Annotated in this window: 59 protein-coding genes and 1 riboswitch (1 of these 60 cut by a window edge); of the genes, 39 read left to right on the top strand and 20 right to left on the bottom strand. The window is 60.1% G+C overall.

The features are described from left to right. The 3 genes from BLW66_RS12435 to BLW66_RS12425 all read left to right on the top strand — a co-directional run. Positions 1 to 328 carry the 3' portion of an OmpA family protein gene (locus tag BLW66_RS12435; RefSeq protein ID WP_394199395.1) on the top strand. It extends 311 nt beyond the left edge of the window, so 328 of the gene's 639 nt are visible here — the last part of the coding sequence; the start codon falls outside the window, past its left edge; its stop codon occupies positions 326 to 328. Positions 329 to 340: 12 nt separating this feature from the next. Beyond that, complete coding sequence (locus tag BLW66_RS12430; protein WP_089947490.1) at positions 341 to 664, top strand: hypothetical protein; 324 nt, start codon at positions 341 to 343, stop codon at positions 662 to 664. Between the two features lie 145 nt (positions 665 to 809). Continuing rightward, positions 810 to 1,820, top strand: coding sequence for a PhoH family protein (locus BLW66_RS12425; RefSeq protein ID WP_089947489.1), 1,011 nt, complete (start codon positions 810 to 812; stop codon positions 1,818 to 1,820). Here BLW66_RS12425 and BLW66_RS12420 read toward each other — a convergent pair. Both BLW66_RS12420 and BLW66_RS12415 read right to left on the bottom strand, forming a co-directional pair. Next, on the bottom strand, positions 1,817 to 2,926 hold the full coding sequence (locus BLW66_RS12420) for a Gfo/Idh/MocA family protein (protein WP_089947488.1): 1,110 nt from the start codon (positions 2,924 to 2,926) through the stop codon (positions 1,817 to 1,819). The genes BLW66_RS12425 and BLW66_RS12420 overlap by 4 nt on opposite strands. Positions 2,927 to 2,936: 10 nt before the next feature. Continuing rightward, a complete protein-coding gene (locus tag BLW66_RS12415; protein ID WP_089947487.1) occupies positions 2,937 to 3,647 on the bottom strand; it encodes a GntR family transcriptional regulator in 711 nt (236 codons plus the stop codon). A gap of 100 nt (positions 3,648 to 3,747) precedes the next feature. Here BLW66_RS12415 and BLW66_RS12410 point away from each other — a divergent pair, with 100 nt between their 5' ends. From BLW66_RS12410 to BLW66_RS12385, 6 genes are all read left to right on the top strand, one after another. Beyond that, positions 3,748 to 4,902, top strand: coding sequence for an LLM class flavin-dependent oxidoreductase (locus tag BLW66_RS12410; RefSeq protein WP_089947486.1), 1,155 nt, complete (start codon positions 3,748 to 3,750; stop codon positions 4,900 to 4,902). Further along, positions 4,902 to 5,792 (top strand): aldo/keto reductase, encoded by an 891-nt coding sequence (locus BLW66_RS12405; protein ID WP_089947485.1) that lies wholly within the window; start codon positions 4,902 to 4,904, stop codon positions 5,790 to 5,792. Before BLW66_RS12410 ends, BLW66_RS12405 begins: the two co-directional genes overlap by 1 nt. Next, on the top strand, positions 5,792 to 6,310 hold the full coding sequence (locus BLW66_RS12400; protein WP_089947484.1) for a flavin reductase family protein: 519 nt from the start codon (positions 5,792 to 5,794) through the stop codon (positions 6,308 to 6,310). The genes BLW66_RS12405 and BLW66_RS12400 overlap by 1 nt, the downstream gene beginning before the upstream one ends. 51 nt (positions 6,311 to 6,361) lie before the next feature. Continuing rightward, positions 6,362 to 6,958 carry a TRAP transporter small permease gene (locus BLW66_RS12395; RefSeq protein WP_089947483.1) on the top strand — a complete coding sequence of 199 codons (597 nt, stop codon included), beginning with the start codon at positions 6,362 to 6,364 and terminating at the stop codon, positions 6,956 to 6,958. Further along, positions 6,958 to 8,487, top strand: coding sequence for a TRAP transporter large permease (locus BLW66_RS12390; RefSeq protein ID WP_089947482.1), 1,530 nt, complete (start codon positions 6,958 to 6,960; stop codon positions 8,485 to 8,487). Before BLW66_RS12395 ends, BLW66_RS12390 begins: the two co-directional genes overlap by 1 nt. A gap of 64 nt (positions 8,488 to 8,551) precedes the next feature. Then, complete coding sequence (locus tag BLW66_RS12385) at positions 8,552 to 9,607, top strand: TRAP transporter substrate-binding protein (RefSeq protein ID WP_089947481.1); 1,056 nt, start codon at positions 8,552 to 8,554, stop codon at positions 9,605 to 9,607. 52 nt (positions 9,608 to 9,659) lie between these two features. Here BLW66_RS12385 and BLW66_RS12380 read toward each other — a convergent pair whose 3' ends face one another. Then, the gene (locus tag BLW66_RS12380; RefSeq protein WP_089947480.1) at positions 9,660 to 10,127 is read right to left on the bottom strand and encodes a tetratricopeptide repeat protein; all 468 of its coding nucleotides are present in this window, start codon (positions 10,125 to 10,127) and stop codon (positions 9,660 to 9,662) included. A gap of 33 nt (positions 10,128 to 10,160) precedes the next feature. Between BLW66_RS12380 and BLW66_RS12375 the strand changes: the two genes are divergently transcribed. Then, positions 10,161 to 11,444, top strand: a complete 1,284-nt coding sequence (locus BLW66_RS12375; RefSeq protein ID WP_089947644.1) for a cytochrome-c peroxidase — start codon at positions 10,161 to 10,163, stop codon at positions 11,442 to 11,444. Between the two features lie 7 nt (positions 11,445 to 11,451). Here BLW66_RS12375 and BLW66_RS12370 read toward each other — a convergent pair whose 3' ends face one another. Genes BLW66_RS12370 through uraH form a run of 3 tightly spaced genes read right to left on the bottom strand, consistent with a single transcriptional unit; the run spans position 11,452 to position 13,915 of the window. Then, complete coding sequence (locus tag BLW66_RS12370) at positions 11,452 to 12,273, bottom strand: shikimate dehydrogenase family protein (RefSeq protein WP_089947479.1); 822 nt, start codon at positions 12,271 to 12,273, stop codon at positions 11,452 to 11,454. Positions 12,274 to 12,279: 6 nt separating this feature from the next. After that, a complete protein-coding gene (locus BLW66_RS12365; protein WP_089947478.1) occupies positions 12,280 to 13,515 on the bottom strand; it encodes a urate hydroxylase PuuD in 1,236 nt (411 codons plus the stop codon). 46 nt (positions 13,516 to 13,561) lie between these two features. Next, entirely contained in the window at positions 13,562 to 13,915 is a 354-nt protein-coding gene (gene uraH / locus BLW66_RS12360) for a hydroxyisourate hydrolase (protein ID WP_089947477.1), read from the bottom strand. 158 nt (positions 13,916 to 14,073) lie between these two features. Between uraH and ybeY the strand changes: the two genes are divergently transcribed. From ybeY to metK, 4 genes are all read left to right on the top strand, one after another. Continuing rightward, positions 14,074 to 14,571 (top strand): rRNA maturation RNase YbeY, encoded by a 498-nt coding sequence (gene ybeY / locus BLW66_RS12355; protein ID WP_089947476.1) that lies wholly within the window; start codon positions 14,074 to 14,076, stop codon positions 14,569 to 14,571. A 37-nt stretch (positions 14,572 to 14,608) separates the two neighbouring features. Then, a complete protein-coding gene (locus BLW66_RS12350) occupies positions 14,609 to 15,508 on the top strand; it encodes a hemolysin family protein (protein WP_089947475.1) in 900 nt (299 codons plus the stop codon). Positions 15,509 to 15,526: 18 nt separating this feature from the next. Continuing rightward, a complete protein-coding gene (gene lnt / locus BLW66_RS12345) occupies positions 15,527 to 17,038 on the top strand; it encodes an apolipoprotein N-acyltransferase (protein ID WP_089947474.1) in 1,512 nt (503 codons plus the stop codon). A gap of 14 nt (positions 17,039 to 17,052) precedes the next feature. Next, a riboswitch (SAM-SAH riboswitch) is annotated at positions 17,053 to 17,101 on the top strand. A 7-nt stretch (positions 17,102 to 17,108) separates the two neighbouring features. Then, positions 17,109 to 18,290 carry a methionine adenosyltransferase gene (gene metK / locus BLW66_RS12340; protein WP_089947473.1) on the top strand — a complete coding sequence of 394 codons (1,182 nt, stop codon included), beginning with the start codon at positions 17,109 to 17,111 and terminating at the stop codon, positions 18,288 to 18,290. A gap of 71 nt (positions 18,291 to 18,361) precedes the next feature. Here the strand turns inward: metK and BLW66_RS12335 are convergent, their stop codons facing one another. Then, on the bottom strand, positions 18,362 to 18,643 hold the full coding sequence (locus BLW66_RS12335) for a DUF1330 domain-containing protein (RefSeq protein ID WP_089947472.1): 282 nt from the start codon (positions 18,641 to 18,643) through the stop codon (positions 18,362 to 18,364). A 101-nt stretch (positions 18,644 to 18,744) separates the two neighbouring features. Here BLW66_RS12335 and BLW66_RS12330 point away from each other — a divergent pair, with 101 nt between their 5' ends. Genes BLW66_RS12330 through rpiB form a run of 3 tightly spaced genes read left to right on the top strand, consistent with a single transcriptional unit; the run spans position 18,745 to position 20,835 of the window. After that, positions 18,745 to 19,611: a LysR family transcriptional regulator gene (locus tag BLW66_RS12330; RefSeq protein WP_089947643.1), complete on the top strand. Its 867-nt coding sequence runs from the start codon at positions 18,745 to 18,747 to the stop codon at positions 19,609 to 19,611. Positions 19,612 to 19,653: 42 nt separating this feature from the next. After that, positions 19,654 to 20,364, top strand: a complete 711-nt coding sequence (gene trmB / locus BLW66_RS12325) for a tRNA (guanosine(46)-N7)-methyltransferase TrmB (protein WP_089947471.1) — start codon at positions 19,654 to 19,656, stop codon at positions 20,362 to 20,364. 21 nt (positions 20,365 to 20,385) lie between these two features. Next, positions 20,386 to 20,835 (top strand): ribose 5-phosphate isomerase B, encoded by a 450-nt coding sequence (rpiB, locus tag BLW66_RS12320; protein ID WP_089947470.1) that lies wholly within the window; start codon positions 20,386 to 20,388, stop codon positions 20,833 to 20,835. 133 nt (positions 20,836 to 20,968) lie between these two features. Here the strand turns inward: rpiB and BLW66_RS12315 are convergent, their stop codons facing one another. Beyond that, the gene (locus tag BLW66_RS12315) at positions 20,969 to 21,472 is read right to left on the bottom strand and encodes a P-loop nucleotide/nucleoside kinase family protein (RefSeq protein WP_089947469.1); all 504 of its coding nucleotides are present in this window, start codon (positions 21,470 to 21,472) and stop codon (positions 20,969 to 20,971) included. Between the two features lie 356 nt (positions 21,473 to 21,828). Here BLW66_RS12315 and aroA point away from each other — a divergent pair, with 356 nt between their 5' ends. Genes aroA through BLW66_RS12300 form a run of 3 tightly spaced genes read left to right on the top strand, consistent with a single transcriptional unit; the run spans position 21,829 to position 24,409 of the window. Further along, the gene (gene aroA, locus BLW66_RS12310) at positions 21,829 to 23,175 is read left to right on the top strand and encodes a 3-phosphoshikimate 1-carboxyvinyltransferase (protein ID WP_089947468.1); all 1,347 of its coding nucleotides are present in this window, start codon (positions 21,829 to 21,831) and stop codon (positions 23,173 to 23,175) included. A gap of 5 nt (positions 23,176 to 23,180) precedes the next feature. Beyond that, positions 23,181 to 23,762, top strand: coding sequence for a hypothetical protein (locus tag BLW66_RS12305; protein WP_089947467.1), 582 nt, complete (start codon positions 23,181 to 23,183; stop codon positions 23,760 to 23,762). A 26-nt stretch (positions 23,763 to 23,788) separates the two neighbouring features. Further along, the gene (locus BLW66_RS12300) at positions 23,789 to 24,409 is read left to right on the top strand and encodes a (d)CMP kinase (RefSeq protein ID WP_089947466.1); all 621 of its coding nucleotides are present in this window, start codon (positions 23,789 to 23,791) and stop codon (positions 24,407 to 24,409) included. A 283-nt stretch (positions 24,410 to 24,692) separates the two neighbouring features. On the opposite strand, the gene BLW66_RS12295 is transcribed toward BLW66_RS12300, so the two are convergent. Next, positions 24,693 to 25,358: a helix-turn-helix transcriptional regulator gene (locus tag BLW66_RS12295; RefSeq protein WP_089947465.1), complete on the bottom strand. Its 666-nt coding sequence runs from the start codon at positions 25,356 to 25,358 to the stop codon at positions 24,693 to 24,695. Positions 25,359 to 25,430: 72 nt separating this feature from the next. Here BLW66_RS12295 and BLW66_RS12290 point away from each other — a divergent pair, with 72 nt between their 5' ends. Together BLW66_RS12290 and rpsA are read left to right on the top strand one after the other, a co-directional pair. Then, positions 25,431 to 26,069: a hypothetical protein gene (locus tag BLW66_RS12290; RefSeq protein ID WP_089947464.1), complete on the top strand. Its 639-nt coding sequence runs from the start codon at positions 25,431 to 25,433 to the stop codon at positions 26,067 to 26,069. 199 nt (positions 26,070 to 26,268) lie between these two features. Next, positions 26,269 to 27,948: a 30S ribosomal protein S1 gene (gene rpsA / locus BLW66_RS12285; protein WP_089947463.1), complete on the top strand. Its 1,680-nt coding sequence runs from the start codon at positions 26,269 to 26,271 to the stop codon at positions 27,946 to 27,948. 69 nt (positions 27,949 to 28,017) lie between these two features. On the opposite strand, the gene BLW66_RS12280 is transcribed toward rpsA, so the two are convergent. Continuing rightward, on the bottom strand, positions 28,018 to 28,584 hold the full coding sequence (locus BLW66_RS12280) for a fasciclin domain-containing protein (protein WP_089947462.1): 567 nt from the start codon (positions 28,582 to 28,584) through the stop codon (positions 28,018 to 28,020). 353 nt (positions 28,585 to 28,937) lie between these two features. Between BLW66_RS12280 and ihfB the strand changes: the two genes are divergently transcribed. From ihfB to trpB, 5 genes are all read left to right on the top strand, one after another. Beyond that, positions 28,938 to 29,225: an integration host factor subunit beta gene (gene ihfB / locus BLW66_RS12275; RefSeq protein ID WP_089947461.1), complete on the top strand. Its 288-nt coding sequence runs from the start codon at positions 28,938 to 28,940 to the stop codon at positions 29,223 to 29,225. Between the two features lie 5 nt (positions 29,226 to 29,230). After that, positions 29,231 to 29,590, top strand: coding sequence for a lipopolysaccharide assembly protein LapA domain-containing protein (locus BLW66_RS12270; protein WP_089947460.1), 360 nt, complete (start codon positions 29,231 to 29,233; stop codon positions 29,588 to 29,590). A 10-nt stretch (positions 29,591 to 29,600) separates the two neighbouring features. Next, positions 29,601 to 30,242 (top strand): phosphoribosylanthranilate isomerase, encoded by a 642-nt coding sequence (locus tag BLW66_RS12265; protein WP_089947459.1) that lies wholly within the window; start codon positions 29,601 to 29,603, stop codon positions 30,240 to 30,242. Positions 30,243 to 30,278: 36 nt separating this feature from the next. Further along, positions 30,279 to 30,587, top strand: coding sequence for a hypothetical protein (locus BLW66_RS12260; protein WP_342027824.1), 309 nt, complete (start codon positions 30,279 to 30,281; stop codon positions 30,585 to 30,587). 68 nt (positions 30,588 to 30,655) lie between these two features. Next, positions 30,656 to 31,888: a tryptophan synthase subunit beta gene (gene trpB, locus BLW66_RS12255; protein WP_089947458.1), complete on the top strand. Its 1,233-nt coding sequence runs from the start codon at positions 30,656 to 30,658 to the stop codon at positions 31,886 to 31,888. A gap of 367 nt (positions 31,889 to 32,255) precedes the next feature. Here the strand turns inward: trpB and BLW66_RS12250 are convergent, their stop codons facing one another. From BLW66_RS12250 to map, 5 genes are all read right to left on the bottom strand, one after another. Beyond that, positions 32,256 to 32,633, bottom strand: a complete 378-nt coding sequence (locus BLW66_RS12250; protein WP_089947457.1) for a DUF2237 family protein — start codon at positions 32,631 to 32,633, stop codon at positions 32,256 to 32,258. Between the two features lie 71 nt (positions 32,634 to 32,704). Then, positions 32,705 to 33,868 carry a serine hydrolase domain-containing protein gene (locus tag BLW66_RS12245; protein WP_089947456.1) on the bottom strand — a complete coding sequence of 388 codons (1,164 nt, stop codon included), beginning with the start codon at positions 33,866 to 33,868 and terminating at the stop codon, positions 32,705 to 32,707. 19 nt (positions 33,869 to 33,887) lie between these two features. Further along, a complete protein-coding gene (pth, locus tag BLW66_RS12240) occupies positions 33,888 to 34,562 on the bottom strand; it encodes an aminoacyl-tRNA hydrolase (RefSeq protein ID WP_089947455.1) in 675 nt (224 codons plus the stop codon). Positions 34,563 to 34,646: 84 nt separating this feature from the next. Beyond that, positions 34,647 to 35,402, bottom strand: coding sequence for an SDR family oxidoreductase (locus BLW66_RS12235; protein WP_089947642.1), 756 nt, complete (start codon positions 35,400 to 35,402; stop codon positions 34,647 to 34,649). Positions 35,403 to 35,528: 126 nt separating this feature from the next. Next, a complete protein-coding gene (gene map, locus BLW66_RS12230; RefSeq protein ID WP_089947454.1) occupies positions 35,529 to 36,362 on the bottom strand; it encodes a type I methionyl aminopeptidase in 834 nt (277 codons plus the stop codon). Positions 36,363 to 36,470: 108 nt separating this feature from the next. Between map and BLW66_RS12225 the strand changes: the two genes are divergently transcribed. The 7 genes from BLW66_RS12225 (at position 36,471) to BLW66_RS12195 (ending at position 43,594) form a co-directional block, all read left to right on the top strand. Further along, positions 36,471 to 36,677: a ParD-like family protein gene (locus BLW66_RS12225; RefSeq protein WP_089947453.1), complete on the top strand. Its 207-nt coding sequence runs from the start codon at positions 36,471 to 36,473 to the stop codon at positions 36,675 to 36,677. A gap of 229 nt (positions 36,678 to 36,906) precedes the next feature. After that, entirely contained in the window at positions 36,907 to 37,632 is a 726-nt protein-coding gene (locus BLW66_RS12220; protein ID WP_089947452.1) for a ribonuclease activity regulator RraA, read from the top strand. Positions 37,633 to 37,634: 2 nt separating this feature from the next. After that, complete coding sequence (locus BLW66_RS12215; protein ID WP_089947451.1) at positions 37,635 to 39,155, top strand: aldehyde dehydrogenase (NADP(+)); 1,521 nt, start codon at positions 37,635 to 37,637, stop codon at positions 39,153 to 39,155. A 564-nt stretch (positions 39,156 to 39,719) separates the two neighbouring features. Beyond that, on the top strand, positions 39,720 to 40,685 hold the full coding sequence (locus tag BLW66_RS12210) for a Bug family tripartite tricarboxylate transporter substrate binding protein (RefSeq protein WP_089947450.1): 966 nt from the start codon (positions 39,720 to 39,722) through the stop codon (positions 40,683 to 40,685). 100 nt (positions 40,686 to 40,785) lie between these two features. Further along, entirely contained in the window at positions 40,786 to 41,226 is a 441-nt protein-coding gene (locus BLW66_RS12205; RefSeq protein ID WP_244508638.1) for a tripartite tricarboxylate transporter TctB family protein, read from the top strand. A gap of 3 nt (positions 41,227 to 41,229) precedes the next feature. Then, positions 41,230 to 42,756: a tripartite tricarboxylate transporter permease gene (locus tag BLW66_RS12200; RefSeq protein WP_089947448.1), complete on the top strand. Its 1,527-nt coding sequence runs from the start codon at positions 41,230 to 41,232 to the stop codon at positions 42,754 to 42,756. 136 nt (positions 42,757 to 42,892) lie between these two features. Beyond that, entirely contained in the window at positions 42,893 to 43,594 is a 702-nt protein-coding gene (locus BLW66_RS12195; protein ID WP_089947447.1) for a FadR/GntR family transcriptional regulator, read from the top strand. A gap of 100 nt (positions 43,595 to 43,694) precedes the next feature. Here BLW66_RS12195 and BLW66_RS12190 read toward each other — a convergent pair whose 3' ends face one another. After that, positions 43,695 to 44,345, bottom strand: coding sequence for a 50S ribosomal protein L25/general stress protein Ctc (locus BLW66_RS12190; protein ID WP_089947446.1), 651 nt, complete (start codon positions 44,343 to 44,345; stop codon positions 43,695 to 43,697). Between the two features lie 150 nt (positions 44,346 to 44,495). On the opposite strand from BLW66_RS12190, the gene BLW66_RS12185 reads away from it, so the two are divergent. Beyond that, entirely contained in the window at positions 44,496 to 45,629 is a 1,134-nt protein-coding gene (locus BLW66_RS12185) for an MFS transporter (protein WP_089947445.1), read from the top strand. A gap of 1 nt (position 45,630) precedes the next feature. On the opposite strand, the gene BLW66_RS12180 is transcribed toward BLW66_RS12185, so the two are convergent. Next, complete coding sequence (locus BLW66_RS12180; RefSeq protein WP_089947444.1) at positions 45,631 to 46,794, bottom strand: alpha-hydroxy acid oxidase; 1,164 nt, start codon at positions 46,792 to 46,794, stop codon at positions 45,631 to 45,633. Positions 46,795 to 46,879: 85 nt separating this feature from the next. Beyond that, positions 46,880 to 47,671, bottom strand: a complete 792-nt coding sequence (gene trpA, locus BLW66_RS12175; protein WP_089947443.1) for a tryptophan synthase subunit alpha — start codon at positions 47,669 to 47,671, stop codon at positions 46,880 to 46,882. 186 nt (positions 47,672 to 47,857) lie between these two features. On the opposite strand from trpA, the gene ychF reads away from it, so the two are divergent. Both ychF and BLW66_RS12165 read left to right on the top strand, forming a co-directional pair. Further along, positions 47,858 to 48,955: a redox-regulated ATPase YchF gene (gene ychF, locus BLW66_RS12170; RefSeq protein ID WP_089947442.1), complete on the top strand. Its 1,098-nt coding sequence runs from the start codon at positions 47,858 to 47,860 to the stop codon at positions 48,953 to 48,955. A gap of 94 nt (positions 48,956 to 49,049) precedes the next feature. Next, on the top strand, positions 49,050 to 49,373 hold the full coding sequence (locus BLW66_RS12165; RefSeq protein WP_089947441.1) for a hypothetical protein: 324 nt from the start codon (positions 49,050 to 49,052) through the stop codon (positions 49,371 to 49,373). 980 nt (positions 49,374 to 50,353) lie between these two features. Here BLW66_RS12165 and BLW66_RS18285 read toward each other — a convergent pair. Together BLW66_RS18285 and BLW66_RS12155 are read right to left on the bottom strand one after the other, a co-directional pair. Further along, positions 50,354 to 50,665 (bottom strand): LuxR C-terminal-related transcriptional regulator, encoded by a 312-nt coding sequence (locus BLW66_RS18285; protein WP_425283333.1) that lies wholly within the window; start codon positions 50,663 to 50,665, stop codon positions 50,354 to 50,356. Positions 50,666 to 50,794: 129 nt separating this feature from the next. Further along, complete coding sequence (locus tag BLW66_RS12155; protein ID WP_089947439.1) at positions 50,795 to 51,691, bottom strand: IS481 family transposase; 897 nt, start codon at positions 51,689 to 51,691, stop codon at positions 50,795 to 50,797. A gap of 152 nt (positions 51,692 to 51,843) precedes the next feature. On the opposite strand from BLW66_RS12155, the gene BLW66_RS12150 reads away from it, so the two are divergent. Together BLW66_RS12150 and BLW66_RS12145 are read left to right on the top strand one after the other, a co-directional pair. Further along, complete coding sequence (locus BLW66_RS12150) at positions 51,844 to 52,839, top strand: hypothetical protein (protein ID WP_089947438.1); 996 nt, start codon at positions 51,844 to 51,846, stop codon at positions 52,837 to 52,839. A gap of 1,297 nt (positions 52,840 to 54,136) precedes the next feature. After that, positions 54,137 to 55,096, top strand: a 960-nt coding sequence (locus BLW66_RS12145; RefSeq protein ID WP_170833472.1) for a hypothetical protein, incomplete at its 3' end; no start/stop codon positions are given.

The following is a 55,096-nucleotide window of genomic DNA, read 5'->3' as shown; positions in this document are numbered from 1 at the left end:
CACATGTGCCGTGATGAACTCCGACCAGCTGTTCGCGACCAATCAGGCGACCATCAACGCGGCGAACAAGCGCCGCTTGCAGCAGTTCTTCCAGTCCGCAGGTGCCGCCGCCTACATCATTGACGGTCATACCGACAGCCGCGCCAGCGACGCCTACAACATGAGCTTGTCCAAGCGCCGCGCGAATGCGGTTGCCCAAGTGGCACGTTCCGTTGGCGCACGGGTTTCTGCAACACGCGGCTACGGGGAGCGGGTGCCAAAAGCGTCCAACCGGACGTCGAGCGGCATGGCAGCCAACCGCCGTGTTGAAATTCAGTGCATCCGCTAAGGGGACGATGACATGAAAATGGTAAAAGCATTCACCGCCTTCGCTGCACTCAGCGCGCTTGTCGCCTGCGAAGCGGGCGTTGGCGCGAACAGCAACGACAAAACCCGCGACTACGGCACCTTCTTTGGCCGTGGCAAGAAAGACCTTAGCCAGCTGGAAGCCGGTATCTGGGTTGACCCACGCGGGTGCGACCACTGGATCATCGACGACGGCATCGAGGGCTACCTCTCTGCGCGTCTGGACAAATACGGCAAGCCAGTGTGTTCCGGTGCAGCCCCTCCAGGCTACGCGACGGGCAACTACCGTGGCTCCAAAGATGTCGGCGACCCGATCTAGGTGCCCCGCATTTATACGAATTCCAAAAAGGCTGCCCCTCGGGGTGGCCTTTTTCATGTCAATCGCGTGAAACATGCGCGCCGCCCCTTGCACGCCCAAGCGGGCTCATGCACCCTTCCCATAACGACCAACCTAGGAGAGCCCGTTGAGCACCAGTGATTTGACCGTGGGCCCCACGGACACCACCCCGTCTGAAACCCTGCTTGAGTTTCCCGACAATCGGTTGCTGATAGACTTATGCGGTGAATTTGACCGCAACCTCGCCCAAATTGAACAGGTGTTAGGCGTGCAAATCGTGCGCCGCGGCAACCAGCTGGCCGTCATGGGGGAGGCGATGGAGAAGGCCGTCGCCGTGCTGGAAGCTCTCTATGTGCGGCTCGAAGGCGGGCGCTCCGTGGAGATGGTCGATGTGGAGGCGGAAATCCGCATGGGCCGCGCCGCCAATAGCGCGCATCCCGTGGACGGCGACCAGATCGAGATGTTCAAAGGCGGTGCCGTTGAGATCAAGACCCGCAAGAAATCCGTGGAGCCGCGCACGCAGGCGCAAAAGGATTACGTCAACGCGCTGTTCAACAATGAGCTGGCGTTTGGCATCGGCCCTGCGGGGACCGGCAAGACCTACCTCGCGGTGGCCGTCGGCGTGTCGCTGTTCATCACTGGCAAGGTCGATAAAATCATCCTGTCGCGCCCCGCTGTTGAAGCGGGGGAGCGTCTCGGCTTCTTGCCCGGCGATATGAAGGACAAGGTCGATCCCTATATGCAGCCGCTTTATGACGCGCTCAACGACTTCTTGCCTGGCAAGCAATCCGCCAAGCTGATCGAAGAAAAGCGTATCGAGATTGCGCCGCTGGCCTTCATGCGCGGGCGCACATTGTCCAACGCCTTCGTGGTGCTGGACGAGGCCCAGAACGCCACCACCATGCAGATGAAGATGTTCCTGACCCGTCTGGGCCAAGGCTCCCGCATGGTGATCACGGGGGACCGCTCTCAAGTCGATTTGCCGCGCGGCGTGCAATCGGGTCTGCGCGAGGCGGAGACGCTGATCAAGGGCGTCAAAGGCGTGTCGTTCAGCTACTTCACCGCCAAAGACGTCGTGCGCCACCCGCTCGTGGCCCGCATCATTGAGGCCTATGAGGCCGCCGAAGCCAAGGGCTAGCCGGTAAACTCGTCAATGCGCACGGCGCGGTGCTCCGTCATGGAGCGCTGCGCCGCCATGCCCATGATCACCGAAATCAGCCCGTCGTGCAGCCCTACGTCCGCCGCGTCGCGGTTGCCGCGCACCAAGTCCACAAAACCCTGATGTTGGTAGAAGGTCGATCCGTTGTGATCGCCCGCGTCCAGAATGGTCGGGTCCACCGGCACCTCCCGCACGTAGGGGCCTTTCGGGCTGCGTGGGCTGACGATGACCTGTGGCACGGGCGGCGCGCCCAGATGGTCCGGCCAGAACCGCCCCGGTCCGGGCACCAAGGCTTCGATCTTGCCCAATGGCCCCACCGCAGACACCTCTTCTTGGTAGCGCGCGCCCTCCGCGAACATGCACAGTTCCAAAATGGCGCGTGCGCCAGAGGCGAAGTCGACGATCACATAGCCATTGTCGAAGATGTCGGGCGTCTCCCCGTCATATGTTTCGTCGAGATGGTTCACATCCTGCCCGCCGGACGCCATGACGCGGACCGGCTCCGCGCCGATCACCAGACGCATCAGGTCAAAGAAGTGGCAGCATTTCTCCACGAAGGTGCCGCCGGTGTTGCGGTTGAAGCGGTTCCAGTCGCCGACCTTGGGGAGGAACGGGAAGCGGTGTTCGCGGATGGTCAGCATTTTGACGCCGCCCGTGCTCGCCGCCGCGTCCTTTAGGAAGGCGGCAATCGGCGGCATGTAGCGGTATTCCATCGCGACCCACACGGGCGCGGGGTAGCTTTGCTGGAACGCTTCCATCCGCGTGACGTGATCTGGATCGGTGAACAGCGGCTTTTCCACCAGCACGGGCAGGGGGCGTTTGGCGGCGATGGCCTCCAGTTGCTCCACATGGCGAAAGTTGGGGCTGACGATCAGCAGGCAATCCAGATCGGCCACTTCCAGCAGCGCGTCGATGCTGGGCACCAGCTCTGCGTCGGGCGCGAAGTTCAGCGCCTCCGCTGCCATGCCCGCATCCGGCTCGAAGATCGCGCTGACGCGGGTGTCGGGCAAAAGCGCGATGTTGCGCAGATGCTCCTGCCCCATCATGCCGCATCCGATGACGCCGTAATTGACCAGTTTCGCCATGTCGTTTTTCCTATTTAAGCCGTTGCACGTAGCGTGCGGTGTCTGTGTCGAACCATGTTCGTGAATACTCAACGGGATGCGGTTTTTGCTCCCAGCTTAGGCGCTCAATAAAACCGGTGGCCTGACCTGCGGTTTTGCCAAATTCCGGTGGGGCCCAGTCCGGCGTCTGCCCGATGCTCACGTAGTCCTCCGCCCGCGAAATCCAGAAACCCAGCTTCACTTGGTAGTAGCGGTAGAGCGAGTCCGACGCCTGTTCCGCCAGCACCGTGCCGCTGTCCGCATCCAGCCAGATCTCTTCCACGGCGGCGGGGACTTTGTTTAAAAAGCGAAGCCGCCGCATGCGGGTGCCGCGTGTGGAGGTGCCGAATTCGGGCAGGTCGCTCGGTTTTTCGCAGGTCGTGATGTCCAGAAACTTGGCCGTGGGCAGCCCGCCGCCCGCCAAAAGTTCAATGCGAAACATAGAGTAGATACTTTGCGCAGCGGGGTTGGACCGCACGTAGTTGCCAGAGCCTTGGATGCGCTCCAACAGCCCTTTTTCTTCTAGTATTTTTAGCGATTTGCGCAACGTGCGCACGGTTACCTGATGCGTCGCCGCCATCTGGCGTTCGGGCGGCAGGCGCTGGCCGTCGGCCAGCCGTCCGGCGGCAATCTCGCGGATCAGAACCTCGCTCACCTGCGCGTAGATCGGTAAGGCAGCGGGGCTGTCTTGACGCTCGTACATGGTGGGGGTGACCTCGCAGGAAAAATTGATACCCCATTGATCTACATCAACGACAAGGCTACGCAAGGATAAATTGCCGCACGGTTTTGGGAGGAATCAGATGACAGTTGTTCCGGTGACATCACCCGATCTGGATGCCGCAGAGGTGTCTTGGTTCTCGGCGCTTTGCTCTGACGACTACCAGTTCCTCGGGGTGCCGGACGGCGACCTGCGCTCCTCTTGGGCGCATTGCTCCGACATCGTGAAAACCGCTGAAGACCAAGGCTTTCGCAATATCCTGTGCCCGTCGTCCTACCAAGTGGGTCAAGACACGCTCAGCTTCGTCGCGGGCTGCGCGCCCATCACCTCCAAGATCAACCTGCTGGCCGCCGTGCGCTGCGGGGAGATGCAGCCGATCATGCTGGCACGGACGTTGGCGACGCTCGACCACATGCTGGAGGGGCGGCTGACGGTTAACATCATCTCCTCCGATTTTCCGGGCCAGAAAGAGCCAAGCCCCTACCGCTACCAGCGGTCCCGTGAGGTGGTGCAAATCCTCAAGCAGGCGTGGACCCAAGACGAGATTAACCACACCGGCGAAATCTACGACTTCAAGGGTCTGACCACGGACCCCGTGCGCCCCTATCAATCAGGCGGCCCGATGCTCTACTTCGGCGGCTATTCCCCCGACGCGTTGGAGCTGTGCGGGGAGTATTGCGACGTCTACCTGATGTGGCCGGAAAAGGTCGAAGATCTCGAAGGCCGTATGAAGGCCGCGAACGAGGCCGCCGCCCGCCACAACCGGACGCTGGACTATGGCCTGCGCACCCATGTGATCGTGCGCGACACCGAGGCCGAGGCCAAGGAATACGCGGAATATATCGTATCAAAGCTGGATGACGACCAAGGCAGCGCCATTCGTGACCGTGCCCTTGATGCCAAATCCTTGGGGGTCAGCCACCAAGCCAAGAACCGTGATCTGGCGGATGATCACGGCTACATTGAGCCACATATGTGGACGGGGGTGGGACGCGCCCGTTCGGGCTGCGGGGCGGCGATTGTCGGCTCCACGGATCAGGTGCTGTCCAAGCTGGAGGCCTACCAGAAAATGGGCATTCGCGCGTTTATTCTGTCGGGGTATCCGCATATAGACGAGGCGAAGCATTTTGGCACACGTGTGCTGCCGCAGATGAAAACCTGCTCGCTTCCTCTCGCATATGGCCGCGTTCCGGCGCAGCCTCCCCAAACCCCGCTTGCCGTAGGAGTCCGCCGCTAATGGATCGAATTACGCTGTCCCCCGATGTTACCTTCAGCCGCCTTGTCTACGGGATGTGGCGCGTCGCGGATGACACCGACACATCGCCCGCCCATGTAGAAGCCAAAATTCAAACCTGTCTGGATCAGGGCATCACCACCTTTGATCAGGCCGATATTTACGGCGGCTACACCGCCGAGGCCGTGCTTGGCGATGCGCTGAAGGCGAACCCCTCGCTGCGCGCCAAGATGGAGATTGTCAGCAAATGTGACATCGTCGCGCCAACAGGCCGCTATGCGGACGCGCGGGTGAAACACTACGACACATCGCGCAAGCACATCGAGCAGGCCGTGGAATGCACCCTGCGCGATCTGGGCACCGACTATATCGACATGCTGCTTATTCATCGCCCCGATCCCCTGATGGATCATCACGAGACGGGCGCGGCGCTGGACGATCTGATCCGTAGCGGCAAGGTCCGTGCGGTGGGCGTGTCAAACTTCCGCCCCTACGATTGGGAGCTGCTGCAATCGGGCATGAAAACCCGCCTGTCGACGAACCAGATCGAGATGTCCTTGGCGCAGGTCGATCCCTTCACCAACGGCGACATGGTGTTCCACCAGCGTCACGGCCAGCCGATCATGGCATGGTCCCCCCTTGGTGGCGGCGATCTCATGACGGGCAGCGGCGCGGTTGCGGACCAGTTGGACGCCATCGCGGCGGAGCAGGGCGTGGACCGCGCTGCGGTCGCCGTGGCCTTCTTGCTGCGCCATCCGGCCAACATCCTGCCGGTTCTGGGCACCAATAATCTGGAGCGTATCGCGAAAATCTCTGACGCGTTGAAGGTCAAGCTGGACCGCGAGGCGTGGTTCGCCCTCTACACCGCCGCTTTGGGTCGTGAGGTCGCCTGATGTCGATCCATGCCAGCGCGTCCCCGAATGCCTTTGTGCCAGACGAGAGCAATACCCGTTTGCTGCGCGATGCGTTCGGGCGGTTCGCAACTGGCGTGACAATCGTGACCGCCGCGACTGAAGATGGGGTCGCGGCAATCACCGCCAACAGTTTCTCGTCGGTGTCGCTGTCGCCGCCTTTGGTGCTTTGGTCGCCTGACAAGGCGTCGCGGCGGTTCTCCTATTTTGAGCAGGCGACAAGCTACGCGGTGCATGTGCTGTCGGCTGAACAGGATGACCTGTGCTGGGCCGTGGCCCGCGATGCCTTTGCGCTGAACGATCACAATCTAAGCCTGAACGCCGAAGGCGTGCCGGTTCTGGAGAACTGCCTTGCGCGGTTCGAATGCACAAAAACCGCCGTCTATGAGGGCGGCGATCACGTTATCATGCTGGGGCAGGTGAACCGCGCCCAGATGCGCGAAGAGGGTGATCCGCTCGCCTTCTACAAAGGACAGGTTGGACGATTTACAGCAGACTGACGCGTGGCGCGGCGAGGAGGCCGCAACGCGCAAGCTCAGGGGGAGGAAGTGATGCAGATACTCTTGGCGGCCGCTGGCCTGCTGGATTGGGTTAACAGTCGCCTGCTGGCCGTCGGCCGCTGGATCGGGATCACTGCGTTGGCGGTTATGGTCTGTCTCATCTTGGGGCAGGTCTTTTTTCGTTATGCCCTGAACGATGCACCGAACTGGACCGAAGAAGGCGCACGCTTTGGCATGCTGTGGATGACGGGCCTCATGGCGCCGCTGGCCTACCGCATGGGCGGCTTCGTGGCCATCGACATGCTGGAAAGCGCCCTGCCAAAGCTGCTTGCGGGGCTGCTCGGGCTGCTTTTGTTGGGCATATCGCTTTGGGTGTTGTGGATCGCGTGGGACCGTGGCTTGAACAACCACGTGGACACGCTGTCGGGGCGGGGGTGTTCGTCCTCTTTGCGCTGGCCCTTCGGGATCGAGATCGGCAAATGCGGCCCCAAGTTTCAAAACAACTACCAATACGCGTCGCTTTGGGTCGGGGTGAACCTGCTGATCCTCGTGAACGTCGAGCTTATCATCCGGCAGATCATCACGCTCTTGGGGCAGGGGCACCGGTTGCCTCTTATTCGCAACGACGCTTTGGCGGGGGCTGACTGATGCTGTTGTGGTTCTTGCCCATCTTCTTGCTGCTGATCATGATCGGCTTGCCCGTGGTTTTCGCGCTGCTGGCCTCGCCCATCGCGCTGATCATGCTGGAGGGCGACCAGCGCAACGTCGTCGCGGGGCTGTACCGCAACCTTTATAACGGGATGGACAGCTTCCCGCTGATGGCGCTGCCGTTCTTCATGCTGGCGGGTGAGATCATGAACCGTGGCGGCATCACGCTGCGCTTGGTCGAGTTCTCGCAGGCTTTCATGGGGCATCTGCGCGGCGGGCTGGCGCATGTGAACATTCTGGCGTCGATACTGTTTGCGGGGCTGTCCGGCTCTGCGGTGGCGGACACATCGGCGCTTGGCTCCACCCTGATCCCCGCGATGGAGAAGAACGGCTACACCCGCAAATTTGCGGCGGCGATCACGGCGGCCAGCTCTGTCATCGGGCCAATCATTCCGCCGTCGGGCATCATGATCATCTACGCCTATGTCATGGGCGAAAGCGTGGCGGCGTTGTTCCTTGCGGGCATCGTGCCGGGTATCTTGGTGGGCGTCGGGCTTATGGCGACGGTGCGCCTGATGGCGGACCGCTACGACCTGCCCAAGGCGGAGCGCATCGTGCGCAAGGATCAAACAATCACGCCGCTGGAATCCGCCGTTAGCTTCGCGCTGGTCCGGCTCAACATTGCGGGGCTATTATATGCGGTGTCGGGCGTGGTGACGTGGGTGTTGCCCGTGCAGGTCAGCGGCTGGCTGATCTTCGCGCTGGCGCTGCCCATCGCACATGCGGTCGCGCAGGCGACCAAGGCGCGGGTGTCCACGGATTTCCGGCTGGTGTGCAAAAAGGCCATTGCGCCGCTGCAAACCCCGATCATCATTCTGGGCGGCATCCTGATCGGGGTCTTTACCCCGACGGAGGCCTCCGCGGTGGCCGTTGCCTATGCGCTGATCATCAGCTTCTTCGTGCTGCGCTCCATGAACGGGCAGGATCTGATCGCGGTGCTGACGCGGTCGGCTTTGTCGACCTCGGCGGTGTTGCTGCTGGTGGGGGCGGCGGTGTCGTTCAAGACCGTGGTGTCGCTGTCCTATGCGCCGCAAATCCTGTCCGATTACATCCTGTCGCTGTCGGAAAACCCGCTGGTGCTGCTGTTCCTGATCAACCTGCTGTTGTTCATCGTCGGCATGTTCCTTGATGCGGGTCCGGCTATCATTATCCTCGGGCCAATCCTTGGCCCCATCTTCGTCGACCTTGGCGTGCATCCCGTTCACTTCGCGATCATCATGTCGGTGAACCTGACCGTCGGCCTTGCCACGCCGCCCATGGGGCTGGTGCTCTTCGTCGCGTCATCGGTGTCCGGCGAGAAGGTCGAAACCATCTCGCGCGCGATCCTGCCGTTCCTTGCGGTGGAGGTCGTCGTGATCTTCCTCATCACCTATGTGCCCGCCATTTCCATGACGGTGCCATATCTTGCCGGCTTCTTGGGGTGCGGCCCCGACGTCGGTTTCTCGGCTTGTATAAGCCCAACGCCGTGAACACGGCACGTCACGAAAACCGCGCATCGGACGATGCGCCACCAGCATCCATAGGGAGGACACAATGCTGAAAAACCTAACCAAAGCGGCGCTAACGGCCGCACTTCTGGCCACGCCGCTGGCGTCTTGGGCGCAGGATTTCACCATCCGCGCCACGGCCAACTCCAACGAGAACGACGAAGACTACGACGGCCTCGTCGTGTTCAAAAACTACGTCGAAGCGGCCTCCAACGGGCGCATCGCGGTGGAGCTGTTTATCGGCACACAGCTCTGCGCAACGGGGGCGGAATGCCTTGAGGGCGTCGCCGAAGGTTCCATCGACGTCTATATCTCCACCTCTGGCGGGGCGGCGGGCATCTTCCCCTATGTGCAGGTTCTGGACCTGCCGTATCTGATGGCCAACGACCGTGTGGCAGAGGCGGTGCTAACCGGCGACTTCACCCGCAAGATGCGCGACATGGCGCTGGAAACGTCGGACGGCGCGATCCGTCTGATGACCATCGGCAACACCGGCGGCTGGCGCAACTTCGCCAACACCAAGCGCCGCGTGGCGGAGCCATCCGACATGGAAGGCCTGAAAATCCGCACCGTCGTGGCCGACCTGCCGCAAGAGCTGGTGAAAGCGCTTGGCGCGTCCCCAACCCCGATCCCATGGCCAGAGCTGTTTACCTCGTTCCAGACCGGCGTTGTGGAAGGCTCCAAAAACGGGATCACCGACATCATGGGTATGAAGTTCCCTGACGCGGGCCTGCAATATGTCACCCTCGACGGTCACGCCTACATGGGTGCGCTGTGGTGGATGTCGAACGCCAACTTCATGGCGATGCCGGAAGATCTGCGCCGCGTTGTGGTCGACGGCTTCAGCCAGTTGCAGCAAGCCACATTCGCCTCGCCCAAGCGCAAGTCGATCGAGGCCTACGAGGCCTTCGTGGCAGGTGGCGGCGACCTCTATGTGCCAACGCCAGACCAAAAAGCCGCCTTCGCAGAGGCTGCGGCCCCCGTGCAGGATTGGTTCCGCAGCAACGTAGACGGCGGCCCTGAAATTCTGGATGCGCTGGTTGCAGCCGTGGATGAGGCCGAGGCCGAACTGGCGACAGCCTATGAAAGCGACCTGAACTAAACACACAAGTCAGGGCGGCGCGGCTTGTTCGCGCTGCCCTACCGACTGGATGCTACCGGAACGGGTACATCCAACCTTTGTAATCGGCGACAAGTATATGCGCTTTCTTGATCATCTCCGGCGTCATCTTTTTGACCACCTCTTCAAGGCTGATCGCCGCGTCGGGGTCGCCGCCGATGGCCGACAGCGTGTACCACATATAGGCGCGCGTCAGGTCCGGCGCGGGCATGCCGCGCCCGATCTCGTAATACCAGCCAAGCGCGGACTGCGACCCCGGATGCCCCTTGAGGGAGCTGCGCAAGTACCACTCGAACGCCCGAACATCGTCGCGCTCTACCCCCAAGCCCATCGCATACATGATGCCGATCAGCTCCTCCGCGTCGGCGTTTCCGGCGCGCGCGGCGGGGGCAAGCGCGGTGTAGGCCTGCTCGAACTTGTTGGCTTCCATCAGGTCGCGGGCCGCCTCGATATCGGCAAGGGCGGGCGTCGTGCACAGCAGCAGGGCAATCAGGGGGCGCATAGGGCGTGGGCCTTTCTGGTGGTCGCGGCGCTGATGCCCGCTGTTGCTGCGGCGGAGCCGCTTCCGGCGGCGCTCTCTGCCGCTGATTTTCATCCTGTGGACCATAAACAGGCGGCCCTCGGTCAGCTGCTATTCTATGACAAAATATTGTCAGGGAACAAGAATATCAGCTGCGGCACCTGTCACCATCCGAAGTTCGGCACCTCCGACGGTCTGTCCTTGGGGATCGGGGAGGGCGGCGTTGGCCTTGGTACGGACCGCCACGCCGGAACCGGCCACAGCCGGATAGAGCGGCGCGTGCCGCGCAACGCCCCTGCACTTTGGAACCTTGGCGCGCGGCAGGTCCACACGTTGATGCATGACGGGCGGATCAGCGCGGCCAACACTTACGGCAACGCCTTCAACACCCCCGCTGAGGAATGGCTGCCCGACGGGATCGACACCGTGCTGGCCGCGCAGGCGTTCTTCCCCCTGACCTCAGAGACCGAAATGGCGGGCGGCACCGGAGAGAACGAGGTTGCGGGCGCTGTCACGGACCGGATCGACAACGGATGGCCGATCGTCGCAAAACGCGTGCGCACGATCCCTGAATATGGCCGGAAGTTCGTCGCGGCCTTCCCGCATATCACCGCGCCGCATGAGGTCACAATCGTGGAGATCGCAAATGCCCTCGCGGCGTTTCAGGCGGTGGAGTTTCGCAGCATCGACAGCCCGTTTGACCAGTATCTGGCGGGGGACGCCACCGCGCTGGACGCGCCGCAAAAACGCGGGCTTGATCTGTTTTACGGCGCGGCCAACTGTGCCAGCTGCCACAGCGGCCCGCTTTTGTCGGACCAGAAGTTTCACGCCATCGGGGTGCCACCCTTCGGGCCGGGGCGCACGCGGCGCTTTGATTTGATCGCCCGCGATGTCGGACGGCTGGGCGAAAGCGACCGGCTGGAGGACGCATACAAGTTTCGCACGCCCATGCTGCGCAACGTCGCCCTGACCGCCCCTTACGGCCACAACGGCGCGCATCAAACGCTGGCGGAGATGATCCGCCAGCACATGGACCCGCACGCGGCTTTCGACACATGGACGCCCGCGTCGGCAAGGCTGCCGAAGGCGGACTGGCTCCAACAGGCGGACTTTTTGATTTGGCAGGACCGCAGCGAGATCGACCGCCAGAAGCGCGTGCTGTCACCCAGCAGCCCTTTGCTAAGCGCGGCGCAGGTCGGTGATCTGGTGACGTTCTTACAGGCGCTGACGGGCACCACCTTGGACACGCCGCCCTTCGGCGTGCCAACGCAAGTGCCAAGCGGATTGCCCGTGGATTAACCTTGGATTAACCGCTTATGGCGGCGCGCAGCGCGGCGGTGTCGAGGGGCAGTCCGGTGAAGACCTCCCACGCGTCTATGCCTTGGCCAAAGAACAGCTCGTACCCCGAAATGATATCCAACCCAGCGCGTTTCGCGCTTTGCAAAAACGGCGTGTGAACGGGGGTATACACCGCATCAAAGGCCCAGGACGCGCCGTGCATCGCGGCCTCGGGTAGGGGCGTGCCGCCGATACCCTCCATGCCCAGCGGGGTGCAGTTGATGATGCCGTCTGCACCTTTGGCGGCACCCTCGGCGCTCGGGGCCACACGGATGCGCGCGCCCGTCTCCTGCGCCGCAAGACTACGGGCCAGCGTGGTCGCCTTGTCCGTATCCGTGTCAACGCAACGAATGTCCGTCGCGCCCGAGCCGATCAACGCGAACCCGACCGCTTTGCCAACGCCACCCGCCCCGATCAGGCAGACGCGCCCGACATCCTGCTCCGCGCGTGCCGCGCGGTAGGCGCGCATGAAGCCGCTGTAATCCGTGTTGAAGCCTTGTGGGCCGTCCGCATCAAAGCGGACGGTGTTCACCGCGCCGATGGCCTGCACCAGCGGGTCGCTTACATGGACGCGGGCGGCGGCGCGTTCCTTGTAGGGGTAGGTGACGTTAAGGCCGCGAAACTCGCTGTCGCGGGCGTGGTCAAACACCCCGTCAAAGCCAAGCCCCATGTCCTTGGGCACCAAGCGGTCATAGCGCACATCCACCCCCGCAAGCCGCCCCGCCGTTTCGTGCAGCAGCGGCGCTTTGGAGGCGGCGATGTTGTCGCCGATCAGGCCGAGCCGTATCACGCGGGTCTAGTTCGCCGCGCCCGCGCGGTACCATGCCATCAGGGTGTCGCGGTTCTGCGGCGTCATGGTCTCAATGGCGTTGGGCGGCGGCATGGCGGTGCTGACGCCGGCATGCAGGAAAATAGATTTGGCGTGCCGCGCCACATCGGCGGGTGTTTCCAACACCACGCCTTTTGGTGGCCAGTGCATGCCGTCCCATGCGGGTTCGCGGGCGTGGCACATGGAGCAGTTGCCAAGCACCACGTCATACGCGTCGTCAAACCCGTCGGCGGATGCGAATTTCTGCTCGACCGGCGTCAGGGCGCGCGCCTCCGCCGCCTCAAGGCTGTCCATTGCGGGGTTGGTGGACAGCCACGCGATAAGGATCATCAAGATCACCGTCAGGCCCCATGTCCAGTTCGGCCCCTTGCCGGTGGAATGCATAGTGTTGAAGTAATGCCGGATGGTCACGCCGGTCAGGAAGATCAGGCTGGCGATGATCCAGTTGTACTCCGTGGCGAAGGCCAGCGGGTAGTGGTTGCTCAGCATCAGGAAGATCACCGGCAATGTCAGATAGTTGTTGTGGGTGGAACGCAGCTTGGCGATTTTGCCGTACTTCGGATCCGGCGTGCGCCCCTCTTGCAGGTCTTTCACCACGATGCGCTGGTTGGGCATGATGATGAAGAACACATTGGCCGTCATGATCGTCGCGGTGAACGCGCCCAAATGCAGCAAGGCGGCGCGGCCCGTGAAGATTTGGTCATACCCCCAAGACATCACCACGAGGATGACGAACAACAGCAGCATCAGGGCGGTCGGGGTTTCCCCTAACTTGGATTTGCACATGAAGTCGTAGCAAATCCAGCCGATGGTTAATGACCCCGCAGAGATCGCAACACCTTGCCACAGCGACAGATCCGCTTTGGTCGGGTCCAGCAAGTACAGCTCCCCGCCGACCCAGTAGACGATCATCAGCAAGGCGGCCCCCGACAGCCACGTCGTGTAGCTTTGCCATTTGTGCCAGATCAGGTGGTCCGGCATGTTTTCCGGCGCCACCATGTATTTCTGGATGTGGTAAAAGCCGCCGCCGTGGACCTGCCATTCCTCGCCGGATGCGCCCGCAGGCATGTTCGGGGCCTTGCGCAACCCAAGGTCGAGCGCGATGAAGTAGAACGACGCGCCGATCCACGCCATTGCGGTGATCACATGGGTCCAGCGCACGGCAAAGCCGATCCAGTCCCACATAACGGCAAAATCATACATCACCTGTCTCCTTCAGGGTGTGGCGGTGGTTTTTACCTATCAAGACCTAGCTGCCGCGATATGTCGAGTAGCCAAACGGGCTAAGCAGCAGGGGCACGTGGTAGTGCTGGGCCTCGGACATGCCAAAGCGGAGCGGGATCACGTCCAGAAAGCGCGGCTCCTCCGGCGGGGTGCCGATGCGGTCCAGATAGACGCCCGCATGAAAGACCAACTCATAGGTGCCGGTTTCAAACTCGTCCGCGGGCAGGATTTGGCTGTCGGTGCGCCCGTCGTCGTTGGTGATCACCGTCTTCAGATGTGTGCGGGTGTCGCCCTCGATGCGGTAGAGGTCAATCGTCAGCCCGCTTGCGGGGCTGCCACGGCTGGTGTCTAGAACATGGGTGGTCAGGTATCCGGACATGGAATGCTCCTTCTTGGGTTTTCGCCAGTGTTTCAACTGCACGGCATGAAAGTAAACCCGAAAGGCCGCAAGGCGGTTTTGCGCCGTATTTGATAAACTGCCCCCCATGTCCGCCGCGCGGCAGTTGACGCGGCCTGTGCCTGCTGTATGGGAAGGCCATGGCACAAATTGAAGTTCTCATCGAAGATACCCGCTGGACGGATGCGGGGCTACACGCATTGGCGGAACGCGCCTGCGTCGCTGCCCTTGCGGAGCTGTCTTTGGACGCCGACTTCGAGATCAGCCTGCTGGCCTGCGATGATGCGCGCGTGGCCGAGCTGAACACCGAGTTTCGCGGCAAGCCCACCCCCACTAACGTGCTGTCATGGCCGTCGGAGGAGCGTAGCGCGCAGGTTCCGGGCATGATCCCGCGCCTGCCCGCCGACATCCCGCACGAGATGGAGTTGGGTGATATCGCAATCGCGTTCGAGACCTGCGTGCGCGAGGCGGAGGCGGCGGAGAAGCCGTTTTCGGACCATGTGACGCATCTTTTGGTCCACGGAACGCTTCATCTGTTGGGGTTTGATCACACAAATGATCCAGATGCCGCCTTGATGGAGGGTTTGGAGACCAGAATTCTTGCAAAATTAGGTATTGAGGACCCATATAGGGTTTGAGGCTCATACTTAGAGCCATTTTATTGGAAAAGGACCGATGGGCGCAGAAAATGACGGCTCGTCTACTGCAGCGCAAAGCGCGCAGGACATAGACTCTAGCCAGACCGAAGTCGCAGTGGACGACGAGACGGAACCTGGACTTATATCACGTGTGATCGCCGCCTTCCGTGCGCCCGATTACAGCGACGAAACCTCCGACAGAAATGGAACGGGCAGGTCGGGTATGCTCGGCTTGGGCAACCTACGCGTCAAGCGCGTGGAGGACGTGGTTATTCCGCGCGCCGAAATCGTGTCTGTTGCCAAGAACATCGGCCTCACCGACTTGGTGGAGGTGTTCCGCGAAAGCGGCATGACCCGCCTGCCGGTGTTTGAGGATACGTTGGATTCCCCCATCGGGATGATCCACCTGAAGGACTTGGCCCTGCGCCACGGCTTCAACGGCAAAAGCAAATCGTTTGATCTGGGTGAAATGGTGCGCCCCGTGCTGTTCGTGCCGCCCTCCATGCCGATTGGCGTGCTGTTGGCGAAAATGCAGACAGAGCGCAAACACATGGCGCTGGTCATTGACGAATACGGCGGCGTTGACGGGCTTGTGACGATTGAGGATTTGATCGAGCAGGTCTTGGGCGAGATCGAGGACGAACACGACATCGACGAAGCCGACATGTGGAAGCTGGAAAAGCCGGGATCCTATCTGGCACAGGCCCGCGCCCCCTTGGAGGAGTTCGAGGCCGAGATCGGCCAGCGCCTGTCCGACGACGAGATGGACGAAGAGATCGACACCCTCGGGGGTTTGGTCTTCATGCTGTCGGGGCGCGTGCCGACGCGCGGCGAAGTGGTGGAGCACCCGTCGGGGGCCGAATTTCAGATCATCGACGCCGACCCGCGCCGTATCAAGCGCCTGCGCGTCTTGGTGCCACATGCGCACGCCAGCTAAGCCCGTTGTGATGCCTGTATGATAAAACGCGCCTTTCGGCCTGCGGCGCGGCCCAGTTGGTCGCGCCTTGCCCTTGCGTTCGGCGCGGGGGCGCTGGGCGCGTTGGGGCAGGCGCCGTGGTCGCTATGGCCGCTCGCACTTTGTGGCTTCGCGGCGCTGATCTGGCTCTACCGTCACACATTGTCCGCCCCTAAGGCCGCTTGGATCGGCTGGGCAGGCGGTGCGGGCTACTTCGCGCTGGCGCTGTTCTGGCTGGTAGAGCCGTTCTTGGTCGACATCGCACGGCACGGCTGGATGGCCCCCTTCGCGCTGTTCTTCATGGCGGGGGGCTTGGCGCTTTTGTGGGCCGTGGCCTTCGGCGTGGCACGCCGTTTGGGCGGGATTATCGCGCTGGTGGCGCTATGGACGGTGATGGAAATGCTGCGCAGCGTTTTGTTTACCGGTTTCCCGTGGGCCACCATCGGCCACATCTGGTCCGACCACGCGGTTTTGCAACTGGCAGCGGTCGCGGGCACGCCCTTACTTACGTTTGTAACGCTGGTCATCGCGGCAGGCCCGTCGGCGCGCAAACCCTATGTGGGGTTGGCTATATCCCTGGTGGTGCTTGCCGCGGCATGGGGCTTTGGCGCACAGCGCCTTGCCAGTCACGAGACCCAAAACACCGGCAAAACCGTGCGCCTGATCCAGCCCAATGCTGCGCAGCATTTGAAGTGGCAGTCAGAGCATATTGGCGAGTTCCTGCAACGCGCAGTGAACCTTACGGCGGCCCCAACTGACACCGCGCCGGACTTGATCGTGTGGCCGGAAACCTCCGTGCCCTATCCGCTGAATGACGCGCCGCAGGTGCTGGAGGCCATCACCCGTGCAGCAGGCGGCCAGCCGGTGATTGTGGGCGGCAACGACCGCGTGGAAGACGGCTGGCGCAACACGCTGGCCTTGCTTGGCCCAGAGGGGCAGCGCGAACAGGTTTACCATAAATACCACCTCGTGCCCTTCGGCGAATACATCCCCTTCGGGGAGGCGCTGTCGCAGTTGGGCATTCGCGGCTTGGCATCGCGTGACGGGGGCGGGTTCTCCAAGGGACCGGGCCCCAAGCTGATTGACCTGCCGGGGATCGGGCCTGCGTTGCCGCTTATTTGCTACGAGCTGATATTCCCGCGCCGTCTGCGCGGTTTGCCCAGATCGAACGTGATCTTGCAGATCACCAATGACGCGTGGTTCGGCAATATCTCCGGCCCCTACCAGCATTTGGCGCAAGCGCGCCTGCGCGCGGTGGAGCAAGGCCTGCCGCTGGTCCGCGCGGCAAACACCGGCATTTCCGCCGTGATTGATCCGTGGGGTCGCGTCACGGCCGAGACTCAGCTGAACGTGGCGGCCTATCTGGATGCCGCCCTGCCAAAGCCCGCCGCCCCCACGCTTTATGCGCAGTTTTACGACTGGCCCATGCGCGTGCTTTTGGGGTTGTTGCTGGTTTGGCGGATTGCCGCGCGTCGCCGTCTTTCGATTGACCGCGTCCCCCCACAGGAGTAGGGCAGAGGCTTAAATTACCGTCACAACGGCTTCCTGACGTGGCGGAGCAACATATTTGGAGCACTTCCCCATGGCACGACAGAACTACCTATTCACCTCGGAATCCGTATCCGAGGGGCATCCCGACAAAGTGTGCGACCGTATCTCGGACGCGGTATTGGATGCATTCCTGGCGGAAGAGCCCGAGGCGCGCGTCGCCGCTGAAACCTTCGCCACCACCAACCGCGTGGTGATCGGCGGCGAAGTTGGCCTGTCTGACAAAGACAAGTTGCACGACTACATGGAGCGCATCGACAGCATCACCCGCGACTGCATCCGCGACATCGGCTATGAGCAGGACAAGTTCCACTGGAAGACCGTCGAGGTCACCAACCTGCTGCACGAACAATCCGCGCATATAGCGCAAGGCGTTGACGCCGCGACCGACAAGGAAGAGGGCGCGGGCGACCAAGGCATCATGTTCGGCTTCGCCTGCGACGAGACGCCGGAGCTTATGCCCGCCCCGATCCACTACGCCCACGCGGTTCTGCGTCGTTTGGCCGAAGTGCGCAAAAACGGCACGGAGCCAACGCTTGGCCCTGACGCCAAGTCGCAGCTGACGGTGAAATATGTGGACGGCAAGCCTGTCGGCATCTCCTCGGTGGTTTTGTCCACGCAGCACCTTGATGAGACCATGACGTCGCAAGATGTGCGCGCCGTGGTCGAGCCTTATATCGTGGAAGTGTTGCCGCAAGGCTGGCTGTCTGCGGACACCGAATGGTGGGTCAACCCGACGGGCAAATTCGTCATCGGCGGGCCGGACGGCGACGCGGGCCTGACGGGCCGCAAGATCATCGTCGACACCTACGGCGGTGCGGCCCCGCATGGCGGCGGCGCGTTCTCGGGCAAAGACCCGACCAAGGTGGACCGCTCCGCAGCCTATGCGTCGCGCTATCTGGCGAAGAACGTCGTGGCCTCCGGCTTGGCGAAACGCTGCACCATCCAGCTGAGCTATGCGATTGGCGTGGCCAAGCCGCTGTCGATTTATTGCGATACCCACGGCACCGGCGAAGCCCCCGACGCGGCGATCGAGGCTGCAGTGGCGGGCCTGATGGACCTGACCCCGCGCGGCATCCGCGAGCATCTGGGCATGAACCGCCCGATCTATGCGCGCACCGCAGCCTACGGCCACTTTGGCCGCGCGCCAGAAGCCGACGGCGGCTTCTCTTGGGAGCGCACAGATCTGGTAGAGGCGCTGAAAAGGGCGGTCTAAGCCGAGCTTGCATATTCAAACCAAAGGGCGTGCCACTGGCGCGCCCTTTGTCGTTTTCAGCTGCGGGGCTGTTACCCTAGCAACAAAATATCCGATTCACCGGCGTCGCGGCGCAGGGCGTGTACATCGGCCAGCTCTGGATCATTGGCCCAAGCCACGGCGGCATCTTTGTCGGGGAAACTCAGCAAGGCCGCGATGCTGGGTACATTTGGCGAGCCATCTAGGACGGTGAATTCACCTGTACCGGCCTCGACCTTGCCGCCGTGTTTGGCCAAGGCAGCGCCCGAAACTTCACGGTATTTGGCGATAGCGTCGGGGTTGGTGACGGCGAGTTTTGCGATTGCATAGATCATTGGGGTCTCCTGGTTTGGGGTGTGTTGAAACCTAGCGGCAAGGCTCGCGCGCGAAAACGCGTGCCATTGCATCTGTCTCGTGCGAAAACGCATGTATGGATATGGCTTGGGATGATCTGCGCACGGTGCTTGCATTGGTGCGCCATGGCTCGCTGGCGGGGGCGGGCGGCGCACTTGGGGTGAATTACACCACCGTGGCCCGCCGAATTCGCCGCGCGGAAGACGTGCTTGGTCTGGCCTTGTTTGAGCGTCTGGCAGACGGCTACACCCCGACAGAAATGGCGCATATGATCGCAGAACATGCCGCGCAGATGGAGCAGGCTGAGGACGCCCTCATGCGCCGTATGAAGGGGGCAGAGACACAGTTGTCCGGCCCGCTGGTGATCACCGCCTCGCAATTGCTGATTGCCAATTTCCTGACGCCGGTTCTGGATCAATTCACCACCAGATATCCGGCAGTGGAGCTGCGCATCTTGGCCACCAATGATCTGTTGGACCTCTCGCGCCGCGAGGCCGATCTTGCGGTGCGCATCAGTCGCACGCCCGGCGATGAATTGACCGGCTTGCGGTTGCTCAGCCAAGACACCGCCAGTTTCGCCAGCCCAGATTGGGCCGCGCGCATTGCGCAAGACCCGCATGCGATGATCGATTGGGTGGTTTATGATGCCACGCCCGATGTGCCCAAAGGGATTAGCCCCGATTACCCCAGTACGCAGGTCAGGTTCCGTTTTGACGATATGGTGGCGCTGATCGGGGCGGCGCAGGCGGGGTTGGGGGTTCTTAGGATGCCCATGTTCCTTGGGCGCACAATCTCGGGGTTGGAGCAAGTGCCCGTGCTGCCACCGCGATCCTACTCTGATATCTGGGTGGTGGGGCATCCGGATGTCTGGCCATCTGCCAAGGCGCGGGCCTTTCGCGAGGTGCTGGTCGCCCATTGTAAGGCCAACCGCGCGTTGTTTGTGGCGTAAGCAACGTTGCGCCCGCGCCAAGTCGGGGCTACACCGCCGCGCATGAGCACATCAGACACAGATTCCGCGACGCCACGGCGTAACTTTTATGGCCGCCTGAAGGGCAAGACCCTGAACGCCCGCCAGCAGCAGGACTTCAACGAGGTACTGCCCAAGTACCTGTTGGACCACGTCAGCCGCGAAGATAACCCCGACCGCACACTGCTGGACGTGGACCGGATCCGCGACGGGCGCCCGTTGTGGCTGGAGGTGGGTTTCGGCTCTGGCGAGCACATCCTGCATCAAGCCAAGGCCAACCCTGACGTGCTGATCATCGGTTGCGAAATCTACGTGAACGGCGTGGCGTCCCTGCTGGGCAAAATCCGCCGCGAGGGGGTGACCAACATCGTCATCCACCCCGGTGATGCGCGGGATTTGCTGGATGTGCTGCCGGAAAACAGTCTCGACAAGATGTTCCTGCTCTACCCCGACCCGTGGCCCAAAGCCCGCCACCACCGCCGCCGCTTCGTGACGCCGGAGCATCTGGACCCGCTGGCCGAAAAGCTGAAGTCAGGCCATGAGTTCCGCGTGGCCACCGACATCGAAGACTACGTGCGCCAAACCTTGGAGGAGGTGCCGCCTGCGGGCTTCACCCTGACCGAAAACCCTGATGACCTGAGCACCGCTTGGGACGACTGGTTCTCCACCCGTTACGAGCAAAAGGCGCTGCGCGAAGGCCGCGCCCCGCATTATATGACGTTCATCCGGACCTAACCCCATAGGGATACCCTCGCCATGACTGCCAAGACCCGCATTGTTATCTCCAGTGACCACGCCGACATCGCGCTGCGCCAGACCATTGCCGCGCATGTGGCGACCCTTGGCTTTGAGGTCGAGGACATCGGCCCCATGACCAGCGAAAGCACCCACTACCCCAAGCACGGCGAAGCGGCGGCGCAGCGTGTGGCGTCGGGCGATTGCGCGCTTGGCATTCTGCTGTGCGGCACGGGGCAGGGCATCATGATGGCGGCCAATAAGGTCAAAGGTATCCGCTGCGGCGTCTGCTCCGACACGTTCTCGGCCCGCATGATCCGCGCCCATAACAACGCCAACATGCTGTCCATGGGCGCACGCGTCATCGGCGAGGGGCTGGCGCTGGACATCGTTGACGCCTTCCTCAGCACCGAATTCGAAGGCGGCCGCCACGCGACGCGGGTGGATATGATCACCGCGATTGAAGACTAGCGATACCTGTTGGAGCGCAAGCCGGACGGTCGGCTCCTTCGGCTCGATTCCGTGCAGGAGAGGGGAAAGGGGGGAAGGGCTGCTTGGAGCCCAAAGTGCCGAATGCTGCACCATCAACGAAGGTCCAGTTAGCTCAGGGTTTCGTGTCAACATTATGCATCACCATATTGAATCCTTCCTCGGGTGAAGGAGCAACGAAGTGTTTCGAAATCTGTCGGAATTGCTCTTCTGTTGCCGTAAACGGATGATCACCCTGCGCATTGCGAGCATGAAGTCGTGCGATACAGACTTCGTCGGGTACATCTAACACGTGAAGTTTGTGTGCAGCCTTTGTCTGTTCCAAGATGCTCCGCATCCAATCACGCGAAGCAATCGTATTGGCTTGGAAGTCCAAAACGACTGAAATTCCCTCATTTAGCAATGAGACGACGTGTGGTCCCATGACCTCGCGAAACTTCGACATGTACCGCATGTAGTCCGAAATCGATGCCATTTCTTCAGAAAAAAGACCATTCAGCCACTCGTCCTCAGCAATCACAATGGTTCCAGCCGTGCGGCTAAGCTGGGCAGTCAGAGTGGATTTTCCAGAAGCGATTTTTCCGCACAGAAAGTGCAGAGTTGGTGTTGTCGAGGACATATGAATAACCTTGTTCAGCGCGGCGTGCGCAGTTGACGTTCAAATACGAGTTAGCCCGGCCCGGTTTTCAGACCGGGTAGGTAATTCGATTTTGGTCTTGTCGACCAAAGTTTTGAACGAAGATTTTCATGCACCTTTAGTGACACGTGGGCTTCTGATTGTCTATCGACGAGAGCAGACCTTAGCGCCGCCTCAGCGAAAGCCAACTTTGTCCGCATAGCTTCCCTTCGCCCCAGATGGCTACAGCGAAGGTGCTCCAAATCAGCCATCACCGCCCAACCACAAACCACCATGGACCCCCCGCCGCCTCTGGGCTATCACGTCAGGGCTTTTGACTGACCAGAAAGATCTGCCCTATGTCCGGCCACGGTGACCCTATCCCAATGACCTCCCGCGCTTGTGGCGCTTTATCTGGTGAGGCGCATGTGCCCGGGGATAAATCCATCTCGCATCGCTCGCTTATTCTGGGCGCTATGGCGGTGGGGGAGACCAAGGTGTCCGGCCTGCTGGAGGGCCAAGACGTACTGGACACGGGCCGCGCGATGCAGGCGTTCGGGGCCGGGGTGATCAACCACGGCGGCGGCAACTGGTCGGTGCACGGCGTCGGCGTCGGCGGCTTTGCGGAGCCGGACCAAGTGATCGACTGCGGCAACTCAGGGACCGGCGTGCGGCTGATCATGGGCGCCATGGCGACCTCCCCGATCACCGCGACATTTACTGGCGACGCATCCTTGAATGGCCGCCCCATGGGGCGGATCACCGACCCGTTGGCGCTGTTCGGCACGCAAAGCTATGGCCGCAAAAACGGGCGGTTGCCGATGACGATTGTGGGCGCACAAGACGCGGCGCCTGTGCGCTACACCGTGCCCATGCCCTCGGCGCAGGTGAAATCTGCCGTGCTGCTGGCGGGGCTGAATGCCGCGGGCGAAACCGTGGTGATCGAGAAAGAAGCCACCCGCGACCATTCGGAGCGGATGCTGACAGGCTTCGGCGCAAACCTGAGCGTCGAGGACACCAGCGAGGGCCGCGTGATTACGCTGCAAGGCCAGCCGGAACTCAAGCCGCAAACCATCACGGTGCCGCGCGACCCATCCTCCGCCGCGTTCCCAGTCTGCGCGGGGATCGTCGCGCAAGGCTCTGAGGTGCTGGTGCCGGGCATCGGGCTGAACCCGACCCGCGCGGGCCTGTTCACCACCTTGCAAGAGATGGGCGCGGACCTGACATTCGAGAACATGCGCGAAGAAGGCGGGGAGCCTGTGGCGGACCTGCGCGCCAAGTTCTCCGACAATATGAAGGGCATCGAAGTGCCGCCGGAGCGCGCGGCGTCGATGATCGACGAATATCCGGTGCTCTCGGTCGTGGCGGCCTTCGCGACGGGCAAAACCGTCATGCGCGGCGTCAAGGAATTGCGGGTGAAGGAAAGCGACCGCATTGATGCGATGGCGCGCGGGCTGGAAGCCTGCGGCGTGACTATTGAAGAAGACGAAGATACCTTTATCGTTCACGGCATGGGCGCGGGCGGCGTTCCGGGGGGCGGCACCTGTGCCACGCATCTGGATCATCGCATTGCGATGTCGTTCATGGTGCTGGGGCTGGGCACTGAAAAACCGGTTCATATTGACGATGGGGGGCCGATTGCGACGTCCTTCCCGATTTTTGAGGATTTGATGCGCGATTTGGGCGCAAACATTACAAGGGACTAGAAATTATGCAGAAGTATTTTGCGAGTGTTGTGACGGCAGGCGAGGGCGATTTGGACGCCAACTCGCGCATTTTTGTAGGTCACTCCGACAATATCGCGCAGTTTTTGGCGACGCTGATGATGGCGTTTGACCAAGAAGGCACCGAGCTGCTTTTGCTGCGCCGCGCCGCCCTTCTGGATGACTTCGAGGAAGGTGATTTTGACGCCCCGATCAACCTTGGCCCAGTGAAGGCGATGGATATCCAGCCCGGCCGTTTGATCGCGGGTGATCCGTATCCGGGCGCGCTGCCTGCGGCACTGCCGGAAAGCGGCTGCAAAATGGCGATGGTGGAGCTGGCGGTGAAAACCGGCGGTGGCCAAGTGGCGCTGGTTGGTGTCAAAGCCGACAACGCCATTCAAGGCCTGCGCATCATGCTCAGCGATGCGGAGCAGGGCGGGGCGACGATTACCTCCGTGGAGGGGTTGATGGACGCGGCCCTGCACGCCGACGACGCCTATGACTTTGATGCCAAGCCAAGTGCGCTGGCTCAGCGAGTCGCGGGCGGCGATGATGTCGCGATGAGTGAGCCGATTGCCTTCGGCGCTTAACCACGCCTGAAGGAGGCTGCCCCCGAATGAACTTCACAGTCGCAATCGACGGCCCCGCTGCGGCGGGGAAAGGCACGGTGTCCAAGCGCGTGGCGGCTGAATTCGGCTTTGCGCATTTGGACACAGGGCTGCTCTACCGCGCCACGGGGGCGCGGGTGCTGGCGGGGGCCGATCCGGTGGAGGCGGCCAAAAGCCTGACGCCGGATGACATGGCCCGTGATGACCTGCGCACCACGGCGGTGGCGCAAGCGGCCAGCAAGGTGGCGGCGCTGCCAGAGGTGCGCGCGGCACTGGTTCAGTTCCAACGCGACTTTGCGCGGCGCGAGGGCGGCGCGGTGCTGGACGGGCGCGACATTGGCACGGTGATCTGTGTGGATGCGGATGTGAAGCTCTTCGTCACCGCCTCCGACAGGGTCCGTGCGGAGCGGCGCTATCTGGAGTTGTCCGGCAACGGGCATGACGTCACCCGCGAGGGCGTGCTGCACGACCTGCAAGTGCGCGACGCCCGCGACAGCGAACGCGAGGCGGCCCCTTTGGCGGCGGCGGCGGATGCCGTGGTGATTGATACGTCCGACATGTCGATAGAGGCCGCAGTTGCGGCCGCGACCGATGAGATTCGGGCGCGGCTGAAGCATGTCTCTGTCTGAATACTAGATAGGCGGCCGCCCAATTCGGGCTGCGGTCCTCTTGCTTGCAGGCGTTACCCTGCATCCCTTCGGGGATTTTATCCCCCTTTGAGTGCCGGCGGTCACGGGAAGCCCCAATTGGGGCCATGGACCACAGATCGAAAATGAGGCGTTGAGAGCACCCCACGTTTGGTTAACCGAGGACAGGGTATAGGGCGGGGGTGTTAAGCTTTGGTAGCGGGGGCGTTCGGTGGGCGCGCAGGTTTCCGGCTTCTTGCTGGCGGTGCTTAATAGCTGGGTTCCCTTAAAGCGTACGCAGATAGTCCGAGAACTCTTTGCCTTTTTCGCGCTTAAAGCCGCCGTCTAACTCGTTGAACGATTGGATGCGGTCCAAGCGGAAATTCCGGAAATCCTCGCGATGCTCACACCACGCCGTGAGCACCCAAACCAGTTCAAAGGCCGTAATTCCAAGTGGCCGCACGATGCGCGTGCTTTCTTGTCCTTGGTCGTCTTGATATTTCAACTCGACCTTCTTGCGACGTCTCACCGCGGCTTTGAGGGCGGTCAGGCCGAATGCAGTTTCAGATTTCTTGCCCGCGCCAACGGCCAGCAGCGGCTGGTTCAGTGCGTGCGCACCCTCCGACAGAACCGCCTCAATTTTACCAAGCAATCGGGTGGCGGCTGATCCCAGTTTCTCGTCCCCGCGAACGGTAACCATTCGGATGCCAAGGATTAGGGCATCCAGCTCGTCGGGGTCGAAGTGAAGCGGCGGAAGAAAGAAGCCGGCTTCTATTTGGTAGCCAAGGCCACCCTCGCCGCGAATGGGGGCGCCCATGGATTGCAGCGTCGCGATGTCTCGGTAGATGGTCCGCACGGACACATCCAAAAGTTCGGCAAGTGTTTCAGCGGATATGGGGGTGCGTCGCCCGCGCAACTTATCGAGGATCGAGAATAACCTGATAGTGCGCATGCGGCCCCCTGACAAAAACTGTCAATCCTGTCTTGTAGTGCATCTTCAGCAATCGAATTGAAAGGACAAAGAATGCTGAAGAAAGACATCGGCCCCGTGACAGTGATGGGATTTGCGCGATACCGGATCAAAGGCGGGGTCGACGCGGCGGAATTTGTGGCCGCCGCACGGGTTTGGCAGCAAGAGTTTTTGGCGGCCCAACCCGGTATCGCGATGCATTGCCTGTTGGGTAACCTGAAGGGGGAGTTCGCGGATGCTATTCTTGCGATTGATCCGGAGGCCTTCGGCGCGATGGCGCAAGCCCACGCGCGCGCGCCGTCATCGGCTGCTCTGATGGAGATGCTGGACCCAGACAGCATTCGGTTGACGCAAAACCTGCTGCTGGGCGGGCCAAAGCAGCTGCCTGACGAGTTTTCATGCGTTGAGTTCGGAACCTTCAATCCCAAGGATATGGCTACGTTTTCCGAGGATAAAATGATGGACGCATCCGACCGTATCGAAAACGCCTATCTGCCACGGTTTGGCGAGGCTAAATCGCATTTCATGGGGCGCGTGGATGAGACGACCTATTCGGAAATAGCCTTTGTTGAGACGTCCGGTGCGGCCCGCGAGATTTGCAACGGGTACCTAAATGACGCCGACTGCCTTCCGTTGCTTGAAATGTTTGATCCGCAAACTGTCGATCTCGATTTTTGGCATGTGCTGGCATAGCCTTATATACTTGCTCTTCCCGCCAACACAGGCTATACGCGCGGCTGTCTAAGGGGCGAGAACAGTCTCAGGGCGAGCAGGGTCGGTTTTCCGGCCCTTCTTGTTTTGAAGAAAGCCCCGACGACCAACATGAAACCCAAAGACCGGCGGAGACAACCGCTCGGCCCGCATAAACATTAGATTAGGACACACACGCCTCATGGCTACAAACACATCTATGGAAGAATTCGAAGCCCTCTTGAACGAGAGCTTCGAGATGGACACACCGGACGAAGGTTCGGTTGTCAAAGGCAAAGTACTGGCGATCGAAGCCGGCCAAGCCATCATCGATATCGGCTACAAAATGGAAGGCCGCATCGACATTAAAGAATTCGCTGAACCAGGCGAAGCTGCCAAAATCGCAGTGGGCGACGAAGTTGAGGTATTCCTCGACCGCGTTGAGAACGCCCGCGGCGAAGCCTCCATCAGCCGCGACAAAGCGCGCCGCGAGGAAGCTTGGGACCGTCTGGAAAAAGCATACGCAGACGAAGAGCGCGTCGAAGGCGCAATCTTTGGTCGCGTCAAAGGTGGCTTCACCGTGGATCTGGGCGGCGCAGTTGCGTTCCTTCCCGGCTCCCAAGTCGACGTACGCCCAGTGCGCGACGCTGGCCCGCTGATGGGTCTGAAACAGCCGTTCCAAATCCTGAAAATGGACCGTCGCCGTGGCAACATCGTTGTGTCCCGCCGCGCCATCTTGGAAGAATCGCGTGCTGAACAGCGTGCAGAAGTCATCGGCAACCTTACCGAAGGTCAAGCTGTTGACGGTGTGGTCAAAAACATCACCGAGTACGGCGCATTCGTCGACCTTGGCGGCGTAGACGGCCTGCTGCACGTCACCGACATGGCATGGCGCCGCGTCAACGACCCACGCGAGATCCTGACAATCGGCGAAACCGTCAAGGTTCAGGTCATCAAGATCAACAAAGAGACCCACCGTATCTCCCTCGGCATGAAGCAGCTGCAGGACGATCCATGGGGCGAAGTTGCCGCGAAATACGCTCTGGATTCCACGCATCAGGGCCGCGTTACCAACATCACCGATTACGGCGCATTTGTTGAGCTGGAGCCAGGTGTTGAAGGTCTTGTCCACGTCTCCGAGATGTCCTGGACCAAGAAGAACGTACACCCGGGCAAAATCGTGTCTACGTCGCAAGAAGTCGAAGTCATGGTTCTGGAAATCGACAGCGCCAAGCGCCGCGTTTCCCTGGGTCTCAAGCAGACACAGCGCAACCCATGGGAAGTGTTCGCAGAGAACAACCCTGTCGGCAAAGAGATCGAAGGCGAAGTCAAGAACATCACCGAATTCGGTCTGTTCGTTGGCCTCGAGAACGACATCGACGGCATGGTTCACCTGTCCGACATCACTTGGGATGGCCGTGGCGAAGACGCCCTTGGCGACTTCCGCAAAGGCGACATGGTTAAAGCCGTTGTCACCGAAGTGGACGTTGAGAAAGAGCGCATCTCGCTCTCGATCAAAGCTATGGACGGCTCCTTCGACACAGCAGTGGACGGCGTTAAGCGCGGCTCCATCATCACAGTTGAAGTCACATCCATCGAAGATGGCGGCATCGAAGTCGAATATGAAGGCGCGAAATCCTTCATCCGTCGCTCCGACCTGTCGCGTGACCGTGCAGAGCAACGCCCAGAGCGCTTCGGCGTTGGCGACAAGCTGGACGTACGTGTGACCAACGTGGACGCGAAAACCCGCCGTTTGGGTCTGTCCATCAAAGCACGCGAGATTGCTGAAGAGAAAGAAGCAGTCGAGCAGTATGGCTCCTCCGACTCCGGCGCATCCTTGGGCGATATCCTTGGTGCAGCTCTGAAGTCCGACGACTCCTAAGCTTTCGACCTTTGAAACAAGAAAGGCCCCGCCAGATTGGCGGGGCCTTTTTCGTTTGCGGCGAGAGGTTTACGACTTAGGCGTCAACACCGCGTCGATGACGTGGATCACGCCGTTGGATTGCTTCACATCCGCAATCGTCACCTTGGCCATCGTGCCGTTCTCATCTTCCAGCATCATCACGCCGTCCACATAAGTCGCCTGCAACGTGCAGCCGCCCAGCGTTGGCACGGGGTGCTTGCCGCCGTCGTCCTTGATCATGCCCTGCATCGCGTCGGCCATCACGGCCTTGCCCACGACGTGGCAGGTCAGGATCGTTGTCAGCAGATCTTTGTTTTCCGGCTTGAGCAGGGTTTCCACTGTGCCGTCCGGCAACGCGTCGAAGGCGGCGTTGGTGGGGGCGAAGACGGTGAAGGGGCCGTCCCCTGCCAGCGTGTCCACAAGGCCCGCGGCCTTAACGGCGGCCACCAGCGTGGTGTGGTCGGCGGAGTTGACGGCGTTTTCCACAATGTTCTTTTCCGCAAACATCTCTGCCCCGCCAACCATGGGGTTCTTGGCGGAATGGCCATCGGCAAAAGCCGCAGCGGAGGTGGCAAGCAAGGCGGTGGCGGTGAGGAGGGATTTCGCAAATGTCATAGGTCATTCCTTTAAAACGTCGCAGGCGTTTTGCCGTGCGATGATCAAGACACGGGCAGGCAGGCTGGGAAGTTTCAGGCTGGCGTAATTTTTGTGACCGCGTTCCGTGGATAGCGTCGGGAGGGGGCGAATCGACGCGGAGACCTCACCGCCCAAAAAACCGGCAGCCTGCATGCGGGGCTGTTCCAGTGGCTGCACATGGGCGGCGTTCGGTCGATTTCACGCTAGATTTCACCGACTTCTGGGGCGGCTGCGCGTCTAAACACTTCCCTCGCTTGGATTATTCGTCCTATAGTTTGCCAAACCGCGGTCGCCACCCGCGACATGAAACAAAGTCCTGGGGAGGATATTTGATGATACGCTCCGAGCTGATCCAGAAGATCGCAGACGAAAACCCGCACCTGTACCAAAGGGACGTGGAGCGCATTGTGAACACCATCTTTGAAGAAGTCGTCGACGCCGTCGCCTCGGGCAACCGTGTGGAACTGCGCGGCTTTGGCGCGTTCTCGGTCAAGAAACGCGACGCCCGCACCGGCCGCAACCCGCGCACCGGAGAGAGCGTTCACGTGGAAGAGAAGCATGTGCCTTTCTTCAAGACCGGCAAGCTGCTACGAGATCGGCTAAACGGAAACGAAAGCTGATCTAAATGCGCTACGTTCGCTATGTGTTTATGGCCGTCGTCGGCCTGTCCCTGATTCTGGTCGCCCTTGCCAACCGTGGCATGGTGACGATCAAGCTGCTGCCCGAGGAAATGGCGGCCTATCTGGGGCAACCGCTGTCCTATGAATTGCCACTCTTCGTGGTGATTTTCGGCGGCATCATCTTGGGCCTGCTTATCGGCTTTGTCTGGGAATGGCTGCGCGAGCATAAGCACCGCGCCGACGCCCGCTTGCAAAAGCGCGAGAAAGAGAAGCTGGAGCGCGAGGTCAAGGGCCTGAAGCGCAAGTCGAACGAGGGCAAGGACGAAGTTCTGGCGCTGCTCGACGACAGCCCCGCACGTCGCTAAGCCGCGTGCAATGACCCCACGTGTCAAAATATGCGGCTTGGGCCGCAGCGAGGACGTAGCGGCCTGTGCCGCTGCTGGGGCCGCGTATGTGGGCTTCGTTTTCTTCGAGAAATCCCCGCGCCACCTGAGCCTTGCCGCCGCCCGTGCGCTGGCGCTGGAGGTGCCGTTGGGCATCGCTAAAGTCGCGCTGACGGTGAACGCGGATGACGCGGCGCTTGACGCGCTGCTGGATCAGGTGCCGCTTGATATGTTGCAGCTGCACGGCAGCGAGACACCGGAGCGCGTGGCCCAAGTGCGCGAGCGGTTCGGCCTGCCGGTGATGAAGGCCGTGGGCGTTGCGGATGAGAGTGACTTGCCGGCGTTGGACGAGCACTGCCGCGCGGCGGATCAGGTGCTGGTGGATGCCAAGCCGCCCAAAGATGCGGATTTACCCGGCGGCAACGGTCTCGCCTTCGACTGGAGGCTGATCGCAGGGCGCCGCTGGGCGGCGCCTTGGATGCTTGCTGGGGGGCTGACTGCGGAGAACGTGGCTGAGGCCATCCGGTTGACGGGCGCGCGGCAGGTTGATGTCTCATCGGGCGTGGAAAGCGCGCGCGGGGTGAAAGATGCGGAGCTGATCCGGCGTTTTGTGGCGGCATCTCACGGGGCTTAAACCTCATGTTTACCAACCCGTGCGCAGTGTACCGTCATGGAATATACGAAGATCCCTATGACGCCGGAGGCTTGGTTCCGGCATTTGTTCAAATCCAAGGCCGCGCTTGGCGGTGGTGTCGTGCGCCGCAATGTCCGCGATATGGAGCGGATGGTCGGGCGGCAAACCTTCTACCGTGAACTGGCGCGGCGCGGTTATTCCGCCGTTGAGAACGCGGGGCAGGTGGTGGTCTTCTGCAACGCAGAAGACATTCAAATGACGGCACGACTGGGGCAAACTCTCGTGGAGAGTTTGGTAGAAAATCCTCTTAGAGGATTTAGGGGCAGAGTTTCCTCGAAACTCTAATTCCCTTGCGCTTTACCCCGACCTGTTCACGGGCTACATCAGCAGGGTTGCAACGGGAGTGTTCCAAAATGCCTGATGATCTGCTGAACAGCTACAAAACCGGCCCCGATGAGAAAGGTCGCTTTGGCGATTTTGGCGGGCGCTTTGTCTCCGAGACATTGATGCCGCTTATTCTGGAGCTGGAAGAGCAATACGAGCACGCCAAAACCGACAAGACGTTTTGGGACGAGATGGATTTCCTGTGGAAGCACTATGTCGGTCGCCCGTCACCTATGTACCACGCGGAACGCCTGACAGAGCATTTGGGCGGCGCTAAGGTTTACCTGAAGCGCGACGAGTTGAACCACACTGGTGCGCATAAGATCAACAACGTGTTGGGCCAAATTATTCTGGCGCGCCGCATGGGCAAAACCCGCATCATCGCGGAAACCGGCGCGGGCCAGCATGGGGTTGCCACGGCGACTGTTTGCGCCAAATTTGGCCTCAAATGCGTGGTCTACATGGGCGCCCATGACGTGGAGCGCCAAGCGCCGAACGTTTTCCGCATGCGCCTTCTTGGCGCGGAAGTCGTCGCAGTGACCTCTGGCCGTGGCACTTTAAAAGACGCAATGAATGATGCGATGCGCGACTGGGTGACCAACGTGCGCGACACGTTCTACTGCATTGGCACCGTGGCTGGACCGCACCCGTACCCCGCGATGGTGCGCGACTTTCAAGCCATCATCGGCAAGGAAGCCAAGGAACAAATGATGGAGGCCGAAGGCCGTCTGCCAGACACATTGGTCGCGGCGATCGGTGGCGGGTCGAATGCGATGGGGCTGTTTTTTCCGTTCCTTGACGACAAGGACGTGAATATCATCGGCGTGGAAGCGGGCGGCAAGGGCGTCAACGCCAAGATGGAGCATTGCGCGTCTTTGACGGGCGGGCGTCCGGGGGTGCTACACGGCAACCGCACGTATCTGTTGCAAGATGACGACGGGCAAATTCTTGAAGGGTTCTCGATCTCGGCGGGCTTGGATTATCCGGGCATCGGGCCGGAGCATAGCTGGCTGCACGACATTGGCCGTGCGCAATATGTGGCCATCACCGACCAAGAGGCGCTGGATGCGTTCCAGCTGTGTTGCGCGCTGGAGGGGATCATCCCCGCGCTGGAGCCATCACACGCCTTGGCCCATGTGATGAAGATCGCACCGACGCTGCCCAAAGATCACATCATCTGCATGAACATGTGCGGGCGTGGTGACAAGGATATCTTTACCGTTGCGCGGGCGCTGGATTTCGAGATGGGTGAGTTCGCCTAGAGCGGACTGATAACTGTTCGCCCTATCGTGCTTTCGTCATCTTTATAGCTGCCCGAAAGCAACGGGATATTGATCGCCCTCGGGTGGTCGGGTGCTGTAAGCAGGATCAGTTCCTCCCCTCCCCAATTGCAGATGGCGCGTTGCTTGGGGAGGAACAGCGACACCTGAGCATACCCGCCGTTTGGATACCCGAGAACCGGTCGGTGCGGGACGCTTACATCAATATCTAAGGTTTGCCGCGCGGGCCCAGAGTAAAGCGCGAAGTCCACGCTGTTGTTCACTGAATTGTTCAAACTGAAAAATCGTCCGAAATGTAATGCGACGATAGCTCTTTTATTTGGGTCTATTTGAAATCAGTTTTTAGATTTCAATTCGCATCCAATGCGTTTTGAACCAGTGCTGCCATCGGCACGATGTCGAGCGCCCGTTGGTGTGTGGAGGCAAGGCGAAGCTTTGGCGCTGCGCCTTCCTCATGGGCTTGCAGGAACCGCGCGGCGCATAGGCACCACTGATCACCGGGGTTCAGACCTTTGAAGCCGTATTCGGGGCGCGGTGTGGAAAGGTCGTTTCCAAGGTATTTGGAGAAGGCGAGGAACTCCGCCGTCATGATCGCGCACACCGTGTGGCTGCCTTGATCCATTGGCCCCGTGTCGCAGCATCCATTGCGAAAGAAGCCGGTGACGGGATCATGCGAGCAGCTTTGCAGCGCATCGCCAAGCACGTTGAGAGAGGGTTCGCGGTCCATGAAGGATATTCCAGTGTTCGTTGCGGCTGCCGCGAGACTAGTACACCCATGGGGAACCGCAAGCGGTCTGGCTAGAGCGCCCCAGCGATGGCGCGGAACATGGCGACGTTTTCAGCGGCTACGCCTGCCTTGCGAAAATTGCGGTCGGCGGCGTTGGTCGCGATGACCACGCCCAAGGGGCGGTTGACGTAGATGTATTGGCCATAAATGCCGCGTGCCATGAATTCGCCCTCTGCCGCATCTTGAGGGATCCACCACTGAAAGCCGTAGCCAATCGCACCCTGCGCGGTGGGGGCTGTCGCGGTGGTTGACGCGTCCACCCAGTCGGCTGGCACGATCTGGCGTCCGTTCAGCTTTCCACGCTGCAAAAACATCTGCCCCATGCGGGCATAGTCGCGGGTGATCATGTTGAGGCCGCCCAGCACGAATGCGACGCCCACGCCATCGGTCAGGTAGTACGGCGCGACCTCTAGCCCCATGGGGCCTGCAATTTTCTGGGCCATCAGGTCGGGGATGCTACGGCCTGTCGCGCCGCGTATCACCATCGACAAAACGTGGGTGTCGATGGAGACATAGCGCCAAACCTCCCCCGGTTCTGCGAAGGTTTGCGACAGGCCTTCCGCAAATCCGTCCATCGTGCCGCCAAGGGCCAGCACGCGGCCCATGCGGTTGATGTCGGAGGATCTGTCCAAGTAGTCCTCGTTGAAGGTCACGCCGGACGACATGTTCAACACGTTTCGGATCGTGGCGCCGTCGTAGGCGGTGCCCTTGAGGGAGGGGGCGTATTTGGTCACGGGATCGTCGATGGAGGCGATGTCGCCGTCCTCAAGGACAACGCCCATCAAGGCAGACAGATAGCTTTTCGCGACGGACCAAGAGATGCGGCGGTCTGTGGCGGCGGTGCCTTTGTGGTAGCTCTCATGAACGATCTGCCCGTCCTTGAGGACCACCAATGCGGTCACGTCGCGGGCCGCGATCCAATCTTCGGTTTCTAGGGGTAGGCTGGCGTCGGCCCCTTTGGGCAGGGGGCTTGCGGGCGCGTCTGGCAGGGCCAGTTCGGCGGACAGAAATGCCGCGTCCATGTTGGAGAAATTATGCACGATCTTTTCTGGCGCGAAGAGCGTATTGACCGCCATAAGCCGGGTGATTTCTTCGCGCTTCCAGATACCCACAAGGGCCGCCACGATGACAAGCAGCACGATCAGGCGCAGCGCCCACTTCAAGGTTGATCGCATGGCGGGGGCTCCGGATGGGTTAGCTAAAGCGGTCCAACAGTTTTTGCATCGGGTTGCGCGTGTCTTCGGGCTCCGGCGTTGGCTGGGCTTGTGGTTTCGGCTTCGGCTTGGTGGTGGAGGAGCGGGCAGGGGCCGCGCGCAGCGCCACCGCGTTCAAAAACTTGGCGCTATCCCCGTCGGCAAGGTAGGGCGCCCCATCGGAGACGCCGCGCAGTACATCGTCGAGCCAGTCCTGCTCCGCCTTGGCGAAGTCGTTGAGCACGTAGGAGGGCACCTTGTCCTTATGGCCGGGGTGGCCGACGCCAAGGCGCACGCGGTCATACTGCGGGCTGATGTGCTGATGGATGGAGCGCAGCCCGTTGTGGCCCGCATGCCCGCCACCCGCCTTCCATTTGGTCTTGGCGGGGGCGAGGTCGATTTCGTCGTGGAAGACGGTCACATCGGTGCTGTCGAGCTTGTAGAACCGCATGGCCTCACCCACGGACTGGCCGGACAGGTTCATGAAGGTGCTGGGCTTGAGCAGCAGCACCTTTTCGTGGCCAAGGCGGCCCTCGCACAGCTGTCCTTGAAATTTGGATTTCCACGGCGAAAACCCGTGGTCTTCCGCGATGCGGTCCACGGCCATAAAGCCGATGTTGTGCCGGTTTTGGCTATATTTTGCGCCTGGGTTGCCGAGGCCTACGAAGAGTTTCATGCGGGTGTTTTACCGTGTCCACGGGCGGGGGGCTAGAGGGCGTGAGCATTTGCTGTTGGCCAGCCAGTGACCAACGGCAAACCGCTAAAGCAAGCGTGTGGCCATGCCGCCGTCAGCGGCGAGCGGCGTGCCGGTGACGAAGCTTGACCTGTCGGACAGAAGGAACAGTGCGGCTTGCGCGATCTCTTTCGGGGCGGCCAGCCGCTTTACCGGATGTAGCCCCGCGATGAACGCGTGGGTGTCTGGGTCATCCCCCGCCATGTCTGTCAGCGTACCGCCGGGGAGCAGCGCATTGACGCGGATGCCCTGCGCCGCATGGTCGCTGGCCAATGACTGGACCAACCCGATCAGCCCCGCCTTCGACGCCGCATAGGCCCCCATGCCTGGCATGCCGCCGTTGCTAAAGCCGACGAAGGAGCTGGTGAACACCATCGACCCGCCGCCAGTCTCTTGTAGTGCGGGGAGTTGGGCCTTGGCGCTATAGAAGGCGCTGGTCAGGTTGCAGTCGATAACGGAGTGCCAGTTTTCGGGTTTCATGTCGGGGATGGGCCCCATGTCGCCCATCATCCCTGCGTTATTGAAGGCGCCGTTGAGACCGCCAAATTCGAATTTGGCCAAGGCGACCAGTTCTTCCGCATAGGCTTCGTCCGTGACGTCACCCGCGAGGCAGACGGCCTTGCCGTTGCTTTGCTTAATCTGCCCGACGATCTGCTGGAGTTTGGCTTCACGGCGTGCGCCCAGCACAAGGTTTGCCCCCTCCGCCGCGCAGAGCAGGGCGGCTGCGGCCCCGATGCCGCTGCTTGCGCCCGTGATCAGAATTGTTTTGCCTTTGAGTTCCATGGTCATGCGTTCCTTTCGTTGCATGCCACGGAGGTAGCGAGGATGGCCTGCGCGTCGCGACCCGATCCTTGCGCTTGGGGGTGTCGTTACGTGGAAAGCGCAAGGATCGGGTCGCGGTGCGCTGGTCTAGAAGCCCGGCATATCGAGACCTGCGGGGGACTGGGTGAATATCTCGCAGCCCTGTGCCGTGACGCCGATGGAGTGTTCAAACTGGGCCGACAGCTTTTTGTCGCGTGTGACCACGGTCCAGCCGTCAGCCAAGATTTTCACCTTGCCGCGCCCGAGGTTTACCATTGGCTCCACGGTGAAGATCATGCCCTCACGCAGCTCCACACCCGTGTCGGGGCGGCCGAAGTTCAATATGTCGGGGGAGTCGTGAAAGACCTGCCCGATGCCATGCCCGCAAAAGTCACGCACGATCGAGCACCGCTGACTTTCGGCGTATGATTGGATGGCATGGCCGATGTCGCCCAGCTTCGCGCCGGGGCGCACGGCGTTGATCCCGCACATCATCGCGTCGTGCGCAATCTGGACGAGCCGTTCCGCCGCCCGTTTGGGGCGCCCCACGGCATACATACGGCTGGAGTCCCCGTGCCAGCCGCTGTGAATTAACGTCACATCGACGTTCACGATATCGCCGTCATGCAACCGCTTCTCCGTCGGGAAGCCATGGCAGACGACGTGGTTAACGGATGTGCAGCACGCGTATTGATACCCCTTGTAGCCGAGCGTCGCTGGCGTGGCGTTGTGGGTGTTGGCGAAGTCTCTGACGAAGGCGTCGATCTCTGCCAGCGCTAGACCTGGTTTGATGAGAGCCGCGATCTCGTCAAGGCACTCAGCGGTCAGTCCGCCCGCCAGCCGCATCCCTGCAAATGCATCTGGGCCGTAGAGCTTTATGCGCTCTGTTCGTTGCGCGGCCTTCGGGGGTGGGGCGACAGGGACAGAAATGTAGGCGTCCATTTGGCGTCTTCATCCTTTGCTTCACGCTGAGAGCATTGCGCGCATCAGGGGTTTTGCGCTATACGAATCGTATATGTTTCGTATAACAGTCAGCGAGGGAATGCGTCTATGGGTATCGTGAAAATTTCGGATGAGCTGCACGAAGATATACGCCGCGCGAGCGGTGCCATGTGTCGGTCGATCAATGCGCAGGCTGAATTCTGGATGAAGATGGGAATGATGGCAGAAGCGCATCCGACGCTGTCTTTTAACGAGCTTATCGCCATGCGATTGAAGGACGCGGATGTCCGTCTGCCCGAGGTCGAGGCCGCTTGAGGCAAGCCTTCGCGAGGGCTGCTCTAGACAGTGTGTACTTATATTATGTAATTATTAGTAACTGTATTTTGGGGGTTTCGCGCAATTTACGGCGTACTTGGTAGATATATATTACAAATATTGACACATTTACGGAAGTCAGCTACCTGATGGTTTAATGCTTTGGAGGGGGGATTTGCACGGCCTGCCTTATCCAGACTGCAAAAACGCTAGACCATAGGAAGAAATGATGAACGAATATATCCTGTCCGACGAGACGCGCGACAAGTTGCGCAAGGTGTCCACGGCCTCCGTCGCCACCGCGCTTTACAAGCGGGGGCTGCGCAACCAGTTCGTGCAGGGCGTCACGCCGGTGGAGCGCAAAGCGGTCACGATGGTCGGTCAGGCGTATACCCTGCGCTACATTCCGGCGCGTGAAGACCGCAACCCGATTACCGTGTTTCGCAACCGTGACCACAAGCAACGCGTCGCGGTCGAATCCTGTCCCAAGGGGCACGTGCTGGTGATGGACGCACGCAAGGATTGTCGCGCCGCTACGGCCGGTTCGATCTTAGTCACGCGACTGCAGCAGCGCGGTGTGGCGGGTGTGGTGTCCGACGGTGGCGTGCGTGATGCGGCGGGTATCGGTGCGCTGGATATGCCCGCGTATTTCGCCCGCCCGTCCGCGCCGACGAACCTGACCTTGCACGAAGCAATCGACCTTAACGTGCCGATTTCCTGCGGTGATGCGGCGGTCTTCCCCGGTGATGTGATGCTGGGCGACGGCGACGGCGTCATGGTTATTCCGGCGCATCTGGCGGATGAGATCGCGGCGGAATGCACGGAAATGGAGGCCTATGAGGACTTCGTTCTTGAGCAGGTTAACGGCGGCGCGGGGATCATCGGGCTTTATCCGGGGACCGATGACGAGAGCATTTTGAAATTCAACGCATGGCGCGAAGAGACAGGACGATAAACATGACTTTTACCCCACATGGCGACCACCTGATTGCAGGCAAGCGCGTCAGTGCCGACGCTAAATTCTCTTCTGATCCGGCCACTGGCGACGGTTTCGCGTACTCGGCGGGCTCACCCGAACTGGTGGCAGAAGCCTGCGCCGCAGCGCAGGCGGCGTTCACAGGTTTCGCGGCCACCTCGCGTGAGGTGCGCGCGGTGCTGTTGGACACCATCGCGGATGAGATCGACGCCCGTGGTGATCAGATCACCGAAATCGGCACGTCTGAAACGGGCCTGCCTGCGGCGCGCCTTGAGGGCGAGCGGGGCCGAACCACTGGCCAGTTGCGCCTGTTTGCGAGCCACATCCGCGACGGTGCCTACCTTGACCGCCGCCACGATGCGGCGCTGCCGGATCGTCTGCCCGCGCCGCGCCCTGATCTGCGGATGATGCAACGCCCGATTGGTCCGGTTGCCGTGTTCGGTGCTTCGAATTTCCCGCTGGCGTTTTCTACCGCAGGTGGTGACACCGCAGCGGCGCTGGCGGCTGGCTGTCCGGTCGTGGTCAAAGGCCACGGCGCACACCCCGGCACGGGCGAGATCGTCGGCGACGCTATTGCTGCCGCGTTAGACAAGCTTGGCATGGACGGGGGCATTTTTAGCCTTGTGCAAGGCGGCAGCCGTGCGGTTGGCGAAGCGCTGGTCACCGATCCGCGTATCAAAGCTGTCGGCTTCACGGGGAGCCTTGGTGGCGGGCGCGCGTTGTTTGATCTTTGCGCCAAACGCCCTGAGCCGATCCCGTTCTTTGGGGAGTTGGGCAGCGTTAATCCGATGTTTGTGCTACCTGACGCAGCCGCGGCGCGTGGGGCCAATCTGGGGGCTGGCTGGGCCGGAAGCCTGACGATGGGCGCCGGCCAGTTCTGCACCAACCCAGGCATTGCGATCGTGGTGGACGGGCCGGAGGCGGATGCATTTGTCAACGCCGCCCGCGAGGCCCTTGAGGCGGTTGCCGCGCAGACCATGCTGACTGATGGAATGGCCGATGCCTACCGCGACGGCGCGCGCCGCGTGTCCGAGGGGGCGGGGGTGAAGTCCCTGCTGAGCACCACCTGCGAAGGACGGTCTGCCGCGCCGTATCTGTTTGACGTCTCGGCCGAAGACTGGATGGGCAACGACGCGTTGTCGGAAGAAGTGTTCGGCCCGTTGGGTCTGGTGATCCGCGTCAAGAATACTGCGCAGATGCAGGCCGTTGCCGCGAGCTTCAAGGGGCAGCTGACGGCGACGTTGCAAATGGACGACGGCGACATTGATCTTGCGCGCGCGCTGTTGCCGGTGCTTGAGCAGATGGCCGGACGGGTGCTGGCCAACGGCTTCCCTACTGGCGTTGAGGTGTCGGATGCGATGGTTCACGGCGGGCCATATCCGGCGTCGACCAACTTCGGTGCGACGTCTGTCGGTACCCTGTCGATCCGGCGGTTCTTGCGGCCTGTCTGCTATCAGAACCTGCCCGAGGCTTTGCTGCCCACCGACCTTCAGGCGGGCTAACAGTCGCGTAGTGCGTCAGCCCGTCCCAATGGTGGCGGGCTGATGAGAGGGCTTTCGGGGCCAGTGAGTTTACAACTTTTGCGCGGCAGATCGTTTGAGTGCGCGAATTTGGCTGGTTTTGCCGATATTTGTGCTATTAGTGAACAAATATTAGAGAAATTCGTACGAAAAAACCGATATTACAGTAAAATTTGTGTTGATTTGTAAATATTAACTACCTAACGTGACCTAAGTTTCAACGATCCTGTCCCTGTCTGGGGGCGTTCGGTGAAGCGAATATCGAGACGAAACGGAGGATTGTAACAGCTGTATCGGAGGCACATGTGACCGTGTTTCCACGCGCAGAGCAGGGCCGAAGCGGGGTGCATGTAGCACCCAAAGCCGTTGGTCCTTGCCACGATCACGTATCAGCGGGCCGAACTGGCTCACGGCGCAATCCTACGACGACAACACGATCATCATTCATGGTGTCGAACCGGCAAAGCACAGCTTTGCGGGACCAATCGACGCCGGAGGACGCCAGCCCTGTCTGGCACACGACATCTGTATAGGAGGAACAGATCTATGTTTTACAAAAGCTTGAAAGCCACATTCGGCATTGCACTTGGCGCGACTGTTATCGGCACGGCTGTAGCCGCTGCGGATTTCCCAACCCGTGACGTTCGCCTGATCGTCCCATGGCCCGCTGGTGGCGGCGCGGATGCGATCTCTCGCAAGATCAGCAACATCGCCGAGCAAGACCTGCCCAAATCCATCTACGTGGAAAATATCGCGGGTGCGGTCACCGCGACAGGGTTGGTTCAGATGTCGAACGCGCGCCCAGACGGGCACACCGTTGGCGTGCTGACATACGACAGCGTTATCACGCTGCCGCGCGGCGAGATGGTGCCGGGTTATTCGCTCGACAACATGAAGCTGATCGCGCGTATCACGTCGGAGGCCGATGCGATTGTCGTCTCCAAGCTATCGGGTATTGAAAGCTACGAGGACCTGATTGCGCGTGCCAAGGAAAACCCTGGCCAAGTGCGTATCGGCGTGGCGCCTAAGGGCTCTGGCCCGTATCTGTCGGCGATGCAGTTGGAAAAGCTGCTCGACGTGGATTTCAACGTCATCACTTATGCTGGCTCCTCTAGTGCTGAAGCCGAAGCGTTGCTGTCGGGTGAGTTGGACGCCGCGATCTCCAGCCTTGGTGATTTCAGCGGTCTTCTTGCGTCCGGCGATGCCAAAGGCGTGGTAGAGCTGACGGGGGTGCAAAACGCAACCTACACGGACGTGCCGACGCTGAAATCCAAAGGCCACGACCTGCAAACCGGCAGTTTCATCGTGCTGGCGGCTCCGGCGAACACGCCGGACGACGCGGTGGAAACCTTGGAGACGACCTTTAAGGCGGCTTACGACACCGCAGAGTTCCAAGACTGGTTGGCGCAAGTTGGTGTGACCGCCGATTGGCTGGGGTCCGGCGATGTCGACACTTGGGTTGACGAGCTTCAAGCCAAGACGTTCGCGCTGATGGACGAGCTGGAACTCTAAGCTTTCAAAATGGCCATGCCTTCGCCCTTATAGGTCGGAGGCATGGCTTTGGCGCCGCATCACACCACCTTGGGAGAAGACGATGCTCTTAAACAGGCAAATGGTATTTCTATACGTCACTCTTGCAGTGTCTGTTGGCTATTTGATTACGGCCCTGAGTTTGGGCGCCCCGATTGCCGACAGCGGGCTGACGCCCGCATTCTTCCCAACCCTTGTGGGCGCTATGGCGATTGTCTTTTGTAGCATCCTTATCGTGCAGGCGCTGCGGGCCAAGCCGGAGCAGGACACCGCACCATCATCTGACGAGGGGGGGAGTTACACCCACCTTTGGGTGGTGGCGGCGATCTTCCTCTACATCGTGGCGTTCAAGCCGTTGGGGTATTTCCTGTCCTCCAGCCTGTTCGTCTTTGCGTTGATCTTGCTGTTCTCGACGCTTGAGAAATTGGTGATCAAGGCCGCCATCGCTGTCGCAATCGTCGCGGTTGCCTATGTCATGTTTCAGCAATTGTTCGGGGTCCGCCTCCCGACGCTGTGGGGTTAGATCATGGACTTCATTTACCTCGTTTTCAGCAGCTTTTCCCTGCTCGCTGATCCGGTCAACTTTACCTATGTGATCCTCGGCTTCGTGATCGGCACCATCTTTGCCGCCATTCCGGGGCTGACGGCGACGCTAGCGATGGCGCTGCTATTGCCGCTGACCTATTCGCTTAGCGTGGAGACCGCACTGATGGCCTGCGCCAGCATCTATATGGCGGGCATGTGCGGTGGCTCTATCACGGCCACAACGATCAACATTCCGGGCGCGCCGTCCTCCATGATGACCGCGCTTGACGGGTATCCGATGCAGCGTCAAGGCAAGGGCGCATTGGCGCTTGGGCATGCGGCGCTTGGCTCTATGTTTGGCGGTGCAGTGGGGGCGTTGCTGCTGATTGCTGTTGCACCTTTCGTGGCGGAGCTGTCGCTTTTGGTGAAGACCACGGGCAAGTTCTCGCTTCTGGCCTTCGCGTTGATTGTCGTGGTGATCGCGCAGCGCGGCCGTATTCCGCAGGCTGGTTTGGCTGCCTGTATCGGCTTGATGCTGGCGACTGTCGGGCTTGACGCGATGGAGCCGATTACCCGCTTTACCTATGGTTATTCCAGCCTGACCGCTGGGATCGACCTGATGCCGGTGATCATCGGCACCTTTGCTATTGCCGAAGTCATGACGCAGGCAAGCGCGCGCATCGACATCAGCGCCGCGACCGAAGCGGTCAAGAAGGTGAAAATCCGCCGCCGCGATTTCCTGCCGCCCTTGGCCGACATCCGCAAGATCGGTTTTGGCTGCTACTTCAAGTCCTGCCTGATCGGTTACTTCGTTGGCACATTGCCGGGCGCTGGTGGCTCAATGGGGTCGTTCCTTGCCTATACCGAAACCGTACGCACATCGTCCGAGCCGGAGACATTTGGTAGGGGCAACCCGCAGGGTATCGCCGCATCGGAGAGTGCCAACAACGCGGTGTGTGGCGGGGCCATGGTGCCGATGCTGACCTTTGGCATTCCAGGTGACCCGATTACTGCGATTATGCTGGGCGTTCTGGTGATCAACGGCATCCAGCCGGGGCCGCAACTGATGTCGGATCAAGCGGGCCTGATTGCCCCGATGCTGGCGGCGTTGCTGTTCAGCGCGGTGGTGTTGATCCCGTTGACACTTTGGATGATCGGGCCGTATTTCATCAAGATCGTGTCGGTGCGTAAGGATGTGCTCTATGCCGTGATCGCACTTTTGGCGGTCGTGGGGAGCTACGTCGCGACCTACTCAACCTTCCAGATGTTCATGGCGCTGGGGATGGGGGTTTTGGCCTTCTACCTGCGGCGCAACGGCTTTCCGGTGATCACCATGCTGTTGGGCTACATTCTGGGTCCAAATCTGGAGGAGTTCTTACGGCGTTCCTTGGCCTTGTCTAACGGCGATCCGACGACTTTCTTTACCAATCCTGACAGCCTGTTCTTTGTCGCGCTGACGCTGGTGTTTGTCTATTTCTTGGTGATCCGAAAGCCCGCGCAGGCGCCTGTCGCCGCCAAGGCCGATTAGGGGGCGTTGTCTGGCCGTTTCCTTAGATGGGGCGGCCACACTTATTGTAGCCTCGCGCGTGGTGCCCCTGTCTTTTAATCCATCGCGGTTTATAAAGGGCGCTACGTGCACGCAGCCCACAAGCAAGGAGATCACGTTGTCAGAGACACGGCGACCCTCATTGGCCGATCAGGTCTACGATCAGCTTTTGACGAAGATCCTCGAAGAGGAATATCCGGTGCACAGCCGGTTGCCCACTGAGGACATGCTGGCGGAAAGCTTCGGTGTTTCGCGGCCTGTTGTGCGCGGAGCGTTGTCGCGGCTTCGCGACGACGGGATCGTGCAGTCGCGCCGTGGTTCGGGGAGCTATGTCCTACGCCGCCCTGACCGTGAGTTGATCAGCTTTGTGCCACTTGAATCGGTGTCCGATGTTCAGCGCTGCTACGAGTTTCGTATTGACGTTGAGGGCGCTGCAGCCGCTTGGGCGGCGCGGCGACGTGATGATGAGGACTTGGCGGCGATGGATGCGGCCTATCAGGTGATGGAGCAGAGCTATCAGCAAAACGCCCTTGGCGTTGACGCCGACCAAGCGTTGCATCTGTCGGTCGCGCGGGCGGCAAAGAACCCGTTCTTCTCCTCGGTGCTGGAATCCCTGAGCGAGCAAATCGCCTATGGCGTGAAGCTGTCGCGGTCCCTGACGTTGCTGGATACCCCCGTGCGCCAAGAACTGGTGCTGGCAGAGCACCGCGCGGTGCTTGACGCGATCCGCTTGAAGCAACCAGAGGTTGCACAAGCGACGATGCGCCACCACATCACGGCCGCCAAAGACCGGATGTTTGTGGGTACCCAAGAAGACTGACGTCCCCCGAAACTCAAGCCCCGAAACCTAAGCACAAACGCAAAACGCGCAGCCCGTTAAGGCCGCGCGTTTCAATGTCGTCGCATGAAGCGGGGGAGGATTACTCCTCCGCGGCTGCTTCTGCTTCTGGAGCGTCTTCGCCCTCTGCTGCTTCGTCTTCATCGTCGCCTGCGGATTTGAGGCTGGATGGAGCGGAGAGCGTTGCGATCACGAAGTCACGGTCGATTGTGGCTTTCGCGCCTTCTGGCAGTTTCACGGAAGAGATCGTGATGTTTTCGCCAACTTCAGTCTCGGAGACGTCGATGGTGATGCTTTCAGGGATGTCACCAGCAGTCACAACCAGTTCTACCTCAGGACGTACCAGCGTCAGAACGCCGCCTTTTTTCAGGCCAGGGGATACGTCTTCGCCCACAACATCCACGTGGATGAACAGAGCGATTTTTGTGGTGCGGCGCAGGCGCATGAAGTCGATGTGTGTTGGCAGATCTTTAACCAGATCGCGCTGCACGTTGCGGCAGATGACGCGGACGTCGTCTTGGCCTTCGATTTTCATGTTCTGCAGCGTGGACATGAAGCGTCCGGCGCGCAGCTGCTTCAACAGTCCGTTGAACGGGATCTGAATAGGTTGTGGGTCTTCGCCACCACCATAAACGATACCTGGCACCATGCCGTTACGGCGTGCTGCGCGAGCGGCCCCCTTGCCCGTCCCCGCGCGTGTCTGAACTTCAAGATCAGGGATCTTACCAGCCATGACTATATTCCTTTGTTAAATGGGTGCGGCTGCCTCCAAGGGTGTCGGGCCGCGTGAAGAGTGCCGTATAGGAGGGAATCGCCTGTTTGGAAAGGGGTTTCATACGCTTTTGGATTGTCAGTCCAAAGCGTTCGGAATAGCGCTTGGCGCATGTCCGTATTAAACGCCCTTCGTCTGTCGCATGTCCCCGCCTTGGCCTTCGCCATTTTGGGTCTCTATTGGGGCAGTTTTGCCGCCTTCGTTCCGCAGCTGAAAGCCCAAACGGGCGCGGGGGACGCGCTGTTCGGCATGCTGCTGCTTGGCACGGCCTGCGGGTTGGCCACCACCATGTGGATCGCGCCGACTGTCGACCGTGCGTTGGGGCGGTGGTCCATGGGGGTCTGCGCCGCGCTTTTGGCGGGGGCGTTCTTGCTGCCAGGCTTGGCTACAAGCCCTGCGGCGTTCTTCGGGGCGATGCTGTGTTGCGGGATGGCGTCGGGGCTGACGGATGTGATCATGAACGCCCGCGTGTCGGAGCTGGAGGCGCACTCAAAGCGACCCTTGATGAACGCGAACCACGGCATGTTTTCGCTGGCCTATGCGGTGGGCGCGCTTGCCACCGGATCGGCGCGGGCGGCATCGGTGCAGCCTTTTGTTGTCTTTGCAGTCTTGGGGCTGCTGGTTTTGCTGCTGGCCCGCAGGTTGCAGATGACCCCGCACGATGCAAGGGGCGAGGGCGTGGCCGGCACGCTGCCGTGGGGCATTGTGGCGTTATGCGGCGCGGTTGTTCTGATCGCCTTCATGTCGGAGGCTGCCGTGGAGGCATGGTCGGCGCTGCATCTGGAGCGCACCTTGGGGGGCAGTGCCGCAGAGGGCGCGTTGGGCCCCGCAATGCTGGGCCTCACCATGGCGGTTGGCCGCTTTAGCGGGCAGGCAGTAAGCGAGCGGTTGAGCGACACCCGCGTTGTTCTGGGCGCCGTGACCGTGGCTGTGGCGGGCACCGTGCTCGTTGTTTTGGCCCCTGCGCCGCTGGTGGCTTATGTCGGGTTCGGCATTATGGGCTTGGGCATATCGGTGATTGGCCCGCTTGGGCTGGCGCTGGTTGGGCGGTTAGTGCCGCCTGCGCTGCGCACGGTGGCGATATCGCGGACGGCTGTGCTTGGATTTCTGGGCTTCTTCATTGCGCCCACCTTGATGGGGTTGATCTCGCAAGGGTTCGGGTTGCGCGCCGCCTTCGCGGCGGTCGCGCTGTTGCTGTTGGTGGTGTGGCCGCTGGTTGCGGTGCTGCGGTCGCGGGGCGCTTAGCTTAGGCCCAATCACCATAGAAGTCGCGCGGGACCAGCAGGTTGTGCTTGCCCAAGTCCTGCACTTTCCGCTCCCCGCAGAGGGCCATCGTCGTGTCCAACTCCGTGTGAATGACGCGCAACGCCTCCTCCACGCCGTGTTGCCCCATCGCGCCCAGCCCGTAGATAAAGGCGCGCCCGATGAAGGTGCCCGTGGCGCCCATCGCCAGCGCCTTCAGCACGTCCTGACCGGAGCGAATGCCGCTGTCCAGATGTACTTCGATTTTGTCGCCCACCGCGTCCATGATCGACGGCAGCGCCTTGATGGAAGACATCGCTCCGTCCAACTGCCGCCCGCCGTGGTTGGAGACCACAATCGCATCCGCCCCGACGTTCAAGGCCATTTTGGCGTCGTCGGCGTCCAAGATGCCCTTGAGGATCAGTGGCCCGCCCCAAAGGTCTTTGATTTCTTTGACGTAGTCCCAGTCAAGCTTCGGATCGAAGCTTTCGGCGGCCCAGACGGACAGGGAGCTCATGTCGGTAATGCCGTCGATGTGACCCACGATATTGCCAAAGCTGTGGCGTTTGGTTTGCAGCATTTGCAGCCCCCAACGCCATTTGGTCGCCAGATCAAAGACGGTGTGCGGGGCCAGCTTGATGGGAATGGACAGGCCGTTTTTGATGTCCTTGTGGCGCTGGCCCAAGATCTGCAAGTCCAGCGTCAGTACCAAGGCGGAGCATCCGGCATCCTTGGCGCGCTGGATGGCGCGTTTGGTGAACTCGCGGTCTTTCATCACGTAAAGCTGGAACCAGAACGGCGCGCTGGTGTTTTCTGCCACGTCCTCAATGGAGCACACGGACATGGTGGACAGGGTGAATGGCACTCCGAACTTTTCTGCCGCTTTGGCGGCGAGGATTTCACCGTCCGCATGCTGCATGCCGGTGGAGCCGACGGGGGCCAATGCCACAGGCATAGCAACATCTTGCCCGATCATCTGGCTGGAGGTGCTGCGCCCCGTCATATCAACCGCCACGCGCTGGCGCAGTTTGATTAGGTCAAAGTCGGAGGAGTTCTCGCGGAAGGTCTGCTCTGTCCAGCTGCCGCTTTCGCAATAGTCGTAGAACATCTTCGGCGTGCGCCGCTTGTAGATGCGTTTCAGGTCTTCAATTTCAGTGATTTTAGCCATTTCGCAGCCCTTACCGTCCAAATTGGTTAAGTGTTGTTACCAATCTGGACGGTTTCGAGTCAATGCAGCGATTTGGATTGCCCGCTTAAGCCCTATGCGCGCCGTCGGCGAGGGACTTGACGAAGGCCAGCACATCTTCGGTGCTTTCGCCGTTCGCGATCTTGGACACGATGGCGGAGCCCACGACCGTGCCGTCGGCCACGCCTGCAATGGCCTCGGCTGTTTCGGGCGTTTTGACGCCGAAGCCCACGATGACGGGCAGGTCGGTGCTTTCCTTGATCCGTGCGACTTCGGGCGCAACGTCGGCGGCGCTAGCTTCAGCGGTGCCGGTAATGCCGGTGATCGAGACGTAATAGAGAAAGCCGGAGGTGTTTTGCAGCACCATCGGCAGGCGTTTGGCGTCGGTTGTGGGGGTGGCGAGACGGATGAAGTTCAGGCCAGCGGCTTGAGCGGGGATACACAGCTCCTCGTCCTCCTCGGGGGGGAGGTCCACGATGATCATGCCATCAATGCCGGCCTCTTTGGCCTCAACCAGAAACTTGTCCACGCCGCGCGAATAGATCGGGTTGTAGTAGCCCATCATCACGATGGGCGTCGTGTTGTCACCGGCGCGGAAGTCGCGGACGAATTGCAGAAACTTCTCCAGCGTCATGCCTGCTTCCAGCGCGCGTTGGCCGGCCAGCTGGATAGTGCCGCCATCGGCCATCGGGTCGGTGAAGGGCAGGCCCAGCTCAATGATGTCAACGCCAGCGGCAGGTAGGCCTTTGACCACATCCAGCGCGCGTGCCTCATCAGGGTCGCCCGCCATAACGTAGGTCACGAAAGCCTTTTTGCCCTCGGCCTTCAGCCGCGCGAATGTGTCGTCGATGCGTGTCATGTGCCGTCCCCTGACTTATAGCTTGAAACGGTTTGCACCATCCGGCGGGGGGAAATCAACGGGGGGAGGGGATTTATTCCTGCAAGGTGGCCGCGTAGGCGCTGATCGCGGCGTCAAACCCCATATATGCTTGACCCGCCCCGCCCCCAGCCCCTACATGCGCGCAACCGGATTTAGGAGAGTGTCATGGGTTTCAAGATGGGTATTGTCGGACTGCCAAACGTAGGCAAGTCCACGTTGTTCAACGCGTTGACCCGCACGGCGGCGGCGCAGGCTGCGAACTTTCCGTTTTGCACCATCGAGCCCAACGTGGGCGAGGTCGCTGTGCCGGATGCGCGGCTTGATACTTTGGCCGAAATCGCTGGCTCCAAGTCGATCATCCCGACCCGCATGACCTTTGTGGACATCGCCGGTCTGGTGAAGGGCGCGTCCAAGGGCGAAGGTTTGGGCAACCAGTTCCTTGCCAACATCCGCGAAACCGACGCAATTGCCCATGTGCTGCGCTGCTTTGAAGACGGCGATGTGACCCACGTGGACGGCCGTGTTGATCCGGTTGCGGACGCTGAGGTGATCGAGACCGAACTGATGCTGTCGGACATGGAATCCATCGAGAAACGTCTGGTCAATATCGTGCGTAAGGTGCGCGGTGGCGACAAGGAAGCCGTCCAGCAGGAACGTCTGATGAAGATGGCGATGGACGCGCTGGAAAACGGCAAGCCCGCGCGCACGGTTGAGGTCGATGACGACGATATGAAGCAGTGGAAAATGCTGCAATTGCTGACCGCCAAGCCCATTCTATACGTCTGCAACGTCGACGAAGGATCGTCCGCGTCGGGCAATGAGTTCTCTGAAAAGGTCGCTGTCATGGCGGCAGAGCAGGGGGCGGCGCATGTGGTGATCTCCGCCCAGATCGAGGAAGAGATTTCCCAATTGGAGGCCGAAGAGGCCGAGATGTTCCTGTCTGAGATGGGGCTGGAAGAGGCGGGGCTGGATCGCCTGATCCGTGCGGGCTACGAGCTGCTGCATCTGGAAACCTACTTCACCGTCGGCCCGAAAGAGGCCCGTGCCTGGACGATCAAAGAGGGCACCATGGCGCCACAGGCGGCGGGCGTCATCCACGGGGACTTCGAGAAGGGCTTCATCCGCGCGGAGACGATCGCATACGATGACTTCGTGACCTTCAAGGGGGAGCAACCCGCCAAGGAAGCGGGCAAGATGCGCGCCGAGGGCAAGGGCTATACCGTGAAAGACGGAGACGTGCTGCACTTCTTGTTCAGCAAGTAACCTCGCTTTTTGTGTCAGGGTGGGAAAATCGGCTGCGGTTTCCCATAGGTTGCGACCCTCGGGTGCCGTAATTTGGCGGCACAAAGGGGGCCATATGCCGGATACAGATATTTCCAATGTGAACGAAAATGACCTGATTTGGCAGCTCACAGGTGCGCGGGCAGGCCCTGCGGTGCTGGTGACGGGCGACCTAGAGGCGCTGGCCCCCGTGGTGGAGCGGCTGCAAATGCTGCCGTCATTGGTGTACCTGCGCGGCGCGCTGATGGTCGGAAGCCCTGACGCGAAGGCCGAGGCCGATGAGGTTTTGCATCTGCGGACAGCGGACCCCGCGCAGCTCTACTGGACGATCCTGAACCGTATTGCGGAGCTGGGGATGATCTCCGGACGTGGCATCCCGACGGGGCTATTGGCGGCCTGAAAGGCCTGACCTGAATAGGCCCCGCAATGTGGAACGCCGCGCCTTTTTGTTCTGACGAACCACCACTGGTATCAGGCTTAGGCTACTTGTCGTGGTCCATGCTTTTGTGTTTCAAATTTTTTGAATGTGAAAAGGCCGATGCGAGCGTTCTGTGCGACACCGGCTTTGCGAGAAAGATAACATCAGGCGGCAAGTCTTCGTGCTCTGCCCCCTGAAAACCGGATCACTGTTTCGGAAGCATCATCTCGCAGGCTAGAACTCGCTTCTCACGAAGCGCTCGGCAAAAAAACTTGGCAATGACGCCGGTCAATGTTCACTCGTAAGTCATTGATTTTCAACGAACAAAGGTGGGTGGCGGAGACGAAGTCCGCCCACTAAATGCTGCAATGCACTGATGAAGCAGCAAAATAGTTAATTTAACGTAAAACGTACCACAGATAATACCTCACGGGGATCCAAAGTCGCCCGTGGGCATTTATTGACCACCTTATAGAGCATTCCAAGCGATAGTCAGGCGTCTAAGTGGGGGCGGGAAGCCGGCATTCGCTGCAAGTGCGTGGCGAATGAAGTGGCACTGCAAAAGCGGACGTGTGTCGTCCCTGACGAACCCTTTTTCTTGTTGTTCTTCTGATAGATATTCCGTGACTTCGAGTGCTAGAATGTCGTCGTAATCAGATTAGGTTTATCCTTCTTGAAATCGCCTCACTGTCGTGCGCGATTTCAAGTCGCCGTCGTCACATTAGCTTGGGTCAATGCGCCTCGAAGTTGACGAGCAGCCGGATCTTCTCGCCGAGGCTCTTCGTTATCTTTCTCATCGTCCACTCCTCGGTAGCTACGATGAGCAACAAACCCTCTCTTAGCAAACTGCCCTATTTGGACGCATAAGCGTTGACGTCAGACAGCGGGGCAGAGGGTCAGCAGAATTCTGATTTTAGTGAGTTCCCGTTCACACAATCTCAACCTACCAAGTTCAATTTCTCTTAAATGAGGCCTCTTCGAATCGCGACCGCAACTGCGTGGTCTCTTGTGCGCGCGCGCAAACGGGCTCTGGCTTTCCTCAGGTGCATTTCTACTGTTACTTCGGCCACGCCGAGGCGATGTGCAATATCCGCCGTTCGCAATCCATCCGCGACATATGCAAGGCAATCTTGTTCGCGGGTCGTCAGGGTTACGATCGGTTGCGTACCTCCGGGCGACGACAATCCTGCGAAGGCCAGTTGACACCACGCGCGCCATTCAGGCTCGTGTTCAGAGCGTAGCTCTGCAAACTCTGCGACGGTATGGCGGCTCATCAGGTTCCAACCGATGCCGGCCGCATTCGCATCAGGGCTCATTGTGACGGACATATCCGTCTGGATGTTGAGAGCTTCACTGCCTAGGGCGATTTGTAAGCTCGACAGACCCATGGGACACTTTTGGGGTTACTGTAGCTTGTCTCTGAGCGCCTCGTAAGGGGTTTGCCCGTTGTGGGCACCGTGCGGTCTGGCGAAGTTGTAGAACCGTTCCCATTCGTCGAGTTTGGCCTCCAAATCGACGTCACCTTTGTAACTGAGAAGCTGGTAGAACTCCTGCTGATCCGATCGGTGTGAGCGCTCGACTTTACCGTTGAGCTGTGGCGTTCCACGTTTGATGTACGCGTGCCTGATCCCGAGGTCTTCGACGTGCCAATGGAACTTGGCCTGGAACTCGTGGCCGTTGTCAGTCCGAACTTCTCGAATGCGGAATGGAAACTTCTCGATAATGTGATCGATGAAGTCTATAGCGTTTGCCTGCGTATGCTTCTCATAGACCTTGAGGGCCCGGACACGTGTTGCGTCGTCGATTGCAGTGTATTGGAACCTGCGCACCTTCTCGCCACGTTTTCCTTTGAAGGTCAAGAACTTGACGTCTACTTGGATGTGGTGACCTGGAACCTGCTTTTGATATCGTTTCGTGTGCAGCTTTCGCATGCGTGTGCCTCTGGGCAGTCGATTTAGGCCATTGCGTCTGAGAATGCGGTAGACCCCTGCATCCGAGATCTTGATGCTGTGATAGCGCGCTAGGTACCAAACGATTCTTATGGGCCCCAGGTGATACTTGCGACGCAGATACAGAACCTTCTCGACGATCTCAGCAGGTGTTTGATTGGCCGGGTTCTTCGGAATTGATTTGGCATTCTTTAAGCCAGCCTCACCATGCTTTTGATAGGCATCCCGCCATCTATAAAAGCTGGATCTCCCAATCCCAAAATACCGGCATGCTTTGCGTGCATTGCCGATCTTCTCAGCATGCTGGAGCACTCTAAGCTTGCGTCGAATGTCACGTTCTTCGTTAGTCATAAAAACTTCCTCCACCCAAGATTGGGTAATTTACAGGAAGTGTCCCGAGAGTCCGTACATATCTACAAGAATTGCTGACCCGTTGACAGGTTTAGGGCCTCGTTCGGCTGACAAGAAAACCTCGATTTCAGTACTTAAAAAGGGGATTATTCATGTGGGATTTTAGCATGGGCACGGCGCTTACCCTTATGCGCAAGACGATGCCATTCTTGCTGTTCCGTATCAGTGTCTACTTTGGGATCGCTGTCGCCTACGTGCTGGCAACAGGGACCGGCGCTGGCATTGGCTATGGTGTCGGTGGCTTCGGCGATGACGACTTTCAAACCACGACCACCATGTGGGGCGGAATTGCGGGTTTCGGCATTACCGCTGGCATCCTCTATCTTCTGCGCGAGTACCTGCTTTATATCGTGAAGGCGGGACATATTGCTGTGATGGTCGAGTTGCTGGATGGGCGAGAATTGCCCGACGGGCAAGGTCAGATATCCTATGCCCGTCGCATCGTGTCAGAACGCTTCGGCGAGGCGTCCGTTCTGTTTGGTATCGACCAACTCATAACGGGTGTCGTTAACGCGATCACCGGAATGGTTCAGGGACTTCTGATGATCCTGCCAATACCGGGCCTCGACAAAGTCATGTCGCTTGTCCGAGCTTATCTTAAATTAGCGGTGGGTCTCGTCGACGAGGTGATCCTTGCGCACAGCCTGCGAACAGGTTCTGAAAACCCTTACGCATCTGCAAAACAGGCGCTGGTACTCTACGGTCAGAACGCCAAACCTATGCAAAAAAACGCAGCGTGGCTGACACTGTTCGTTTGGGGCATCTCTCTGCTCGTGTTTTTGTTGATGTTGGCACCGGCGGCGGCTGTTGTCTACGTGATGCCCGGCGCATGGTCGGCCGGCGGAGTGGTTTTCGCCTTGCTGTTCGCGTGGGCGGTAAAAGTAGCCGTGATCGAACCCTTTGCAATAGCTTGTTTATTGCAGGCGTTCTTCAAGGTTACCGAGGGTCAGACCGCCAACCCTGACTGGGAGGCAAAGCTGGAAACCGCGTCTAACAAGTTCAAGACTTTGGGTGAGAAGGCGGTGAACTGGGCAAGCGGTGGGCGCGGCACTCACTCTGCGAACAAGGCAGAGGAAGCGGCTGTCTAGGCTTGGGCCTCACGACCAAAAATATGATGATGGCGGAGAGGTCGATTGCGGCGATGGATGCGGGCGGTGATTTGCTGTAGCGGGTTGTGGTCTGGCGTCGCCCCATGAGCCTGCCTGACGTTCTCGCAATACGGATCCGTCGGTTATGGCGGGACCTGTCATACTTGCCGCTTTTCTAGTGTTTGAGCAGTCCAGAGGCCACGCCGGCGCCACAGAGAGCGTTCGCATGACATGGTGGCGTGTCTCCCGCGTCTTTTGCTCGAACGTTTAGAGCCGCCAAGGCGCTGCTCGCAGACATAATTGATTGCAACTCGACCTCACAGGGAAAGTGGCGTTTGAGGCGCTGGGTTATGTCAGTGTAGAGCCAAATTGATTTTCTGTGTCGCAGCATTGCAACAATTTTTTGCCCGAGATTAACTGAATTTTAATTTCTAGTTCACGGCCAATTCAGGGCGCGAAGTCTATTAATAGGTATAATGACACCACTGATATGGAGCCTCAGTTTTGTTCGTCGACCTGTAAGCTGTTATTTAGAGGCAGAATTTTCGATTCTAACGAAATACGGCTGATCTGAATTGGCGATTTCGCGTCATAAAAAATTTCACCTTTCACAGAAATGATAAATTTCTTTTAAGAAAAGAAATCTAGTTGTCACTTTTATGTGAGTGTGTTCAGAACGGTCAAAAGAGACCATATTGCAGGGCAACAAACGATGAAGAAGCGTTTTTTCACAAACTTAAAACTTGTCGTAGCTCTTTTTTTCTTGATGTGTGGCGCCTCATTCGCTCAGTCTGCCTCCGAGATGTTTGCGAGCGGTGGTGGGACTGGTTCTGCTACACCGACGCAAGGTCCCGTCACGGTCAATCTGGTCAATAATCCTAACAATCCTTCGGGAAACACCTCTGCTGCTATATCTACCCCGACGCCGAATGTGACGATCCGCGTACTCAACCAGCAATTCGCCAACTCTGCTACTTTTGCCTCTCAGGGCCTGATGATTGGCGGGACTTTCCTCGGCGATCCACATGTCTTGCCGATGAATTCTTTTTTTAGCCCCCTGAGCTCTCACTTTACGTCACTTCCAATAGTGCCGTCGGGGAGCGGGATAAATGTAGGGGTCAACCACGCGTTTTTGTTGGAAGCCCGTACACTTGGCCCTCGTCTTGCCGGTGCAGCCAGAACGGATCGTTTGTATTTTGCTGATTTACAAATAGATTTCGGAACACCGGTTTCTAACGCGGTTGTGCATCTCGCCGGTTGGGGTGGTATTGCTGGGGGCAAAAACTTTTCGGTCGAATTGGATTTTGTCCCAGGCTCGTCTGTCGGTGCGTCTTCGGTTAGCTTGCTTTCCGGCAACGGAAATTTGTCGGTTAGCGGGAATTCCATCAATGCGGCCACCCCGTCGAACGGCGGTAGTTCAGGAACGCAATGCACGGCAGAGGCGGCTTGCGGATCGGTGCGCGTAGCTGGGGACGCCGTTTCAAGAGTGTACTTCAGGGTCTACATGGAAAGTCCAGATGCAAGTTTGTGGCCCACCAATGGCGGTGAGGGCTGGATTTTGGGCGTCTCCGGCGAAACATCTGATATGGTACCTACGTTCTCGTCCATGCCGACGGCTATCTTCGAAGGGCAATCTTACACCGGCCTCACACTGACCTGCGCAAACGAAGGGCCGAATTTCGCCCGTGGTGCGACCTGTCAGCCAACTGTGTCGACGGGAACGATCTCGTCTCTCGTCTGTACGCCTTCGCCTACAGTTGATGTCTCACATGTCGGGGGAAGTAATGAAATCGAGTGTACATTCGACTATCTGCTTCCGGATGGAAACGGTTCGAGTTCCGTCACGTTTGAAGGTCAAACCGGCGCGGTGAATGATCGCAACGGTGGCTCTGTTGGGGCGGCGGGAAATAACGAAACGACCGAGGTAATTGCCGCCTCGGCGATCGTTGCGAATAACGACACGCCGGCTGCGGTGAATGGCGCGGTTGAGACTGTGCTCGGGAATGTCGTGGCGAATGACACGCTGAACAGCGTGGCGGACCCTGCGATCGGGAGCGATGTGACGCTGAACGGGTCGGGCACGGCGCAAGACGGCACGACGTCTCTGGGCCTTGATGTGACGCCGACTGCGGGGAGCATCACGCTGAACGCTGACGGGAGCGTTACGGTTGCGGCGGGGACGACGGCGGGCAGCTATGTCTATACGTATGAAATCTGCGAGGTGCTGAACCCGTCGAACTGCGACACGGCGACGGCG

This window comes from Litoreibacter albidus, assembly GCF_900107015.1.
Taxonomy (GTDB): domain Bacteria; phylum Pseudomonadota; class Alphaproteobacteria; order Rhodobacterales; family Rhodobacteraceae; genus Litoreibacter; species Litoreibacter albidus.
This window is presented reverse-complemented; position numbering and strand designations above follow the sequence as displayed.

Coding starts and splice junctions, on each gene's coding strand:
- BLW66_RS12280 (WP_089947462.1), bottom strand. CDS start 28,584: ATGACATTTGCGAAATCCCTCCTCACCGCCACCGCCTTGCTTGCCACC.
- BLW66_RS12165 (WP_089947441.1), top strand. CDS start 49,050: ATGCCGGATACAGATATTTCCAATGTGAACGAAAATGACCTGATTTGG.
- BLW66_RS12245 (WP_089947456.1), bottom strand. CDS start 33,868: ATGCGATCAACCTTGAAGTGGGCGCTGCGCCTGATCGTGCTGCTTGTC.
- BLW66_RS12150 (WP_089947438.1), top strand. CDS start 51,844: ATGTGGGATTTTAGCATGGGCACGGCGCTTACCCTTATGCGCAAGACG.
- BLW66_RS12185 (WP_089947445.1), top strand. CDS start 44,496: ATGTCCGTATTAAACGCCCTTCGTCTGTCGCATGTCCCCGCCTTGGCC.
- BLW66_RS12205 (WP_244508638.1), top strand. CDS start 40,786: ATGGTATTTCTATACGTCACTCTTGCAGTGTCTGTTGGCTATTTGATT.
- BLW66_RS12400 (WP_089947484.1), top strand. CDS start 5,792: ATGTCGATCCATGCCAGCGCGTCCCCGAATGCCTTTGTGCCAGACGAG.
- BLW66_RS12335 (WP_089947472.1), bottom strand. CDS start 18,643: ATGATCTATGCAATCGCAAAACTCGCCGTCACCAACCCCGACGCTATC.
- BLW66_RS12270 (WP_089947460.1), top strand. CDS start 29,231: ATGCGCTACGTTCGCTATGTGTTTATGGCCGTCGTCGGCCTGTCCCTG.
- trmB (WP_089947471.1), top strand. CDS start 19,654: ATGAGCACATCAGACACAGATTCCGCGACGCCACGGCGTAACTTTTAT.
- BLW66_RS12250 (WP_089947457.1), bottom strand. CDS start 32,633: ATGGACCGCGAACCCTCTCTCAACGTGCTTGGCGATGCGCTGCAAAGC.
- rpiB (WP_089947470.1), top strand. CDS start 20,386: ATGACTGCCAAGACCCGCATTGTTATCTCCAGTGACCACGCCGACATC.
- metK (WP_089947473.1), top strand. CDS start 17,109: ATGGCACGACAGAACTACCTATTCACCTCGGAATCCGTATCCGAGGGG.
- ihfB (WP_089947461.1), top strand. CDS start 28,938: ATGATACGCTCCGAGCTGATCCAGAAGATCGCAGACGAAAACCCGCAC.
- BLW66_RS12350 (WP_089947475.1), top strand. CDS start 14,609: ATGGGCGCAGAAAATGACGGCTCGTCTACTGCAGCGCAAAGCGCGCAG.
- BLW66_RS12410 (WP_089947486.1), top strand. CDS start 3,748: ATGACAGTTGTTCCGGTGACATCACCCGATCTGGATGCCGCAGAGGTG.
- trpA (WP_089947443.1), bottom strand. CDS start 47,671: ATGACACGCATCGACGACACATTCGCGCGGCTGAAGGCCGAGGGCAAA.
- aroA (WP_089947468.1), top strand. CDS start 21,829: ATGTCCGGCCACGGTGACCCTATCCCAATGACCTCCCGCGCTTGTGGC.
- BLW66_RS18285 (WP_425283333.1), bottom strand. CDS start 50,665: ATGAGCCGCCATACCGTCGCAGAGTTTGCAGAGCTACGCTCTGAACAC.
- BLW66_RS12390 (WP_089947482.1), top strand. CDS start 6,958: ATGCTGTTGTGGTTCTTGCCCATCTTCTTGCTGCTGATCATGATCGGC.
- BLW66_RS12395 (WP_089947483.1), top strand. CDS start 6,362: ATGCAGATACTCTTGGCGGCCGCTGGCCTGCTGGATTGGGTTAACAGT.
- BLW66_RS12290 (WP_089947464.1), top strand. CDS start 25,431: ATGCTGAAGAAAGACATCGGCCCCGTGACAGTGATGGGATTTGCGCGA.
- BLW66_RS12295 (WP_089947465.1), bottom strand. CDS start 25,358: ATGCGCACTATCAGGTTATTCTCGATCCTCGATAAGTTGCGCGGGCGA.
- BLW66_RS12330 (WP_089947643.1), top strand. CDS start 18,745: ATGGCTTGGGATGATCTGCGCACGGTGCTTGCATTGGTGCGCCATGGC.
- BLW66_RS12180 (WP_089947444.1), bottom strand. CDS start 46,794: ATGGCTAAAATCACTGAAATTGAAGACCTGAAACGCATCTACAAGCGG.
- BLW66_RS12265 (WP_089947459.1), top strand. CDS start 29,601: ATGACCCCACGTGTCAAAATATGCGGCTTGGGCCGCAGCGAGGACGTA.
- BLW66_RS12155 (WP_089947439.1), bottom strand. CDS start 51,691: ATGACTAACGAAGAACGTGACATTCGACGCAAGCTTAGAGTGCTCCAG.
- BLW66_RS12315 (WP_089947469.1), bottom strand. CDS start 21,472: ATGTCCTCGACAACACCAACTCTGCACTTTCTGTGCGGAAAAATCGCT.
- ychF (WP_089947442.1), top strand. CDS start 47,858: ATGGGTTTCAAGATGGGTATTGTCGGACTGCCAAACGTAGGCAAGTCC.
- ybeY (WP_089947476.1), top strand. CDS start 14,074: ATGGCACAAATTGAAGTTCTCATCGAAGATACCCGCTGGACGGATGCG.
- uraH (WP_089947477.1), bottom strand. CDS start 13,915: ATGTCCGGATACCTGACCACCCATGTTCTAGACACCAGCCGTGGCAGC.
- BLW66_RS12385 (WP_089947481.1), top strand. CDS start 8,552: ATGCTGAAAAACCTAACCAAAGCGGCGCTAACGGCCGCACTTCTGGCC.
- BLW66_RS12200 (WP_089947448.1), top strand. CDS start 41,230: ATGGACTTCATTTACCTCGTTTTCAGCAGCTTTTCCCTGCTCGCTGAT.
- BLW66_RS12300 (WP_089947466.1), top strand. CDS start 23,789: ATGAACTTCACAGTCGCAATCGACGGCCCCGCTGCGGCGGGGAAAGGC.
- BLW66_RS12215 (WP_089947451.1), top strand. CDS start 37,635: ATGACTTTTACCCCACATGGCGACCACCTGATTGCAGGCAAGCGCGTC.
- BLW66_RS12415 (WP_089947487.1), bottom strand. CDS start 3,647: ATGTACGAGCGTCAAGACAGCCCCGCTGCCTTACCGATCTACGCGCAG.
- BLW66_RS12405 (WP_089947485.1), top strand. CDS start 4,902: ATGGATCGAATTACGCTGTCCCCCGATGTTACCTTCAGCCGCCTTGTC.
- BLW66_RS12365 (WP_089947478.1), bottom strand. CDS start 13,515: ATGTATGATTTTGCCGTTATGTGGGACTGGATCGGCTTTGCCGTGCGC.
- map (WP_089947454.1), bottom strand. CDS start 36,362: ATGGACGCCTACATTTCTGTCCCTGTCGCCCCACCCCCGAAGGCCGCG.
- pth (WP_089947455.1), bottom strand. CDS start 34,562: ATGAAACTCTTCGTAGGCCTCGGCAACCCAGGCGCAAAATATAGCCAA.
- BLW66_RS12420 (WP_089947488.1), bottom strand. CDS start 2,926: ATGGCGAAACTGGTCAATTACGGCGTCATCGGATGCGGCATGATGGGG.
- BLW66_RS12190 (WP_089947446.1), bottom strand. CDS start 44,345: ATGGCTGGTAAGATCCCTGATCTTGAAGTTCAGACACGCGCGGGGACG.
- BLW66_RS12210 (WP_089947450.1), top strand. CDS start 39,720: ATGTTTTACAAAAGCTTGAAAGCCACATTCGGCATTGCACTTGGCGCG.
- BLW66_RS12220 (WP_089947452.1), top strand. CDS start 36,907: ATGAACGAATATATCCTGTCCGACGAGACGCGCGACAAGTTGCGCAAG.
- BLW66_RS12430 (WP_089947490.1), top strand. CDS start 341: ATGAAAATGGTAAAAGCATTCACCGCCTTCGCTGCACTCAGCGCGCTT.
- rpsA (WP_089947463.1), top strand. CDS start 26,269: ATGGCTACAAACACATCTATGGAAGAATTCGAAGCCCTCTTGAACGAG.
- BLW66_RS12380 (WP_089947480.1), bottom strand. CDS start 10,127: ATGCGCCCCCTGATTGCCCTGCTGCTGTGCACGACGCCCGCCCTTGCC.
- BLW66_RS12235 (WP_089947642.1), bottom strand. CDS start 35,402: ATGGAACTCAAAGGCAAAACAATTCTGATCACGGGCGCAAGCAGCGGC.
- BLW66_RS12305 (WP_089947467.1), top strand. CDS start 23,181: ATGCAGAAGTATTTTGCGAGTGTTGTGACGGCAGGCGAGGGCGATTTG.
- BLW66_RS12225 (WP_089947453.1), top strand. CDS start 36,471: ATGGGTATCGTGAAAATTTCGGATGAGCTGCACGAAGATATACGCCGC.
- BLW66_RS12260 (WP_342027824.1), top strand. CDS start 30,279: ATGGAATATACGAAGATCCCTATGACGCCGGAGGCTTGGTTCCGGCAT.
- trpB (WP_089947458.1), top strand. CDS start 30,656: ATGCCTGATGATCTGCTGAACAGCTACAAAACCGGCCCCGATGAGAAA.
- BLW66_RS12375 (WP_089947644.1), top strand. CDS start 10,161: ATGCCCGCTGTTGCTGCGGCGGAGCCGCTTCCGGCGGCGCTCTCTGCC.
- lnt (WP_089947474.1), top strand. CDS start 15,527: ATGATAAAACGCGCCTTTCGGCCTGCGGCGCGGCCCAGTTGGTCGCGC.